The organism is Pseudoxanthomonas sangjuensis, assembly GCF_010211755.1.
Classification (GTDB): domain Bacteria; phylum Pseudomonadota; class Gammaproteobacteria; order Xanthomonadales; family Xanthomonadaceae; genus Pseudoxanthomonas_A; species Pseudoxanthomonas_A sangjuensis.
In genome coordinates this window covers 56263-105206 of sequence record NZ_PDWR01000011.1, presented here as the reverse complement: position 1 = coordinate 105206, position 48944 = coordinate 56263, and the positions used below count along the sequence as shown (strand labels likewise).

Genomic DNA, 48944 nt, shown 5'->3' with positions numbered 1-48944 from the left:
CCGACACGCCCACGGGAGCGCCGGGCGGCAGGGGGTATGTGGCCGCGGCCCCGCCGCTGTGGGGCCCCGAGACGCGGGGAGGCGCTCTTCTCGCCGGCACCTAGTTGGTGGCCACCGCGGCGTGGGCCGTGTTCGTGCCGGTCGCCTGCGGAAGTTTCGGTTGTGTGTCGTGGGCGGAGAGGCCCGCGCGTTTGGGGTCGTTGCCCCCGTTGCGCCAGGGGGGGGGGGCGGGGGCGCCCGCCTCTCCCGCCTCCTTCTTGCCGCCGCAGGCGGCGAGCGTACAGGCGGCCAATGCCACAGACAGGGTTCGCAGCTTCATTGCACTCTCCAAATCGCCCGCGCGGGCGTCGTCGTTGCCGTTCGCGCCCGGCCCCGCGGCCAGTCGCACCCTTTTCCCACTCCCTATTCCTTCCGCGTCACTTGCCGAGCTCTGCCGCGGTCTCGTCGAGCGATTTCCATGCCTTCTCGAACAGTTCGTCGACCTGCGCGCGATCGATGACCAGCGGCGGCGACAACAGCATGGAATCGTTGGTGGCGCGCAGGATCAGCCCGTTGCGCAGCGCGATGTCCCGGCACAGCGCCCCGACTTTACCGCGTTCTTCGAAGAATGTGCGCCTGGGCTTGTCCGGCACCAGCTCGAGCGCGCCGACCATGCCGGCGATGCGCGCCTCGCCGACCAGGCGGTGCTCGCCCAGCTCGGCCCAGCGCTGGGCCAGGTATGGGGCGATCTCGGTCCTGGCCCGCTCGACGATGCCCTCCTCCTGCAGGATGCGCAGGTTCTCCAGCGCCACCGCGGTGCAGACCGGATGCCCGGAATAGGTCGCGCCGTGGGCCAGTTCGCCGCCCTGCTCCTTCAGCACCTTCGCCACCCGGTCGTTGAACATCGCCGCGCCCAGCGGGATGTAGCCGGAGGTGATGCCCTTGGCCACCGGCATGATGTCGGGCTGGAAGCCGAAGTACTGGCTGCCGAACCATTCGCCGGTGCGGCCGAAGCCGCAGATCACCTCGTCGGCGACCAGCAGCACGTCGTATTTGCGGCAGATGCGCTCGATCTCCGGCCAGTAGGTCATCGGCGGGATGTACACGCCGATCGCGCCCATGATCGGCTCGCCGATGAACGCGGCCACGCGCTCCGGACCGAGTTCGAGGATCTTGTCCTCCAGCCGCTTCGCCGCGGCCAGGCCGTATTCGTCCGGCGACAGCTCGTCGCCGTCGCCGAACCAGAACGGCGGCTCGATGTGGTGGATGTCGGGAATCGGCAACCCGCCCTGCCTGTGCATGCCCTTCATGCCGCCGAGGCTGGCGCCGGCCACGGTGGTGCCGTGGTAGCCGTTGTGGCGGCCGATGAAGATGTTCTTGCGCGGCTGGTCCTGCACCGCCCAGAAGTGCCGGACCAGGCGCAGGATGGTGTCGTTGGCCTCGGAGCCGGAGTTGACGAAGAACGAGTGGTTGATGTCGCCCGGCGCCAGTTCGGCCAGCTTCGCCGCCAGCTCGATGGTCGGCTCGACCGTGCACTGGAAGAAGCTGTTGTAGTAGGCCAGCGTGTCCATCTGCCGCTTCGCCGCTTCGCCCAGCTCCTTGCGCCCGTAGCCGATGTTGACGCACCACAGCCCGGCGAAGGCGTCGAGCAGCTTGTTGCCGTCGGCGTCCCAGACATAGCAGCCCTCGCCGCGGGTCAGGATGCGCGTGCCCTTCTTCGCCAGTACGGCGTTGTCGTTGAACGGGTGCAGGTGGTGCGCCGCGTCGAGCTTTTGCAGGGTCTTGGTGTCGAGGTGTTCCATTGCAATCTCCAATGCCTTGCCATCCGGGCGCAGCGGGGAATCTGCCCTATCGCACGCCGGACGAAGGGGAAAGCGGATCCCCCGCTGCGCCCGGGGTGACGGCAATCAGACGTTCAACAGCAAAAACTCCCGCTCCCACGAACTGATCACGCGGAAGAAGGTTTCGTATTCCTTGCGCTTGATCGCGATGTACGCACGGACGAAGCGCGGCCCGAGCAGCGCGTGCAACGGCTTGCAGCTCTCCAGGTCGTCCAGCGCCTCGCCCAGCGAGCGCGCCAGTTCGTACTTGCCGGATTCCTCGCCGACGCTCTCGGCGGTCGGCGGGCTCGGCCTGAGCTTCTCGCGGATGCCCAGCAGGCCGCAGGCCAGCGTCGCCGCCATCGCCAGGTAGGGGTTGGCGTCGGAACCGGCGAAGCGGCTTTCCACGCGGGTGTTCTCCGGCGTGTCCAGCGGCACGCGCAGGCCGCAGGTGCGGTTGTCGTAGCCCCACTGCACGTTCTTCGGCGAGATCTCGCCGAACACCAGGCGGCGGTAGGAATTCACGTTCGGCGCGAAGAACGCCATCGCCATCGGCGTGTACTTCTGCAGCCCGGCCAGGTAGTGCATGAACAGCGCGCTCTGCCTGCCCGGCTCCCGGCCGGCGAACACGTTGCGGCCGGTCTTCGCGTCGACCACGCTCTGGTGGATGTGCAGCGCGCTGCCGGGCTCGTTCTCCATCGGCTTGGCCAGGAAGGTGGCGTAGATGCCGTGGCGCATCGCCGCCTCGCGCATGGTGCGCTTGAACAGGAACACCTGGTCGGCGCGCGACATCGCGTCGCTGTGGGTGAAGTTGACCTCCAGCTGCGCCGCGCCGGTTTCGTGGATCAGCGTGTCCACGTCCAGTTCCATCGCGTCGCAGTAGTCGTACATCAGGTCGAGGATCGGGTCGAACTCGTTGACCGCGTCGATCGAGTACGACTGCCGCGCGGTCTCCGGCCGCCCGGAACGCCCGGCCGGCGGCAGCAGCGGGAAGTCCGGGTCGGTGTTCTTCTGCACCAGGAAGAACTCCACTTCCGGCGCCACCACCGGGCGCAGGCCGGCGTCGGCGTACGCGGCCAGCACGCGGCGCAGCACATTGCGCGGCGCCAGTTCGTGCGGCTTGTCGTCGCGGGTGTAGCAGTCGTGGATGACCTGCGCGGTCGGGTCGGTGGCCCACGGCACCATGCGCACGGTGTCGGCGTCGGGGCGCAGGTACATGTCCGAGTCCGACGGCGACACCAGTTCGTAGTAGTCCTCGGGATAGTCGCCGGTGACGGTGGTGGCGAAGATGCCCTCGGGCAGGCGCGTGCCGTAGTCGTGGCTGAACTTGTCGGCGGGGATGATCTTGCCGCGCGCGTTGCCGGTGATGTCCGGCACCAGGCACTCGACTTCGGTGATGTTGCGCTCCTTCAGCCAGCGCCGCAGCGCGTTCTCGGTCTGCTCGGGGACGGGCTTGCGCGGGCGTTGGCGTTGGCTCATGCGGTCAGGCCGATGCGGCCTCGGTTCGGGTTTCGGTGCCGGCGGCGTTACGGCGCGCGGCGCGTTTGCGGCAGGCATCGCCGAAGGCGCGGAAGACGCTCAGGTAGAACGGATTCTCGGCGACGCGCCATTCCGGGTGCCACTGCACGCCGAGCAGGAAGCCGCCGCCGTCGGCATCGCCCTTCGAAAGCGAGAACGCCTCGATCAGGCCGTCCGGCGCTACCGCTTCGACCTTCAGGCCGGTGCCGAGCCTGGCCACGCCCTGCCCGTGCAGCGAGTTGACCCGCGCCGACGGCGCGCCGGCGATGCGCGCGAGCAGGCCGCCGGGATTGAAGGTGACCGCGTGCGCCGGCGCGTACCGGCGTTCGAGCGGATCGTCGGGATTCTCGCGGTGGTCGAGGTGGCCTTCCACCTCGTGCACCTTCTGGTACAGGCTGCCGCCGAAGGCGACGTTGACCTCCTGGAAGCCGCGGCACAGCGCCAGTACCGGCACGCCCATCTCCACCGCCAGTTTCGCCAGCGGCAGCGTGGTGGCGTCGCGCGCGGGGTCGTGCAGGTTGCCTTCGTAGCTGGGTTCGTCGCCGTAGTGGTGCGGCTCGATGTTGCTGACCGCGCCGGTCAGCAACACGCCGTCGACCGTGTCCAGCAGTTCGCCCAGGGGCAGCGGCGGCTGCAGGGTCGGCCACAGGATCGGGATGGCCCCGGCGCCATCGACCACCGCGCGCGCATATTTCTCGCCGACGGCGAGGAATGGGTGCGCGCCGATTTGCTTGAGGTCGGTGGGCAGGCCGACCAGCGGCAGGCTGGCCATGGTGGGGGCTCTTGGGAAGCTTGCAGGCAAATTAACCCGGCCGTTTTATTTTTACAACACGCCGGCGACCGATCTTGCCGCCGCAACGCAATTCCGCGAAGAATACGGCCATATCGCGAGTCAGGTGATGAGTATTCTTGACACCCTCCCCGCTCTGTTAAGCTGCCCGCGAGCCGAGCAGAGGCCACCATGACCCGCAATCCCAGCCCGACCGCCACGCTGTCCGCCGCCGATGCCGCCACCCTCCAGGGCATCGACGGCCTGGAGCAGATCGACCTGCTGCTGCCGGACATGAACGGCCTGCTGCGCGGCAAGCGGGTGACCCGCGACGCGCTGGACAAGGTCTACGCCGACGGCGTGTGCCTGCCGATGTCGCTGATCGGCACCGACATCACCGGCAACACGGTCGAGGAAACCGGACTGGGCTACGACATCGGCGACGAGGACCGCATCTGCCGCCCCGTCCCCGGTTCGCTGAAACCCGTCCCGTGGGCACCGCGGCCGATGGCGCAACTGCTGCTGTCGATGGAAGACGCCGCTGGCGGCGCCTTCGAAGCAAACCCGCGCGAGGTGCTGAAGCGCGTGCTCGATCGCTACGCGTCCCGCGGCCTGAAGCCGGTCGTCGCGGTGGAGCTGGAGTTCTACCTGTTCGACCGCCTGCCCGACGCGCAGGGTCGCCCGCAACCGGCGATCAACCCGAACACCGGCGCGCGCAACCGCAGCACGCAGGTCTACTACATGGAAGACCTCAACGACTACCGCGGCTTCACCGACGCGGTCGCCGCGGCCTGCGCCGCGCAGGGCATCCCCGCCGACACCGCGGTCGCCGAGTACGCGCCGGGCCAGTTCGAGATCAACCTCAGGCACCGCGACGACGCCCTGCTCGCCTGCGACGACGCGATCTGCCTGAAGCGCGCGATCAAGGCCATTGCCCAGCAGCAGGGCATGCAGGCCAGCTTCATGGCCAAGCCCTTCGTCGAACAGGCCGGCTGCGGCCTGCACGTCCACGCCAGCGTGCTCGACGCCGACGGCCGCAACATCTTCGCCTCGGGCCCGGACGCGCCGGCCGCCGCGCTGAAGCACGCGATCGGCGGCCTGCAGCGCAGCGCGGGCGATTGCCTGCTGTTGTTCGCCCCGCACGCGAATTCGTACCGCCGCTTCGTGCTCAACGCCTTCGTGCCGTTGAACGAATGCTGGGGCTACAACAACCGCACCGTGGCGATGCGCGTGCCGCACAGCGATGCGAAGAACATGCGCATCGAACACCGCATCGCCGGCGCCGACGCCAACGCCTACCTGGTCACCGCCGCGGTGCTGGCCGGCATGCTGTGGGGCATCGACAACGGCTTCGACCCGGGACCGGCCATCGTCGGCAACGCCTACGAGCAGACCGAGAACAAGCAGCCGTTCTGGCGCGACGCAATCTCGACCTTCGTTGAAAGCGACTTCATCCGCGAACAGTTCGGCGAACGCTTCCGCCACATCTACGGCCAGCAGAAGCTGAAGGAAATGCGCACGTTCTATGCGCAGGTGACCGACCTCGAATACGAGTGGTATCTGCGGGCGGTCTGAACATGGCCGGCGCTTCGACCTACCCGCCCAGCTGGTACGCCGCCAGCGCCGAACTCCTCCCGCAGCAGCCGCGACTGGATGGCCGCATCGACACCGACATCTGCATCGTCGGCGCCGGCTACACCGGCCTGTCCGCGGCGCTGGAACTGGCCGAAGCCGGCTACAGCGTGGTCCTGCTCGAAGCCGAGCGCATCGGCTGGGGCGCGTCCGGGCGCAACGGCGGCCAGGCCATCGCCGGCTTCGGCTGCGGCGAGGAAAAACTCGAAGCGCTGGTCGGTCCCGAAGACGCGAAGCAGATGTTCGACCTGTCGCTGGAAGGCCTGCGCTGGTTGCGCACTCGCATCGCGCGCCACGGCATCGACTGCGACTGGCGCGATGGCCACGCCACCGTGCCGATCAAGCCGCGCCAACAGCGCGACCTGCTCGCCGCAACCGAACACTTCCACAATCATTACAACCACCCGGTCGAATGGTGGGATCGCGACCGCCTGCGCACGCAACTCGCCAGCGATCGCTACCTCGGCGCGATGTACGACCCGCTCAGCGGACACCTGCACCCACTGAAATACGCGCTGGGCCTGGGTGGTGCCGCGCTGGCTGCCGGCGTACGGATATTCGAACGGTCGAAAGCGACACGGCTCGTGCGCGGCGCGAAGCCTTCGTTGAAAACCGCGCATGGCGAAGTCCGCTGCAGCCACGTCGTGCTGGCCGGCAACGCGCTGCTGCACGGCATCGCCCCGGAAATCGAATCGCGGATCATGCCGGTCGGTACCTACATCGCCGCGACGCGACCGCTGGGCGAGGAACGCGCACGCTCGCTGATCCGCAACGACATGGCCGTGGCCGACACCAACTGGGCCCTGGATTACTTTCGCCTGAGCGCGGACCACCGCCTGCTGTTCGGTGGCCGCGCCAGCTATTCGACGCTGCAACCGCCGAACCTGCGCTGGGTGATGCGCCGGCGCATGCAGCGCGTGTTCCCGCAATTGAACGACGTCGATTTCGACTACCTGTGGGGCGGCATGATCGACATCTCGCTGAACCGCGCACCGCACTGGGGGCGGATCGAACCGAACGTGTGGTTCGCGCAGGGCTTCAGCGGCCATGGCGTGATCGCCACCGGCCTCGCCGGCAAGCTGATCGCCGAAGCGATCCGCGGGCAAAGCGAGCGCCTCGACCTGTTCGCGAAGATCCCGCACCGCCCCTTCCCCGGCGGCCGCGCCCTGCGCACGCCGCTGCTGGTCGCGGCGATGGCCTGGTACAAGCTGCGCGACGCATTGTGGTGAAATGGCCCGGATCCCTGCCGGGAGATGCGCATGAACGACGATGCGGCACTGCTGATCGAAGGCGTCGCCATCGAAAAACCCGGGCGCATCGTCTATCCGGGCACCGCGATCACGCGTGGCGACGTGGCCCGCTACTACCATGCCGTGGCGCCGCGCCTGCTGCCAGAGATCGCCGGCCGTCCGTTGTCGCTGCTGCGCTGCCCCGACGGCATCGGCGGCACGCATTTCTTCCAGCGCCATCCCGGCAAGGGCATCGGCGAGCACGTCCGCAGCGTGATGCTGGCCGAAAAGGACGGCGGCGTCGCGCCCTACTTGTACATCGACGACCTGCGCGGCCTGCTCGAACTGGTGCGCATCGGCGCCATCGAACTGCATGCCTGGGGCGCGCACGCGGAAACGCCGGACCGGCCGGACCGGCTGGTCTTCGACCTCGACCCCGGCCCCGGCGTCGCCTGGCCCGCCGTCGTTGCCGCCGCGCGCGAGATCCGCGCGAGCCTGCGCCGCAACGGACTGGAGAGCTGCGTGCGCCTGACCGGCGGCAAGGGCGTGCACGTGGTCGCGCCGTTCGATGCCGGCCCGGACTGGGCGCAGGCCAAGGATTTCTGCGAACGCACCGCGCGGGCTGGCGGAACGCCACCCGGACCGCTACGTCGCCAGCGCGCCGAAGCACCTGCGCCGCGGCCGCATCTTCATCGACTGGCTGCGCAACTACCGCAGCGCGACCAGCATCGCCGGCTGGTCGTTGCGCGCCCGAGACGGCGCGCCGGTGGCCATGCCGCTGCGCTGGGAAGAACTCGGTGCGACCCGCGGCGGCGACCACTACGACCTGGCCGGCGCGATGCGGCGCGCTTCCCGCCTGCGCACGGATCCCTGGGCGCGGATCGCGTCGCTCGGACAACGGCTACCCGGCTGACCGCATCGCACCGCGCGATTGATCCCGATCAATGCGCCCGGCATGCGCCGGGCCGAGACTTCCCTTCGCTACTTGATGCGCGGAGCACGCGCGCGAAGGGGAACTCATGGCTTTGCTCATCTGGCAGGACAACCTGGACACCGGCATCGACATCATCGACGGCCAGCACCGGCGCATCGTCGACATGATCAACCAGCTGCACGCCGCGCAGATGGGGCACAGCAATGCGGTGGTCGGCGACGTGATCGACGAACTGGTCGACTACACGCTGTCGCACTTCGCCTTCGAGGAAGAGCTGATGGAGGAAGCCGGCTATCCCTTCAGCGCGGCGCACAAGCGCGTGCACGAGATCTTCACCAAGCGCGTCGGCGAGTACCAGCTGCGTTTCCGCGCCGGCGAGGACGTCGCCGACGAACTGAAGAGCCTGCTGTCGCGCTGGCTGTTCAACCACATCCGCAGCGACGACAAGGCCTACGCGGAATCGGTCAAGCAGCACCTGAACCGCTTCATCCACGTGCACCAGGAAGGCGGCTGGTTGTCGCGCACGGTCAAGCGGCTGTTCCACTGAACCGGCCACGGCGATCCTCCGCGGGAAGGCTCAATCGGGCTGGGACGACCTTGGCACGAACAGCAGCGCGAGCAGGGTCAGCGTCGCCATCGCCGCGAGGTACCAGCCGACCGCGGCGATGCCGTACTTCTCGCCGAGCCTGGTGGCGATGTACGGCGCGAACGAGGCGCCGAGGATGCCGGCCAGGTTGAACGCCAGCGACGCGCCGGTGTAGCGCACCCGGGTCGGGAACATTTCCGACAGCGTGGTCCCGCACGGCCCGTAGGTCAGGCCCATCGCACCGAGGCCGAGGGCAAGGAAGACGAACGCGCTGGCGCTGCCCGCGCCCTCGCCGAACAATGGCGCGAACAGGAAGCCGAAGGCGATGATCAGCACGGTCGCGACGATCATCGCGTTGCGCCGGCCGAAGCGGTCGGCGTACACCGCCGACAGCGGGATGGTGAACGCGAAGAACAGCACGCCGGCCATCTGCAGCAGCAGGAACCGCTCGCGGTCGAAACCGAGTTTCGTGGTGCCCCAGCTCAGCGCGAACACGGTCATCAGGTAGAACAGCACGAAGGTGGCGATGAGGCCGAAAGTGCCGGCGACCAGGCGCCCCGGGTATTTCGCCAGCACGTCGGCGATCGGCACGCGCACGCGTTCCTCGCGTTCCATCGCCTGCCGGAACGCCGGCGTCTCGGCGATCCGCAGCCGCACCCACAGGCCGACCAGCACCAGGACCGCCGATGCCAGGAACGGGATGCGCCAGGCCCAGGCGAGGAATTGTTCGTCGCTGACCAGCTCGGTCAGCAGCACGAACACGCCGGTCGAGCACAGGAAGCCGATCGGCGCGCCGAGCTGCGGGAACATGCCGTACCACGCGCGCTTGCCCGGCGGCGCATTCTCGGTCGCCAGCAGCACCGCGCCACCCCATTCGCCGCCCAGGCCGATGCCCTGCCCCAGCCGGCACAGCGCCAGCAGTGCCGGCGCGGCGACGCCGATCTGCGCGTAGGTCGGCAGCAGGCCGATGGCGACCGTCGACAGCCCCATCGTCAACAGCGCCGCGACCAGCGTGGCCTTGCGTCCGATGCGGTCGCCGAAGTGCCCGAACAGCGCCGAACCGACCGGCCGCGCGATGAACGCCAGCGCGAAGGTCGCGAACGACTGCAGGGTCGCGGTGGTCGGGTCGCTTTTCGGGAAGAACAGCTGCGGAAAGACGATCACCGCCGCGGTGGCGTAGATGTAGAAGTCGAAGAACTCGATGGTGGTGCCGATCAGGCTGGCGAACAGCACGCGGCCGGGGGAATTAGCGGTCGGGGCGGCGACGGTAGTGGCGCTCATCGGGTCGTGATCGGTCGGAGTCGCGCGATTCTGGCAGATTCGCCGCGCCTTTGTAGAGCAGGGCCTGCCCCGCTGTCTTTCGTCGCGTCGCCACAGAGCAAAGGCAGCGGGGCAAGCCCCGCTCTACGGCAGCATCACGCTTCGAGGTTGATCCAGGTCGCCTTGACCTCGGTGTACTTCTCGAATGCGTGCAGCGACTTGTCGCGGCCGTTGCCGGACTGCTTGTAGCCGCCGAACGGCGCGGTCATGTCGCCGCCGTCCCAGTAGTTGATCCAGACACTTCCGGCGCGCAGCTTGCGGGCGATGCGATGCGCGCGCGAGATGTCGCGGGTCCACACCGCCGCGGCCAGGCCGTAATCGCTGTCGTTGGCGATGCGCAGCGCCTCTTCCTCGCCGTCGAACGCGATTACCGCCAGCACCGGGCCGAAGATTTCCTCGCGCGAGATCGTCTGCCCGTGCCTGACGTCGTCGAACACGGTCGGCTCGATGTAGCAGCCGCCGGCGACCACGTCGGCGCGCTTGCCGCCGAGGGCAAGGCGCGCGCCTTCGTCCAGGCCCTTCCGGATGTAGCCGAGCACGCGCTCGGTCTGCGCCTCGTCGACCATCGCGCCCATCGCCGCGCCCGGTTCCAGCGGGTGCCGCGGCTGCATCCTGCGCCCGGCCTCGACCACGCGGGCGACGAAATCGTCCTTGATCGAACGCTCCACCAGCAGGCGCGACGCCGCGGTGCAGACCTCGCCCTGGTTGTAGAAGATCGCGCTGGCCGCCGAATGCGCCGCGGCCTCGAGGTCGGGCGCATCGGCGAAGACGATGTTCGGGCTCTTGCCGCCGCATTCCAGGTAGGTACGCTTCATGTTCGACAGGCCCGCGCACTGCAGCAGGCGCTTGCCGACCGCGGTGGAACCGGTGAACACCAGCCCGTCCACGCCCATGTGCAGCGCCAGCGGCTCGCCGACTTCCCTGCCGAAGCCGGGCAGCACGTTGAACACGCCGTCGGGAATGCCCGCCTCCGCGGCCAGGCCGGCCAGGCGCAGCGCGGTCAGCGGCGACTTCTCCGACGGCTTCAGGATCACCGAATTGCCGCAGGCCAGCGCCGGCGCGATCTTCCACGCCGCCATCACCATCGGGAAATTCCACGGCACGATCGCGCCGACCACGCCCAGCGGCTCGCGCGTGACCATGCCCAGTTCGCCCGGCCCGGTCGGTGCGACCTCGCCGTAAACCTTGTCGATGGCCTCGCCGCTCCACGCCAGGCAGCGCGCCACCGCCGGCGCGTCGTAGCCGGTGGCGTCGCCGATCGGCTTGCCCATGTCGAGGGTCTCGAGCAGCGCGAGTTCGTCGATGTGCTCCTCGACCAGCTGCGCGAACTTCTGCAGCACCTTCTTGCGCTTGAACGGCTTGGCCTGCGACCACGCGCCGGATTCGAAGCTGCGCCGCGCCGCCTTGACCGCGCGTTCCACGTCCTCGGCGCCGCATTCGGCGACCTCGCCGAGCGAGCGGCCGTCGATCGGGCTGATGCAGTCGAAGGTCTTGCCGCCGGCGGCGTCGACGTACTTGCCGTCGATGAAGGCCTGCGTGCGGATGTCGAGGCCGTCGGCGAGCGTTTGCCAGTAATCGCGGGTGCGTGGAGGGTTCACGGTCGTAACCTCGATGATTTCTTGATCGCCTTTCCGCGAAAGCGGGAATGGCAACGTCAAAACGTCGCCGGCGTGTTCGCGCTGACGATCACCGCTTCGCCGTCGCCGACGTTGCGGAAACGGTGCGGCACCTTGCTCTCGAAATAGTACGCCTCGCCCGCGCGCAGCACGCGCACCTGGTCGCCGACGGTCACCTCGACTTCACCCTGGACGATCACCCCGCCCTCCTCGCCTTCGTGCCTGAGCATGGCGTCGCCGGTGTCGCCGCCCGGCGGCATCACCTCGCGCAGGATGCACATCTGCCGCTGCGGGCGGTGCTGGCCGACCAGGAAGTAATGCAGGCCGTTGCTGCCCACGTCGGGCAGTTCCCCGGCACCGTAGAACGGGCTGTCGGGCGGGCCGGCGTCGAGGTCGAGGGTGAAGAAATCGGCCAGCGAAATGGGAATGCCGTCCAGCACCTTCTTCAGCGAGCTGACCGACGGGCTGACCTTGTTCTGTTCGATCAGCGAGATGGTGCTGTTGGTCACCCCGACCCGCTTGGCCAGCTCGCGCTGGCTCAGGTCCTTGGCCATGCGTACCCGTTGCAGGCGGGCGCCTATGTCCATCTGTCGTTCCCGGATGCAGTTGTCGTGTTGCGGATACTTTACATCCCGGGCAGTCGGGGTCAATTCCGCAAGCCCTTGTTTTTGCAGGAGCGCACCTAGGTGCGACCGTAGAACCCGGCCCTCCGCGGGCAATCCGGCGGATTGCAGGGTCCGAGGCCGCGCCGGCGCGCGCCGCTGCAAGGGAACCCCTTCGTCCCGAGTTGTAAAGTTTTTTCAACACGCTAAGCTTTGCCGGCCACAACCGAACCGTCCAGGAGCCGCTCGTGAGCGCCGATTCTTCTTCCTCCCGCAGCGCCCTGGCCGAGCACTACGCCGCGCAGTCGCAACAGGCGCCGGAATCGCTGGACGCGTTCTGGATGCCGTTCACCGCCAACAAGCTGTTCAAGCAGAAGCCGCGCCTGCTCGCTTCCGCTTCCGGCATGCATTACAAGTCGGTCGACGGCCGCGAGATCCTCGACGCCACCGCCGGCCTGTGGTGCTGCAACGCCGGCCACGCGCGGCCGCGCATCGTCGAGGCGGTGAAGCAGCAGATCGGGACCCTCGACTTCGCGCCGAACTTCTCGATGAGTTCGCCGCTGCCGTTCATCCTGGCCGAGCGCCTGAAGAAGATCACCCCCGGCGACCTCAACCATGCCTTCTTCGCCAATTCCGGTTCCGAGGCGGTCGACAGCGCGCTGAAGATCGCGCTGGCCTACCACCGCGTGCGCGGCGAAGGCCAGCGCACCCGCTTCATCGGCCGCGAGAAGGCCTACCACGGCGTCGGCTTCGGCGGCATTTCGCTGGGCGGCCTGCCGAACAACCGCAAGTGGTTCGGCCCCGGGCTGCCGGCGGTGTCGCACATCCGCCACACCCTGGACCTGTCGCGCAACGCGTTCTCGCAGGGCCTGCCGAAGCACGGCGTCGAACTGGCCGAGGACCTGGAACGGCAGATCGCGCTGTACGACGCTTCGACGATCGCCGCCGTGATCGTCGAACCGATCTCCGGCTCGGCCGGCGTGATCCTGCCGCCGGAGGGCTACCTGCAGCGGCTGCGCGAAATCTGCACGAAGCACGGCATCCTGCTGATCTTCGACGAGGTCATCACCGGCTTCGGCCGCGTCGGCAAGCCGTTCGCCGCGCAGCGCTTCGGCGTGCAGCCGGACATGATCACCGCGGCCAAGGGCATCACCAACGGCTGCGTGCCGATGGGCGCGGTGTTCGTTTCCGATTCGATCTTCGACGCGTTCATGCAGGGCCCGGACAACGCCATCGACCTGTTCCACGGCTACACCTACTCCGGCCACCCGCTGGCCTGCGCCGCCGCGCTGGCCACGCTGGACACCTACGAGGAGGAAGGCCTGTTCGGGAAGGCGATCGAACTAGGCGACTACTGGCAGCAGGGCCTGCATTCGCTGAAGGGCCTGCCGCACGTCGTCGACCTGCGCAACTACGGCCTGATCGGCGCGATCGAACTGGCCCCGCGCGAGGGCGCGCCCGGCAGCCGCGGCTACGACGTGTTCGCCAACGCCTTCAACCAGCAGGACCTGCTGACCCGGGTGACCGGCGACGTGATCGCCCTGTCGCCGCCGCTGATCGTCGGGAAGGCGCACATCGACCAAATCTTCGAACGCCTGGCCGCCAGCCTGCGCGCGGTTTCCTGACGGTAGTTTCAGTTAAAATCAACGCCTTCGTCCCTTGCCGCAGCGCTCCCCACGCGCGAGGCCGCATCGCACCCCGGAGAGAAAAATGCTTGTCGGCGTCCCCAAGGAAATCAAGAACCACGAATACCGCATCGGCCTGACCCCGGCCGGCGCGCGCGAACTGGTCGCCAACGGCCACCAGGTCATCGTCCAGCGCGACGGCGGCAAGGCCATCGGCCTGGCCGACGAGCAGTACGTCAAGGCCGGCGCGCAGATCGTCGACACGCCGGAGGAAATCTTCCAGCGCGCCGACATGGTCATCAAGGTCAAGGAACCGCAGCCGAACGAATGCGCGATGCTGCGCCCCGGCCAGGTCCTCTACACCTACCTGCACCTGGCGCCCGATCCGGAACAGACCAAGGCGCTGGTGAAGTCCGGCGCCACCTGCATCGCCTACGAAACCGTCACCGACCGCAAGGGCGGCCTGCCGCTGCTGGCGCCGATGAGCGAGGTCGCCGGTCGCATGTCGATCCAGGCCGGCGCGCACGCGCTGGAGAAGGCGCAGGGCGGTTCGGGCGTGCTGCTCGGCGGCGTGCCGGGGGTGAAACCGGCCGAGGTGCTGGTGATCGGCGGCGGCGTGGTCGGCATCAACGCCGCGCGCATGGCGATGGGCATGAACGCGCACGTCACCATCCTCGACCGCTCGCTGGACCGGCTGAAATACCTCGACGAACTGTACGGCGACAAGCTGACCACGATCTATTCGACCCGCGATGCGATCGAGGAGCGCCTGCCGTACACCGACCTGGTGATCGGCGCGGTGCTGATCCCCGGCGCGGCGGCGCCGAAGCTGGTGTCGCGCGAGCAGCTCAAGCTGATGCGCCCCGGCTCGGTGCTGGTCGACGTGGCGATCGACCAGGGCGGCTGCTTCGAGACCTCGAAGCCGACCACGCACCAGAACCCGACCTACGAGGTCGACGGCATCATCCACTACTGCGTGGCCAACATGCCCGGCGGCGTCGCCCGCACCTCGACCTTCGCCCTGACCAACGCCACCCTGCCGTTCGCGGTGCAACTGGCGAACAAGGGCGCGAAGCAGGCGCTGCTGGACGACGAGCACCTGCGCAACGGCCTGAACGTGCACGCCGGCAAGATCACCTACAAGGCGGTGGCCGACGACCTCGGCTACGCGTACGTGCCGGCGTTGGAAGCGCTGGCTGCGTAACAGCGAGGAACGCGTGGAGGGGAGCGAGGAGCGGGCGGAAGCGGACTCCTCCGCTCACTTCTCTCCGCTCACTTCTCTCCGCTGCCTTTCGTACACGTACACCGTCGCCGGCGGCACGTTGCGCAACACGAATTCGCCGCGGCGCACCTTCAATCCCAGTTCCGCCACCACCCGCTCCGACACCGGCGCGCGCGGGCCGTAGGTGAACTGCACGAAGCGCCCGCCCTCGCGCAGGCATTCGAACGCCGACGCCACGATCCGTCGCTGCGTCGAACGCTCCATCGACAGGATGCCCAGGCCCGACAGCACCGCGTCGGCCGGGCCGCCCTGCAGGTAGCCGTCCGCTTCCGCCAGCATCGGCAGTTCGCGGGCATCGCCGCGCACCACGCGCACACCCGGGAAACGCCCCTGCAGGTGCCGGGCCAGGTCGCGGTTCAGTTCCAGCACCAGCAGCGCTTCGCCGGCAATGCCGTGCGCCAGCGCCGCTTCGGTGAAGACCCCGGTGCCGCCGCCCAGTTCGATCACGCGTCGCGTGCCCGGCGGCAGCTCGGCCAGCATCGCCGCCGCCAGCTCCGGGCTGGACGGGGTCACCGATGCCACGCTGCGCGGGTGCATCAGCCATTGGCGGAAGAATTTCCAGCGCGTGCGGCGCTGGCTTTCGCAGGCGGAAATGACGCTCATGCGGGCTCCGGTTTTTCCCCACGCTAGCAACCGTTTCGTTACGAAAACGCAAAGCCGCGGCGGCATTGATCCGGCCTACACATTCCCGTGCCGGCGCGGTGGATATATTCGGCCGCTTGTTGACCACCGACGGAGCCGCCGTGCGGCGAAGGCAATTCCTCCAGATGGGCGCGGCCCTGCCGCTGGGCGCACTGCTCGCCGTGCCGCATGCGTCCTGCGCGGCCGCCGCCGCGTTCGACGACGACACCGTACCCGGACTGGCGCGCGAACTCGCCGCGCGCGCCTACGCGCCGCCGGACCGCAGCTTGCCCGGGTGGCTGGAGAAGATCGGTTACGACCAGTACCGCGCATTGCGCTTCCGCCCCGAAGCGGCGCTGTGGCGCGGCACGGGCCTGCCGTTCCAGGCGCAGTTCTTCCACCGCGGTTTCCTGTTCAAGGAACGCATCGACATCCACGTCGTCGAGGGCGGGCGCGCGACGCCGTTGCGCTACCGCCCCGACATGTTCGACTTCGGCGGGTCGCGCGCGCAGGAAGAGCCGTCGCTGGGCTTCGCCGGATTCCGCGTGCACGCGCCGCTGAACCATCCGGAGGTTTTCGACGAACTGTTCGTGTTCCTCGGCGCCAGCTATTTCCGCGGGCTGGCGCGCGGCCTCGCCTACGGCCTGTCCGCGCGCGGCCTCGCGCTGGGCAGCGGCGATCCCGGCCCGGAGGAATTCCCGCTGTTCAAGGCGTTCTGGCTGGAAAAGCCCGCGCCCGGCGCCGACCGCATCGTCGTGCACGCGCTGCTCGACAGCCCCAGCGTCGCCGGCGCCTACCGCTTCGCGGTCGTGCCCGGCGCGGAGACCGTGATGGAGATCGACGCGCGCCTGTATCCGCGCGCGGATCTGCGCAACGCCGGCATCGCCGCGCTGACCAGCATGTACGAATTCGACGCCGCCGACCGCGCCGGCGTCGACGATTTCCGCCCCGCCGTGCACGATTCCGACGGCCTGGCCCTGCTCAACGGCGGCGGCGAACAGGCGTGGCGGCCGTTGAACAACCCGGCCACGATCCAGCACAGCGGTTTCCAGGACCGCAACCCGCGCGGCTTCGGCCTGATGCAGCGCAAGCGCGACTTCGCCGACTACCAGGACGCCGAAGCGCGCTACGAGCGGCGGCCGAGCGCGTGGGTCGAACCGCTGGGCGACTGGGGCGACGGCGAAGTGCACCTGGTCGAGCTGCCGACCGGCGACGAATACCACGACAACATCGTCGCGTTCTGGCGCCCGCGCCAGCCGCTCGCCGCCGGCCGCGAGCACCATTGGCGCTATCGCCTGCACTGGTGCGCCGACCACGCATGGCAGGCCGGGCTGGCCCGCGTGGCCGCGACCCGCGCCGGCAGCCGCGACGGCGCGCGCCTGTACGTGGTCGACCTGGACGGCGGTCGCCTCGATGCGATGGCCGCGAACGCGGAACCGGTGGTCGACGCCTCCGCCTCGGCCGGCGAACTGCGCAACATCGTCGCCTACCGCGTCGCCCAGAACGGCACCTGGCGGATGAGCTTCGAATTCGTCCCGGGCGAAGCGAAGGTGGCGGAACTGCGCGCGCGCCTCGTCGACGACGCGGGACGGCCGCTGTCGGAAACCTGGCTGTCGCGGTGGCTCGCATGACCGCGGCGGCGGTGGCGAGGCGCGCACGGGAAGCGCCCATCGCGGAAATGGACTGGCTGCCGGCGGAAGCGCCGCTGGCGATGCCGGTGCAGGCGCTGCACGAAGGCCGGCTGTCGCCGCGCCGGCTGCCGACGTCGCCGCGCGGCATCGGACTGCGCCGCGCGCTGGTGATCGGCGGCGCGGCGCTGCTGACCCTGGCCGCCACCTGGCAGGTCTGGTGGGCTCTGCGCGACGGCGGCCTGATGGCGTCGGAAGCGGTGCTGCTGGCGCTGTTCGCCGCCCTGTTCGGCTGGGTCGCGCTCAGTTTCACCAGCACCCTGGCCGGTTTCTTCCTGGTACTGCTCCGCCGCGACGTCAATTCGCTGGGCATCCGCAGCGACGACCCGCTGCCGGAGCTGTCCACCCGCACCGCGCTGCTGATGCCCACCTACAACGAGGATCCGCAGCGCCTGCTCGCCGGCCTGCAGGCGGTCTGCGAATCGGTCGCCGCCACCGGGCAGGCGCACAGGTTCGATTTCTTCGTGCTCAGCGACACCAACCGCGCGGCATTGCAATCGGCGGAAGAAGCCGCCTTCCTCGCCTTCCGCGAACGCCTCGGCGACGGCTTCCGCGTCTATTACCGCCGGCGCGACAACAACGTCGAACGCAAGGCCGGCAACGTCGCCGAGTGGGTGCGGCGCTTCGGCGGCGCCTATCCGCATTTCCTGATCCTCGACGCCGACAGCCTGATGAGCGGGCGCACCATCGTGCGCCTGGCCGCGGCGCTGGAGCGCAACCCGGGCGTCGCGCTGGTCCAGTCGCTGCCGGTCATCGTCAACGGGCGCACGCCGTTCGCGCGCATGCAGCAGTTCGCCGGGCGCGTGTACGGGCCGGTGATGGCCTACGGCATCGCCTGGTGGCACGGCGCCGAGGGCAACTACTGGGGCCACAACGCGATCATCCGCACCGCCGCGTTCGCCGCGAACGCCGGCCTGCCGGAACTACGGGGGCGCAAGCCGTTCGCCGGCAACGTGCTCAGCCACGACTTCGTCGAAGCCGCGCTGCTGCGCCGCGGCGGCTGGGCGCTGCACATGGCGCCGGGCCTGTCCGGCAGCTACGAAGAAGGCCCGCCGTCGCTGACCGACATGCTGGTGCGCGACCGCCGCTGGTGCCAGGGCAACCTGCAGCACGGCGGCGTGATCGGCGCGAAGGGATTGCACTGGCTCAGCCGCCTGCACCTGGGCTTGGGCATCGCCCATTACTTCACCGCCTTCCTGTGGGGCATGTCGATGCTGGCCGGCCTGGCGATCCCGTTGCAGGCGCGCCTGTCCGCGACGTCGGGCGCGGTGCTGCAGACCGGCGACACGCAGCGCCTGCTGTGGGTGTTCGCGTTCACCCTGTCGGTGCTGCTGGCGCCCAAGGCGCTCGGCTTCCTCGCCACCTGCACCTACCTCCGCCTGCGCCGCGGCTGCGGCGGCGCGTTGCGCTGCCTCACGAGCGTGGTGCTGGAAACGCTGATGGCGGCGCTGATGGCGCCGATCACCATGTACGTGCAGACGCGCGGCCTGGCCGAGGTGCTGGCCGGCAAGGACTCCGGGTGGGAAGCGCAGCGCCGCGACGACGGCAGCGTGCCGTTCGCCAGCCTGGCGCGCCGTTACGGCGGACTGACCCTGTTCGGGGTCTTCGTCGGCATCCTGGCGTGGATGGTCTCGCCGCGGATCGCGGCGTGGATGTCGCCGGTCATCGCCGGGATGGTGCTGTCGATCCCGGTGGTCGCGTTGACCGGCTCGGGCCGCGTCGGCCAGTGGCTGCGGCGGTTGCGGCTGCTGCAGGTGCCGGAAGAAATCGCGCCGCCGCCGGTGGTGGCGCGGGCCGCGAAGTTGCGCGGGCAATCGACGGCATAGGGGCGCGACGCGCCATGCCCGGCCCTTCGTACCGACGCCGCGCCCCTACCGGCGTCGCAGCCGCCAGGCGCGGTGGATGCGCGGATTGCGTTCGAAATCCGGGGGAATGGTCTGCGCGGTGATCTCCTCGCAGTTCGCGAACGCGGCGACGCCGGCTTCGTCCAGCCTGAAACGGCGGAAGTTGTTGCTGAAGTACAGCACGCCGCCCGGCGCCAGCCGCGCCACCGCCGCGCGCAGCAGGCGCAGGTGTTCGGCCTGCACGTCGAAGTCGTCGGCGCGCTTGGAGTTCGAGAATGTCGGCGGGTCGCAGAACACGACGTCGTATTCGCCGCGCTCGGCTTCCAGCCAGCGCACCGCGTCGGCCTGCACCAGCCGGTGCGCCGCGCCGCCGACGCCGTTCAGCGCCAGGTTGTCCGCGCACCACTGCAGGTACGTCGCCGACAGGTCGACGCTGGTGGTCTGCGCCGCGCCGGCCACCGCCGCCTGCACGCTGGCCACGCCGGTGTAGCAGAACAGGTTGAGGAAGCGCTTGCCCTTCGCCTCCTCCGCCATCCGCACGCGCAGCGGGCGATGGTCGAGGAACAGGCCGGTGTCGAGGTAGTCGAACAGGTTGACCTTCAGCTTCGCCCCCGACTCGCGCACCACGATGAACTCGTCGCGCTCGCCGAACCGGCCGTACTTGGAACCGCCCTTGCCGCGCGCCCGCGACTTGATCGCGACCCGTTCCTTCGGCACCTCGAAGACCTCGCGCGCGGCCGCGAGCAATTCGCCGAAACGGCGGCGCACGTCGGCCTCGGGGATCGACGCCGGCGCCGCGTATTCCTGCACGTGGAGGAAAGTACGGCCCTCGCCGCCGTCCTCGGCATAGACGTCGATGGCCGCCGCGTACTCGGGCAAGTCGGCATCGTAGGCGCGGTAGCAGGTCACGCCTTCGCGTCCGCGCCACGACTTCAGCTTCTTCAGGTTCTTGCGCAGGCGGTTGGCGACCATCTGCGCGCCTTCGGAAAGCTCGCGCGGCGCGGCGTCGGCGCGGGCCGGCGACGCGACCGGATCGCAGACGATCAGCGCGCACTCGATCGCGCCGTTGAACAGCTGGTACTTCTTCGCCGCGCGCAGGCCGGTGGCGAAGGCGAGTTCCTCGTTGCCGCACAAGAGGCTTGCGCGCCAGCCCGGCACCGCGCGCTTCAGCGCATCGCCGAGCAGGCGGTACAGCGCGGCGTCGGCGGCAAGGCGTTCGTCGTACGGCGGATTGCACGCCACCAGGCCGCGTTCGACCGGCAATGCCTCGAGCTTCGCCACATCGCGCACCTCGAACCGCAACTGCCCGGCGAGACCGGCAAGCACCGCGTTCTCCTTCGCGCCGCGGATCGCGCGCGGGTCGAGGTCGCTGCCGAAGAACACCGGCTTCAGCGCCGCGCGCCCCGCCTGCTCGCGCGCCACGGCGTCGGCGAACAGGTCGCGCCACGCCTTCGCATCGAAGCCCAGCCAGCGCGTCGGCAGGCGGTTCTCGTGTCGCTGCAATCCGGGCGCGACGTCGGCGGCCATCAGCGCGCCTTCGATCAGCAGGGTGCCGCTGCCGCACATCGGATCGAGCAGCGCGCCGCCGTCGTGGTAGGGCTTTGGCCAGCCGCCGCGCATCAGCACCGCGGCGGCCAGGTTCTCCTTCAGCGGCGCCTCGTTCTGCTCCCTGCGCCAGCCGCGCCGGTGCATCGGCCCGCCGGACAGGTCGATCGACAGCGTCGCCCTGCCCTTGCGCAGGGACAGATTGATGCGCACGTCCGGGTTCTCGACGTCGACCGACGGGCGCGGCAGCGCGAAATTGCGGAACTGGTCGACGATCGCGTCCTTGACCTTCTGCGCCGCGAAGCGCGAATGGGTGATCGCCTCGCCGGACACGTGCGCGTCGATCGCCAGGCTCAGGTCCGCCGACAGATGCTTCTGCCAGTTCACTTCCATCGCGCCGTCGTACAGTGCCTGCTCGTCGGGGCAGTCGAATTCGGCGATCGGCCACAGTACCCGCGACGCGAGCCGCGACCACAGCACCGCGCGCTGCGCGTCGGCCTGTTCGCCTTCGGCGTTGGCGCCGGCGATGGTGGCGCTGGCTTTCTCCGCGCCGAGCGCGAGCAGCTCGTCGGCGAGCAGGTATTCCAGGCCCTTGGCGCAGGAGACGAAGAATTTCACAGGCGACCCAGCAATTCCGCGAACGCTTCCGCCGAAGCGGCGACATGGTCGGACAGGCGATGGGTATCGTCGACCAGCAGCAGCCGCGCGCGTCGCGGCTGCGCCCACTGCACGACTTCGGCGACCGGAATCAGCTCGTCGTCCCAGCCGTGGATGATGCTGGTCGGCACGTCGGCGGCCTGCAGCGCCGGCGCCGGCCCCATCTGCACCGGCGGCGCCATCAGGAACAGTCCCTTCACCGGCACCTGCAACGACGCCTGCGCGGAGATCCACGCGCCCAGGCTGGACCCGGCCAGCACCAGCGGCCCGCGTGCCGCGGCGGCTTCGGCAAGCGCGCGCAGGCGCTCCAGCCGCGCGTACACATCGCCCAGGTCGCTGACCTCGCGGCGCGCGTCCAGGTCGGTGTAGTCGGGGCGTTCGTGGCTCCAGCCGAGCCTTTCGGCGACCTCGGCCAGCGCGGTGACCTTGGTCGCGTCGGGGCCGCTTTCGAAGCCGTGGGAAAGGATGCAGTGGCCGCGGGGCATGCCGGCGGGATTCCTCGTTCGTTGCGCAGGCGCAAATGCTAGCATCCGGGCAGCTGTTCGCCCCCGCTCCCCACAATATCGCCCACCCATGATCGTCGAACCGCTGCCGTACGAATCGAAGCTGCAGACCCGGCCGCTGGAGCGGATCGACCTGGTGGTGATCCACTGCACCGAACTGCCGGACCTGGCCACCGCGCGCGAATACGGCGAACGCATCCTCTACGATTCCGGCACCGGCAACAGCGGCCACTACTACATCGACCGCGACGGCAGCGTGCACCGCTACGTCGAACCGACCTGCATCGCCCACCACGTGCGCGGCTACAACGAACGCGCCATCGGCATCGAACTGGTCAACACCGGGCGCTGGCCGGACTGGCTGGCATCCGGCAGCCAGCGGATGAGCGAGCCATACGCCGACGCGCAGGTCGGGGCGCTGGTCGGCTTGCTGCACAGCCTGCAACTGCGCATCCCGACGCTGCGCCACATCGCAGGCCACGAAGACCTGGACCGCGAGGAAGTGCCTGCCAGCGACGACCCTTCGCTGAAGGTGAAGCGCAAGCTCGATCCCGGCCCGCTGTTCCCGTGGGAGAAGGTGTTGCGGGACGTGAACCTGGAACGCCTGGTTCCCTGAAACGCCCCGGACAGCCCCTCCCCCGCCCGCGGGAGAGAGAAAGGAGGGTTCGTGTGCCCGGTATAATTCGCCAATCCCACGCTGGTACCGCGCCTTGTCCCCCGCCCCCGAACCCGTCGCCTCCGAACTGATCGAACTGCTGTCGCTGGAGCGGCTGGAGGACGACCTGTTCCGCGGCCAGAGCCGCGACATCGGCACCAAGTACGTGTTCGGCGGGCAGGTGCTGGGGCAGGCGCTGTCGGCCGCGCAGGCGACCATGGATCCGGCCAGCGGCCGCCTGTCGCACTCGCTGCACGCCTACTTCCTGCGCGCCGGCGACATCGACGCGCCGATCGTCTACAACGTCGACCGCACCCGCGACGGCGGCAGCTTCTCGGTGCGCCGCGTCACCGCGATCCAGCACGGCAAGGTGATCTTCTTCTGCGCGGCCTCGTTCCAGGCCGACGAGCCCGGCGCCGAACACCAGGCGACGATGCCGGAAACGCCGATGCCGGAAGACGTGCCGCCCACCCAGGTGTCGCCCGAGGCGCTGGCCAAGCTGCCGCCGAAGATCCAGCGCTGGATGTCGCGCAGCGGCCCGTTCGAATTCCGCCGCGTGCATCCGCGCGACGAATTGAACCCGGCCAGGCAGCCGCCGTTCCAGCAGGTGTGGTTCCGCCTGGGCGAACCGGTCGGCGACGCGCCGGAACTGCATCGTGCCCTGCTCGCCTACGCCTCCGATTTCCACCTGCTCGGCACCGCGACTTTCCCGCACGGCATCAGCTACTACCAGCCCGGCGTACAGATGGCCTCGCTGGACCATGCGCTGTGGTTCCACCGCCCGTTCCGCGCCGACGAGTGGCTGCTGTATTCCATCGACAGCCCCAGCGCGCAGAATTCGCGCGGGCTGGCGCACGGGCAGATCTTCGACCGCACGGGCCGGCTGGTGGCCAGCACCATGCAGGAAGGCCTGATCCGCGTGACGCCGCCAACGGGGAAATGAGATGCGCCAGGTCTTCACCAGCCAGCGCATCGAAACCGTCGAGGGCGTGGCCAAGCTGCTCGGCGACGCCGGCATCGAGGTGGCGATCCGCAACGGCCGCTCGTACCAGAGCAAGCGCGGCGGGCAGTTCAGCTATACCGAACCGGTCGCGGCCAACCGGCAACCGTCGCTGTGGGTGCGCCGCGCCGAAGACCAGCCGCGCGCACGCGAGATCCTGCGCGAGGCCGGCCTGCTCGACAGCACCCGTCCCGACCAGCGCGGCAATTACGTGTTCGCCGAACGGGACGAGGAAGCGGCGCCGCACCGCCCGTGGGCCTGGCGCATCCGCATCATGCTGCTGGTGATCATCGCCGCCGTGGCGATGTTCATCTGGCTGCAGCGCAAACCGTCGCCGCAGCCGGCGCCGCAACCGCCCGCCGAAGAGGAAATGCGGGTGCGGATCGTGCCGGCGGGACAATAGCCCCGCGACGAAAAAAGAAGCCCGCGTCGCCGCGGGCTTCTCCGGTGGTTGCAGCGATTAGCGCTTCGGCGCCTCGTCCGGCGGCGGCATGCGGTGGCCGCCATGCGGACCGAAGCCCGGGCCGTCGCCACGCGGGCCCATCGGCCTGATCGCGTCGAACTCGGCCTTGCTCAGCACGCCGTCCTTGTTCGTGTCGGCCCGGGCGAACATCTCGTCGCGGTGCTGCTTCATGCGCAGCTCGAAATCGGCCTTGTCGACGAAACCGTCCTTGTTGGCGTCGACGGTGTCGAAGCGCGCAGCGAAGCGTTCGCTGGCCTTGGCTTCGTCGCGGCTGATCTTGCCGTCGCCGTTCGCGTCGAGCTTGCCAATGAAGCCGCCTTCGCCGCGCGGGCCGTGCCGGCCCATGTGGTCGCGGCCGTGGCCGCGCATCGGGCGCTCTTCCTGCGACAGCTTGCCGTCCTTGTTCTTGTCCAGCTGGTCGAACTTCTCCGCCAGGCGCGGGAACTTGGCCGCCTCGGCCTTGTCGATGAAGCCGTCGCCGTTGGCGTCGATCTTCACGCGGGCCGGCCTGGCGGTGTCGGCCGCCTGCTCGGCGGCGAACGCCGCGCCGGCGCCGGTCAGGGCCACCAGCACGGCCATCATGAGCAGATTCTTGCGGGTCATGGGTCTTGCCTCTCGGTCTTCGTGGCGCGGTTCGGCCACTGGCGACGAAAACGCGCCGGTGCGGCGCCGGTTGACCCCCGGCCCGCGTCGTTCAGTTGGCGGATAGTCGCAACCCCGGCGACGGCCCCGCAGCAGTATGCTGGTCCCGACTCCCGCCCGGTCCTGAGGCCCGGAATCCGCCATGGGCACCGACTTCAACGCCTCGCACGACGACCTGCGCCTGTTCCACACCGGCGAGCATCCGTGCGGCTACTGGCCGCAGCGCACCGCGCGCGACCTGGTGCTGGACCCGCGCGACCCGCGGCTGGCGTCGTTCTACCCGACCGCGCTGGGCTGGGGTTTCCGCCGTTCCGGCGACCTGGTCTACCGCCCGCATTGCCCGCATTGCCGCGCCTGCGTGGCGGTGCGGATTCCCGTCGACGAATTCAGGCCCGACCGCAACCAGCGCCGCTGTGCCGCGCGCAACGCGCATGTCGAAGGCCGCATCGTCGCGGCCGAACGCAACGAGGAACACCTGGCGCTGTACCAGCGCTACCTGGACGCGCGCCACAAGGGCGGCGGCATGGACGGGCACGGCGCGGCGGAATTCGATCAGTTCCTGATCGGCACCTGGTCGGAGGGGCGCTTCCTCGAGCTGCGCGACCGCAGCGCGGAGGGCAACGGGAAACTGGTCGCGGTGGCGGTGACCGACGTGCTGCCGGACGCGCTGTCGGCGGTATACACGTTCTACGACCCGGACTACGAGGCCAACAGCCTCGGCACGCTGGCGATCCTGCGCCAGATCGAATGGGCCAAGCGCGAATGCCGCCAGCACCTGTACCTGGGCTACTGGATCGACGGCCACCGCAAGATGGACTACAAGCGGCGGTTCAAGCCGCTGGAGGCGTTCGACGGGCGGGGTTGGAGGCCGTTCGAGGAGTTGTAGAAACGTAGGGCGGGTCTTGACCCGCCCTACCTGCTTAATTGCTGTGCTCACGAAGATAGGCAATGACCTTCTCGCGACCATCGCCTCCCTGACATGCCGTTTCGATGGCGGTTTCGCCATGTTCGTTGCGTGCGGATACATCCGCGCCGGCCTCAACCAAGAGCTCCACCCCATCAAGCCAGCACCACGAAGAAGCATTCATCAACGGGGTGTATGCACCCGCACCGATGTTCGGGTCGGCTCCGCGCTTCAGCAAGAGTCGAAGGACACTCTTACCTCCATGCGGTCCCGTCGCGACATAAAGGAGCGATTGCCCATTGGAGGCCTTTGCATTCGGATCTCCACCCGCATCCAGATACGCTCCGAGTGCAGAAGCATCGTCAGAATCAACCGCCTCGAACGGACTTTTACCGGCATGTCTGCTGCAGCCACACAGCAGCGGGCCGGCGACGATCACAATCAAGAAGAGGCGCATCACGCAGCGGGGGTCGCCACCCTCGGCCCGAACCCGAATCCCGTCTCGTTCGTCGCCGACACGATCATGCGGATCATGCTGCCGGGCACCATCAACTCGACCTGCACTTCCTGTCCCTGATCGTTCCTGCCCACCAGCGTCATCTCGACGAACGCGCCGCCGGTGTCGATCTCCTGGCAGAAGATGTGCGGCCCCTGCGGCTGGTCGGTCAGGTAGGGCCTGATCGCATCGCCCAGCGCTTCCAGCGCCTGCGGGAAGAAGAAGACTGCGTAGCCGGCGGTTCCGTTCATGCGTTTCTCCGATTGATCCGATGTCTCCCTCTCCCCGTCGGTTACATCGATGGGGAGAAGGTTAAGGCTCATTCCAGTTCGATCCCGATCGCCGCCGCCGCATCGCGCGCGATCGCACGCGCGACGTCGACGTTCTCGCCGCGCGCCAGGGTCACGCCGACGCGGCGGTGGCCTTCCACCTTGGGCTTGCCGAACAGGCGCAGCGCGGTGTCCGGCTTCGCCAGTGCGGCGTTGATGTTCGAGAATTTCGGCACGCCGTGGCCGTGGGCCAGCATCGCGCACGAGGCCGACGGTCCGTACTGGCGGATGTCCGGGATCGGCAGGCCGAGGATCGCGCGCGCGTGCAGCGCGAATTCACTCAGGTCCTGCGAAATCAGCGTGACCAGGCCGGTATCGTGCGGGCGCGGCGATACCTCGCTGAACCACACTTCCCCGCCCTTCACGAACAGTTCCACGCCGAAGATGCCCCAGCCGCCCAGTTCGTCGGTGATCTTCTTCGCGATGTCCTGCGCGCGCTGCAGCGCCAGCGGCGACATCGGCTGCGGCTGCCAGCTCTCGCGGTAGTCGCCGTCCTTCTGCCAGTGCCCGACCGGCTTGCAGAACGAAATGCCGCCGGCATGGCGCACGGTCAGCAGGGTGATCTCGTATTCGAAGTCGATGAAGCCCTCGACGATGCAGCGCCCGGCGCCGGCGCGGCCGCCGGTCTGCGCGTAGTCCCACGCGGCGTCGGCGTCGGCCTCGCTGCGGACGATGCTCTGGCCGTGGCCAGACGACGACATCACCGGCTTGACCACGCACGGCAGGCCGACTTCGGCGATCGCGGCCCGGTATTCGTCCAGCGAGTCGACGAAGCGGTACGGCGACGTCGGCAGGCCCAGCGTCTCGGCGGCGAGCCGGCGGATGCCCTCGCGGTCCATGGTCAGCCGTGCGGCGCGGGCGGTTGGGATCACTTTCTGGCCGAGGGTCTCTTCCAGTTCGACCAGGGTCTGGGTATGGATGGCCTCGATCTCCGGCACGATGAGGTGCGGCCTTTCCTTTTCGATCAATGCCTTGAGCGCGACCGGATCGAGCATGTCGAGCACGTGGCTGCGATGCGCGACCTGCATGGCCGGGGCATCGGCATAGCGGTCGGCGGCGATGACCTCCACCCCGAAGCGCTGCAGTTCCAGGGCGACCTCCTTGCCCAGTTCGCCCGAGCCGAGCAGCAGGACGCGGGTGGCGGACGGGGACAGCGGGGTGCCGAGTGCGGTCATGGGCGAGTCTGTTCCGGAGGGACGCGAAGTTTACCCGGGCCGGCGGGCCAGCCGACGAACGGCACTTGCCGATTGATATCATTTTGATATCTTAATTTTTGAAAACCGGCCAACTGGGCCCCGCCGAGGAGAGCGCCATGTTGCACATCGTCCACCTGATCGAACGCCGATTCCCCGACCGCCCGAAGCGCGCCGTGGCCAGCCTGTTGCTGCTGTCCGCATCCGCACTGGCGCTGGGCATCGGCCTGCTGCAGCTGTGAGTCCCTTCCGGAGAAACCACCCATGAAAGAGATCCCCATCCGCTCCCTGCCCGGCATCCCCTACCTGCTGGGCGTGCTCGTGCTCGCCGCCGCCGCGGTCTGGCTGGTCGCCACCGGCATCGGCCCCGACCCGGACACCTACGGCCCCGCCTCCGGCGGCCGCATCGTCGCCGGCATCCTGCTCGGCGTGATCGCCTTCCTCAGCCTGATCGGCCTGTACACCGTACAACCCAACCAGGCCGCGGTGCTGAGCCTGTTCGGCAAGTACGTCGGCACCGTCAAGGACAACGGCCTGCGCTGGAACAACCCCTTCTACAGCAAGAAGAAGGTGTCGATGCGCGTGCGCAACTTCGAATCCGGCAAGCTCAAGGTCAACGAACTGGACGGCTCGCCGATCGAGATCGCCGCGGTGATCGTGTGGCAGGTGGTCGATGCGTCCGAGGCCGTCTACAACGTCGACGACTACGAGAGCTTCGTCCACATCCAGTCCGAATCGGCGCTGCGCGCGATGGCCACCAGCTACCCGTACGACCAGCACGAGCCGGGCCAACTGGCCCTGCGCAGCCACGCCAGCGAGATCTCGCAGCACCTGAAGGACGAACTGGCCGAACGCCTAGCCAACGCCGGCGTCGAAGTCATCGACGCGCGCATCAGCCACCTGGCCTACGCGCCGGAAATCGCCCAGGCCATGCTGCAACGGCAGCAGGCCAACGCGGTGGTCGCCGCGCGCACCCAGATCGTCGCCGGCGCGGTCGGCATGGTCGAGATGGCGCTGCAGGAACTGCAGAAGACCGGCATGGTGCACCTGGACGAAGAGCGCAAGGCGAGCATGGTCAGCAACCTGCTGACGGTGCTGTGCTCCGACCGGCCGACCCAGCCGATCGTCAACGCCGGCACGCTGTACTAATCGCGCATCCAGGCGCGATGACCCGCACGCCCGTGTGTGGACCGTCCATGGAAAAGCGATCCTGCCATGAGTGAAAAGAAGGCTTATCCGCTGCGCATCAACGCCGATGTCCTGAACGCGGCGCAGCGCTGGGCCGACGACGAATTGCGCAGCCTCAACGCGCAGATCGAATACGTGCTGCGCGACGCGCTGCGCAAGGCCGGGCGCCTGCCGAAGCCCGGCGGCGACAACGACGAGGGGAAAGGAACATGAGCATCCGTTGGCTATACCTCACCGTGGAAGTCCCATCGAGCATGTGGGGCAGCCCCAAGCGCGACGCGCTCCAGGAAGAACTGGACAAGCGCGGCCGCGAAGGCTGGGAGCTGGTCGGCATCATTCCTTCCAGCCCGCACAGCGGCAGCAAGCCGCTGATGATCTTCAAGAAGGGATCGTGATGTCCGCCCCGGCCGCCCTGCCCGCCGCCGCCACGCCGTGGAGGCACGACCTGAAGATCGCCGCGCTGCTCGGCGTGGTCTCGGCGCTGGCCGTGGCCGCGCTGGTGCCCTACCTGGCGCAGTTGATGCCGGACAAGTTCGCGAAACTGCCGGTGCCGCTCTCGGTGGTGATCGCCGCGCAATCGATCCAGGCCCTGGTGCTGATCGGCCTGATGTCGCTGGCGGGCCTGCGCATGGGCCATCGCGTCGGCCTCGGCGCGCCGCTGCTGCAGCGCTGGATCAACCGCGAACCGCTGGCCGTTGCGCTGCGCCCGCTGCAGGCGGTCCTGCTCGGCATCGCCGCCGCGCTTGCGGTCGTCGCCCTGGCCGCGGCGATCGACCCGCTGCTGCCTCCGATGCTGCACCCGCCGGCGAAGGCCGGGGCCGGCCAGTCGGCGTTCAACGGCTTCCTCGCCTCGTTCTACGGCGGCATCGCCGAAGAACTGCAGCTGCGCCTGTTCCTGATGACGCTGGTCGTGTGGCTGGTCGCGGTGCTGCGCAAGGCCGCGCCCTCGCCGCGGGTCTATTGGACCGCGATAGCGATTGCCGCACTGTTGTTCGGCGCAGGCCACCTGCCCGCCGCGCACCAGGTCTGGGGGCTCGATGCGATCGTCGTCGTGCGTACCGTGCTGCTGAATTCGATCGCCGGCGTCGCTTTCGGCTGGCTGTACTGGAAGCGCGGGCTGGAGATGGCGATCCTCGCCCACTTCTGCGCCGACATCGTGCTGCACGTACTCGCGCCGCTGCTGGCCAACGGGGCGCAGGCGTGAACCGGGAGCCGGAACAATTCGCCGTCGTCCCGCCGTCGCCCGCGCTGTACTGGTTCTTCGCGGTACTCTGGCTGGCGATAACGGCCGTGGCGCTCCTGCGCACGGATGCAGGCGCGTGGCCCGCCGACCCGGTGCCGTGGTGGCTGGTACCGCCGTTCGCCGCCGCGCTGCTGGTGGCCGGCCCGATGGTCTGGCTGATGCGCCGGCGCGTTTCGATCGAGGACGGGAAGCTCGTCATCGTCGCCGGCATCAATTCGCGCAAGGTCGCCATCGCCGAACTGGCGCTGGACAAGGCGCGCGTGCTCGGCCTGGACGAGCACGTCGAATTCAAGCCGATGCTGAAGCTGTTCGGCAGCGGACTGCCCGGCTACAAGACCGGCCACTACCTGTTGCGCAACCGCAGCCGCGCGTTCTGCCTGCTGACCGGACACGAGCGCGTGCTGGTGCTGCCGCAACGCGACGGCAAGCTCATCCTGCTCAGCCCGCAGAAACCGCAGGACCTGCTCGCCCGGTTGCGCGAGCTGTCCCTCGGAAGCAACGCGGAACGCTGAGGACGATTCGCATTCCCGGCCGCGGCATTTGATCAAGATCAATGCACGCTCCGGCACGCGCGCCCAGTATCCTGCCAGCATCGTGCCGGAGACCGCCATGCAAGCGTCGCGCACTTCCAGATACCGCCCTTCCCTGGTCGCATTGCACTGGCTGACGCTGCTGCTGCTGATCGGCGTCTATGCCTGCATCGAGTTGCGCGGCATGTATCCGCGCGGCAGCGCGGCCCGCGCGCTGATCAAGGACTGGCACTACGCGCTGGGCCTGGCCGTGTTCGCGCTGACATGGCTGCGACTCGCGTTGCGCGCCACCGGCACGACGCCGCCGATCCTGCCGCAGCCACCGGCATGGCAGGCGGGGCTTGCGCACCTGGTCGCGTTCCTGCTCTACGCGATGCTGCTGGCGCTGCCGGTGCTGGGTTACCTTTCGTTGAACGCCGACGGCCACGCGGTCGTGCTGCTGGGCATCGAATTCCCGCGGTTGATCGCCGAAAACCCGGCGCTGGCCCACAACCTGGAAGAAATCCACGAGACCATCGGCACCGCCGGCTATTTCCTGATCGGCCTGCACGCATCGGCCGCATTGCTCCACCATTACGTGCGCCGCGACAACGCGCTGCGGCGGATGAGCCTGCGCGGCTGACCCGCGGCCGCTCCGCGGCGCGGGGCCCGATCTGGCGCGGTGCGCACGGCGCCGCTAAGCTGCGCCAATGCGCGCCCGCCCCCGTTCACTGCTCAATACCGCCGATATCGAACTGTGGCCCGCGTGGCTGCTGCGCGCGCGCGGCAGCGCCGATGCGCGCACGATCGCACGGGCCGACTGGGTGTTGCGGCGCAAGCGCGACGGCCGCTACCTCGCCGCTTCCCTGCCCCAGGGCCTGCTGCCGCTGTTGCCGCGCTGGATGCGGGGCGTCGACAGCGATGCGGCGCTCGATGCGCTCGCTGGGGCCGATGGCCCCGCAAAAGGCGAACTACCGCTGGACAAGCTGCTTCACCGCCTGCACGCGTTGGGGCTCGATGAAGGCTACGGCGAGCGCACCGGCCTCGACCTGGTCTCCGAGCCGGCATCGCTGGCGCTGGCCGGTTTCGACCGCTATCGCCGCCCGCTGTGGCTGGCCGCCGGCGCCGCGCGCGCGTGGAACTCGATGCATCGCGCGGCACATCGCGATGGCGTCGTGCTCGACGCGATCTCCGGCTACCGCAGCCACGATTACCAGCTCGGCATCTTCGAACGGAAACTGGCGCGCGGCCAGACCGTCGAACAAATTCTCACCGTCAACGCCGCGCCCGGTTACAGCGAACACCACAGCGGCAACGCGCTGGACATCGGCACGCCGGGTGAGCCACCGGCCGAGGAATCGTTCGAGAAGACCGATGCGTTCGCATGGTTGACGAACAACGCCGGCATCTTCGGCTTCCGCATGAGCTATCCGAGAGATAACCCGCACGGAATCGTGTACGAGCCGTGGCATTGGTACTTCGTTGATCACCGAGGATAGCCATGGATTTCGGCAGAACCGAAACATTGTTGGGGCACCTAGCCGATATCGTCGACCTGCAGCCCTATAGCAATTCGGATCGACAGATTCTCAGCCGAACGCTGACGAGCACCTCCCTGCATTTCGCGGCGTCTGTCAGAACCCTATGTCAAGCAGAGTTGGCGCTTGGCGCCGCCGCCGTATTACGCAGCCAATTCGAAGCGCTCGTGAGAAGCATCTGGGTGCTCCACCGCGCTACAGATGCACAAATCGAGAAGCTATCTACATTTCTATCTGCAGAATCGCAGCAAGCCAACAAGAACATTCCTTTACTTAATGAAATGCTGGCGGACTTGGAGAGGATCCCGCAACTTCAAAATCTTCTCGTCTCACTGAAAGAATTCAAAGAAAGCTCTTGGCAACCGCTCAATTCCTTCGTTCATGCCGGCATCCATGCGATTCACTGGACCAAATGGCCGTCCCCGCCAGCACTTTACGAAAACATGTTCAAGTCCAGCAATGGACTAGCAATGCTTGCATTCCAGAATCTGGCGATTCTTACGGGACACCCAACCCTTCAACGCGAAGTAATTGCCGCTTGCGCAAGTTTCTCGAGTTGCCTTCCACCACACCGATAAGCGCGAAGGTTACTTCACTTAATCCTGCGAGCGATTCGTCTTCGACACCGTGACGTCCTGGCCATCGCCATCGGAAATGCGCCACAGGTACAGGCTGGCATAGGTGCGATACGGCCCCCACTTCTCGCCGCGCGCCAGAAGTTCCTTCGGCGTCGGCATTTCCTCCAGCCTGTCGACGCGCTGCGCGCCCTTGCGCACGCCGAGGTCGTCGATGGGCAGGACGTCCGGGCGACCGAGGCGGAACATCAGCATCATCTCCACCGTCCAGCGGCCGATGCCGCGGATCGGCACCAGCGCTGCGACGATCTCGTCGTGGTGCATCGTCGCCATCTGCCGCAGCGTGGGGATGCCGCCGCGCCGCTCGCGCGCGGCCAGGTCGCGCAGCGCCAGGGTCTTGTTGCCGGACACGCCGCAGGCGCGCAGGCCGGCATCGTCGATGCGGCCCAGCGTGTCGAAATGCAGGCGCGTGCTGCCGATCGCCGCTTCGACCCGCCCGACGATCGTCGAAGCGGCCTTGCCGCTGAGTTGCTGGAACAGGATCGCGCGGGCCAGCGCGTCGACCGGATCGAAGGCCTTGCGCCAGCGCGGCTCGGCCTCGATGTAGCCGATCCGCTTCATCCACGCGCCCAGCTTGCGGTCGCGCTTCGTCAGGTGGTCGTAGGCCGCTTCGGTGTCGAAGCCGCGGGCATGTCTTGGCATGCCGGCATGCTAACCGAGGCCTTGTGGCGTTGGCATATCCGAGGCTTGCGCTTGCGCGTCAGCGCCGGACCGCGTCGATCGCCCACACCACCCAGCCGAGGATCAGCGCGATGCCGCCGACCGGCGCGAACTTGCCGCTGACGTCGGCCAGCACGCTCAGGGCCAGGCTGCCGGAGAACAGCAGCGTGCCCAGCAGCAGCAGGTACAGGCCGGTACGACCCATGCGCCGGGTGGTGCCGGCGGTCAGCGCGGTCAAGGCGATGCCGTGGCCGAAGGCGTACAGCGCCGCGGACTGCAGCCGCGACTGCCCGAGCGCGTCGACCTGGCCGTGCGCCGCATAGGCGGCCAGCGCGACGGCGGCGGCGGCCAGCAGGCCGCCGAGGCAGGCGGTGACGGAAGGTTTGCGCTGGCGGCGGTCGTAGAACATCGGTGGAGCCTCGCGAGTGGTCGGCTTCCAGCCGGTCGGCGATTATTTAGCCGGATACGCGAAGCGCCGCAAGATGCGGCGCTTCGGCGGATGCTGCGTATTGTGGGCGCAGTCGCAATTACCTCTGCTTGATCGCCCAGTACACGTCGAACTGGCCGTCGGCGGTGAACGAGCCGTCGACCCCGCTCTTCCACGATTCGTACGGACGCTCGCTGACCTCGTAGCCGTTGGTCAGCGCCCAGGCGCGCAGCGAATTGCGCACCGCGTCCAGCTCGGCCATGTAGCCGGTGTAGGTGGCGTTGGCGGCCTTGTGCGCTTCGGTACGCAGGTACTCGACCGGGGTGCCGGAGGTCGAAACCTTCAGCGGGCCACCGGAGGAGGCGGTGGCGACGGCTTCGTCCTTGGCCTGCTCGTCGGCCTTGTCGGCGGCGTCCTTGGCGTCGCCCGCCGGCTTGGCGGCGCCGCGCTTGCGCACCGGCTGGGCCACGTCGAACGCGTACTTCTCGGTGCCGAAGTCGGTGGTGACGATGCGCACCGGGCCGGCGGCCTCGAGGCCGTTCGACTCCATCACGCGCTTGATCCATTCCTGGTTCTGCTTGATCGAGGCCTTGATCGCGTCGTTGTTGCGGTCGATGTTGCCGGCGTTGACGAACAGGATGTCCTCGGCCGGCACGTCGACGATCTTCAGGCCGGCCAGCTTGCTGCCCGCGACGCGGTAGTCGAAGTTCGGCACCGTGGCCAGCAGGTTGGTCAGCTTGCTCAGGCCGACCTTCAGCGGGTCGCCGACGTGGCTGCCCAGGTACAGGCCCATGTAGCGGCCGATCAGGTTGAAGCCGTAGGTGACGTCGTAGCTCTGGGTGATCTTGACGTTGCGGTTGTTCTTGCCGGTCGGCTCGAGGACGAACGTGGTCTTCTTGTCGGTGCCGGAGCGGCCGTCGACGATGGCGTAGGCCACCTTGGCCGGGCCGCCGAGCGCCGGCGGGGCCTCGCTCTCGACGATCTCCCAACTGCCCTTCTTCCACTGCGGGACGGTGTTGGAGGCGAAATCGACGCGCGCGCCGACGCCGGCGTGGTTGGCATCGCCGCCCGAGTACGACAGTTCCGCCGGATTGTTCGGCAGCAGGCGGCTCCAGTCCTTGAGTCGACGCACGTTGTTCAACGTGTCGTAGACGATGGTCATCTTGCGGTTGGTCTCGACGCTTTCCACAAGGTGGCGCTTGGACGGCAATACCAGTCCAACCACCAGGAACAGCGCCAATACCAGCCCCAACGCGATCAGGAACTCGAGCAAACGGGTCATTCAGCAAATCTCCGGGCCTGTGCCATGGCCGATATAGGTAAAGGCAGACGCGAATCGTAACAGGCCGGGCGGGTCCGGTCAGCCACCCCCACGCATCCTCGCCGGCAGGCCGTGAACGGAATCCTCACAACTGCGCCCCGAGCGTACCTGGATCAGACCAATTGGAAGTCGCGCCAAAGTCGGCCACCGCGCGCGCCGGCGCGTCGCCGGGCCGGGAACCCGCAGTGGCTGCAGTTCGAACGCCTTCGGGACGGCCCGCGTCCTGTCCCTGTCCCCCGGCTTCGAAAGGGCGCCCGCCGCGCTGCGGCGGGCCAGCCATCCCGTCGCTCAGACCAGCTGGAGTTCGAAAGCCTTGAGCACCGCCCGCGTGCGGTCGCGCACGCCGAGCTTGGACAGGATGTTCGAGACGTGGTTCTTGATGGTGCCTTCGGCCACGCCGAGCGAATTGGCGATCTCCTTGTTCGAGAAGCCGCTGGCCATCAGCCGCAGGATCTCGGTCTCGCGGTCGGTCAGCGGGTCCGGGCGGTCCAGGCTGACGAAGTCGTTGCGCATGTGCTCCAGCCCCGACAGCAGGCGCTGGGTCACCGCCGGCTGCACCAGCGAGCCGCCTTCGGCGACGGTGCGGATGGCCCCGACCAGCTGCTCCAGCGACACGTCCTTCAGCAGGTAGCCCTTGGCCCCGGCCTTGAGCCCGGCCAGCACCAGCTGGTCGTCGTCGAAGGTGGTCAGGATGATGCTGGGCGGCAGTTGCCCGGCGCGGGCCAGCGACTGCAGCGCCTCCAGCCCCGACATCACCGGCATGCGCATGTCCATCAGCACCACGTCGGGCTTGACCTGCGGGATCAGCTCGACCGCCTGGCGGCCGTCGGCGGCCTCGGCGACCACCTCGATGCCGTCGTCCAGCGCCAGCAATGAGCGGATACCCTGCCGCACCAGGTTCTGGTCGTCGACCAGGCAGACTCGGATCATGCGGCGCCTCCGGCGATGGTTGTTTCGGTTCGGGACTCTTCCGCGGCGATCGGCGGGAATGCTTCGCCGCCCTCGGCCGGCAGCCACAGCGACAGGCGGAAGCCGCCGCCGGGGCGTGTTTCGATGGCCACGTCGCCGCCGTGCTGGCGCAACCGTTCGCGCAGGCCGCGCAGGCCGTTGCCGGCGACCACGCGCTCGGCGCCGCGGCCGTCGTCGCGCGCCTCGATGACGATGCGGTCGCCGTCGCGACGGCACTTCAGCCACAGGTGGCGGGCGTCGGCGTGGCGCACCGCGTTGGTGATGATTTCCTGGGTGCAGCGCAGCAGCACGTGGGCGCGCTCGGGGTCGCCGAGGGTCAGCGGCTGCTCGATCTCGATGCGGATGTCCAGCGCCGGCACCCCTTCGGCCAGCGGCAGCAGCGCCGCGGCCAGGTCGATGCTGTCGCCCTCGCGCAACTGGCTGACCGCCTCGCGCACGTCGGTCAGCAGCAGCCGCGCCAGCGTGTGCGCCTGCCTGACGTGTTCCTGCGCGCGGCCTTCGGTGATGTGCCCGGCCACTTCCAGGTTCAGGCTCAGCGCGGTCAGGTGGTGGCCGAGCAGGTCGTGCAGTTCGCGCGAGATGCGGGTGCGTTCGTTGACCCGCACGCTTTCGGCCAGCAGCGCGCGGGTCGCCCGCAGTTCGGCGTTGAGGCGGCGCTGCTCCTCGCGCGCCGCGGCCTGTTCGCGGGCGACGTAGGCGGTGACCAGCACGAACGCGGCGAAACCGACATAGAACGTGGACTGGAACACCGCCTCCCAGAAATTGAAGTCCGGCAGGGCCATGAACGCCGGCACCAGCGCCACGAAGGCCAGCACCAGCCACGCCACCGCCAGGCGCAGGCCGAGCAGCCACGGCAGCACCCCGGCCACGATCAGCATCAGCACGCCGCTGAGCCCGGTCTGGGTGTAGAAGCCCACCGCCACCGCCGACGCGGTGAGCACGGCGAGCAGCAGCAGGTCGAGCGGCGCCGGCCACGAGCGGGTGCGCTCGCCCAGCCCGCGGGTGGCCAGCCAGTAGCTGGCGCCGAAGGCCAGGTAGGTGCCCAGCGCCATCGGCACGTTGATGCCCAGCCCGTCGGAACCGCTGGACGGCGGCAGGAACCACGCGTTGCCGACGATCGGGATCCCCACCAGGGCCCAGGTATACAGGCCGGCGGCGCGCAGCAGGCGGGTATGGTTGAGGCGCGACCACATGCCGCCATCTTAGGCCGAACGGCGGCGGCGCACGCTGTCCGGAAGTCATGCCCGGCCACGTACCGCCATCCGCGAGTTAAGAATCCATCATCGCCGCGCGCCGGGGGCCATGCGATAATCCCGCCCGGCCCCGCGGCCCGCACCATCTGGAGAAGTGAATGTCGATCGTCATCCGCGACGTGCGCGAGCACGAGCTGGATTCCGTCCTGGCCCTGAACAACAACGCCGGTCTGGCGATCCTGCCTCTGGACACCGCCCGGGTACGACGTTTCTACGAGACCGCCGAATACTTCCGCGTGGCCGAGCGCGACGGCAACCTGGCCGGTTTCCTGCTCGGTTTCGGCTCCGATTCGGACCACGACAGCAGCAATTTCGCCTGGTTCCGCGAGCGCTACCCGAAGTTCTTCTACATCGACCGCATCGTCGTCGCCAGCCGCCGCCGCGGCGGCGGCGTCGGCCGCGCGTTCTACGCCGACGTGCAGAGCTACGCCGAACTGCGCTATCCCCTGCTGGCCTGCGAGGTGTTCCTCGACCATGGCGCCGACCCGGCGCTGCTGTTCCATGGCAGCTTCGGTTTCCGCGAGGTCGGCCAGCACGTGATGCCGGAGGCCGGCGTGCGCGCCAGCATGCTGCTGAAGGAACTGTGCAGCTACGAATGGGTGCGCGAGACCTACGGCGACGCCCTGCCCGACCAGCCGTGGGCGCGCGGGCGCGCGCTGCCGGTCAGCGAACGGCCGACCGGCACATGAGCGCGACTTCCGCGGCCACCGGCGGCTACGAACAGGCCGGCGAGCTCAAGATCGGCCAGGTCGGCATCGCCAACCTGCGCATCCGCCACCTCGACGTCGGACAGCTGGCGCGCGAGATGCGCGAGCGCGTCGAGCGCGCGCCGAAGCTGTTCGGCCGCGCCGCGGTCATCGTCGATTTCGGCGGCCTGTCGAAGACGCCCGACTTCGACACCGCGCAGGCCCTGCTCGACGGCCTGCGCGACGCCGGGGTGATCCCGGTCGCGCTGGCCTACGGCACCAAGGAAATCGAGCAGCTGGCCGAGCGCCTTGGCCTGCCGCTGCTGGCCAAGTTCCGCGCCCAGTACGAGCGCGTCGACGCCGAACCGGCGCCCGCCCCGGCCCGCGCCGCGGCGCCGGAGCCCTCGCCCGCGCCGAAGCCGGTTGCGCCTGCCGCAGCCGGCAAGCCCGGCCTCGTCCACAAGAACCCGGTCCGCTCCGGCCAGCAGCTCTACGCCGAGAACCGCGACCTGACCGTGCTGGCCGCGGTCGGCGCCGGCGCCGAGGTCATCGCCGACGGTTCGATCCACGTCTACGGCCCCCTGCGCGGACGCGCCCTCGCCGGTGCGCAGGGCGACACCGACGCCCGCATCTTCTGCCGCGATTTCCGCGCCGAGCTGGTCGCCATCGCCGGCAACTACAAGGTGCTGGACGAAATCCCGAAGGAACTGCGCGGCAAGCCGGTGCAGGTGTGGCTGGAAAAGGACCAACTCAAGATCGCGTTGCAGGAATGATGGAGCGAGGAGCGGGCGGAGAGGAGTGAGGAGTGAGTAAAGCCGCTTTCCGCTCACTTCCCTCCGCTCGCTCCTCAACAATAACTACCAAGGAGAACGACATTGGCTGAGATCATCGTAGTCACGTCCGGCAAGGGCGGCGTCGGCAAGACCACCACCAGCGCCAGCATCGCCTGCGGCCTGGCCAGGCGCGGCAAGAAGGTCGCGGTCATCGACTTCGACGTCGGTCTGCGCAACCTCGACCTGATCATGGGCTGCGAGCGCCGCGTGGTTTACGACTTCGTCAACGTCACCCAGGGCGAGGCCACGCTGAAGCAGGCGCTGATCAAGGACAAGCGCTTCGACACGCTGTACGTGCTGGCCGCGTCGCAGACCCGCGACAAGGACGCGCTGACCAAGGAAGGCGTGGAGAAGGTGCTCAAGGAACTGGCCGACGACGGCTTCGACTTCATCGTCTGCGATTCGCCCGCCGGCATCGAGAAGGGCGCCTATCTGGCCATGTACTTCGCCGACCAGGCGATCGTCGTGGTCAACCCGGAAGTGTCCAGCGTGCGCGACTCCGACCGCATCCTCGGCCTGCTCGATTCCAAGACCCGCAAGGCCGAGAGCGGCGAGACGCTGAAGGCCAACCTGCTGCTGACCCGCTACAACCCGGCGCGGGTCGAGGGCGGCGAGATGCTCAGCATCAAGGATGTGGAGGAAGTGCTGGGACTGAAGGCGATCGGCGTGATCCCCGAATCCGGCGACGTGCTCAACGCCTCGAACAAGGGCGAACCGGTGATCCTCGACCTGGAATCGGAGGCCGGCCAGGCCTACGACGACACCGTGGCGCGCCTGCTCGGCGAACAGCGCGAGATGCGCTTCATCACGCTGGAGAAGAAGGGATTCTTCAGCAAGCTGTTCGGGGGTTGATCCATGGGACTGTTCGATTTCCTCAAGGCCAAGAAGAACACCGCGGAGACCGCGAAGAACCGCCTGCAGATCATCATCGCGCAGGAGCGCTCGGCGCGCGGCGGCCCCGACTACCTGCCGCTGATGCGCCGCGAGCTGCTGGAAGTGATAAAGAAGTACGTCAACGTCGACATCGACGCGGTCAGGGTGGACGTGATCAAGGACGGCAGCCACGACGTGCTCGACATTTCGGTCGCGCTGCCGGAAAACTGATCCCGCGATTCGCAGCATAAGCGCGGGGCGCCCCGCCCCGCCCTGTTTCCCGTCACGGAACCGCCGCCGCGGCGACCGCTCCGTTCCCTGCCCTCCCATGCACCGCTTCAGCGAACCCGCCACCGTCATCGACACCGACGCCGCGCCGGTGCTGCGCATGCGCGATATCGCCTTCGGCGACGCGGCCGCGCTGCTCGCCGGTTTCGGCCTGCGCCTGCACCGGGTCGGCGATGGCGAGAAGATCCCCGGCAGCTTCTGGGGCGAACCCGAGGCCGGGGTGATCGCCAGCGACGTCTACGCGCGCGACGACACGCCGGTGCACTCGCTGCTGCACGAGGCCTGCCACCTGATCGTGCTGCCGCCGGAACGGCGCGCCCTTGTCCACACCGACGCCAGCGACTCGGACATCGAGGAAGACGCCACCTGCTGCCTGCAGGTGGTACTGGCCGGACGCCTGCCCGGCGTCGGCAGCGAACGGCTGATGGCCGACATGGACGCGTGGGGTTACTCGTTCCGGCTCGGCTCCACCCGGGCGTGGTTCGAGCGCGACGCCGACGACGCCAAGGCGTGGTTGCGGGCGCACGGCCTGCCGGCCAGCTGATTCGGCCCGGAAGATCGGGGACGTAGCCCCGCCCGCAGCCGCTCCGCAGGCCGTTCCGACAAAATTCCCACAACCGCCCCCGCTGCGGCACACTGGTGGCGATGAACCGTTTCGACGAGGACCTACGCCGGGGCGGGCTGCGGATCATCGCACGCGGCGCCACCCGGCTGTGCGCGCTCGATCCGGACAGCGCGGCGCATTGCCTGAAGTTCGAACTGCCGGCCGAGGCGCGCGGTCGCCCCAGCCTGCGCCAGCGCGTGCGCCGCGCCCTGGCCCGGTACTGGCCGTATTTCGGCGAGAACCGGCTGGAACTGCGCGCATGGCGGCACCTGCGGCAACGCCACGGCGATGGCATCGAAGCGCATTTCGCCGCATGCGAAGGCATCGTCCAGACGCATTGGGGGAGCGCCCTGCGCTGCCGCTGCGCGCGCCTGCCGAACGGACAACCGGCGCGCAGCCTGTACGCGCAGCTTTTCGATGGGGCGCCGGAGCATTCCGCCGATGCGCTGTGCGCCGCGGTCGATGAGTTCGAACGCTTCCTGCTGCAACGGCACATCCCCCTGTTCGACCTCAACGCCGGCAACTTCGTCGTCATTCCGGAAGGAAACGGCGCACGCCTGTTTTGCGTCGACGCCAAGTCGGTGCTCGGCGGCAAGGAATTCCTGCCGCTGTCGCGCTACTTCCCGGTCCTGTTGCGGCGCAAGATCGCGCGTCGTGCGCAACGCCTGCGCCAGCGCATCCGCGAAGCACTTGCCGCCGATCCGGCCCTTGCGCCGCCCCTTGCGGGCCACTAGCCTGCGGTTTCCGGTCCCCGACCACCTGTCCGAGAGCCGTTCGTGAACCACCATCGCCTGTTGACCGTCGCCGCCCTGGGCGCCTGCCTGGCCGCGCTCGCCGCCTGCAAGAAGCCCGAACAACCCGCCGGATCCGCCGCCACGCCGTCCGTGCCGAAAGACGAGAACGCCGACCAGTTCGTCGCCCGGGTCAACGACGAGCTGCGCGAGATGTACCCGGAGCTGTCCGCCTCGCAATGGCTGTCGGCGACCTACATCAACGACGACACCCAACTGCTGGAAGCCAAGTACAACGAGCGCTACCTGGCGCAGTTGAACGGCTGGATAGAACAGGCCAGGCGGTTCGAAGGCCAGCAGATGAAGCCGGAGACCGCGCGCGCGATCCAGTTGCTGAAGCTGATGACCGCGATGCCGGCGCCGAAGGACCCGGAGAAGCTCGCCGAACTGGCGCAGATCGCCTCGCGCATGGGCGGCATGTACGGTTCCGGCAGCTACTGCACCGGCGAAGGCGACGGAAAGAAGTGCCGGCAGATCGGCGAACTCTCGCAGGTGCTGGCCAGCAACCGCGACTACGGCAAGCAGCTCGATGCCTGGCAGGGCTGGCACACCATTTCGATCCCGATGAAACAGGACTACGTCCGCTTCGCCGAACTGGTCAACGAAGGCGCGAAGGAGATGGGCTACGCCGACGCCGGCGAAATGTGGCGCAGCGGCTACGACATGCCGCCGGCGCAGATCGCCGCCGAGACCGACCGCCTGTGGGGCCAGGTCAAGCCGCTGTACGAGCAGTTGCATTGCTACGCCCGCACCCAGCTGGTCAAGCAGTACGGCGCGCGCGGCGAGGTCGACGGCGGCCTGCTGCCGGCGCACCTGACCGGCAACATGTGGCAGCAGGACTGGAGCAACCTGTGGGACCTGATGGAACCGTACAGGGACGCCGGCAGCCTCGACATCACCGGCTCGCTGCAGAAGCAGTACCAGACCGACCTGGAGCGCGAGTTGCAGAAGGCCGGCGCCGATCCGACCGCCGAACAGGCCTTCCTGGCCGAGCGCGCCGCCAAGCTCGACGTGGCCAAGCGCATGACCGAGCGCGCGCAGGATTTCTACACCTCGCTGGGCATGCCCGGGCTGCCCGACAGCTACTGGCGGAAAACCCAGTTCATCAAGCCGCTGGACCGCGACGTGGTCTGCCACGCCAGCGCCTGGGACATCGACATGGCCGGCGACGTGCGCACCAAGATGTGCATCGAGCCGACCGAAGAGGAATTCACCACCATCTACCACGAGCTGGGCCACGTCTATTACTACCTGGCCTACAACAAGCTGCCGCCGATCTTCCAGGGCGGCGCCAACGACGGCTTCCACGAGGCGATCGGCGACACCATCGTGCTGGCGATGACCCCGGAATACCTGAAGTCGGTCGGCCTGGTCGGCGAGCAGCAGCGGAGCAAGGAAGCGCTGGTCAACGCGCAGATGCGCATGGCGCTGCAGAAGGTGGCGTTCCTGCCGTTCGGCCTGATGATCGACCACTGGCGCTGGGGCGTGTTCGACGGCTCGATCAAGCCCGACCACTACAACCAGGCATGGTGGGAACTGAAGGCGAAGTACCAGGGCGTGGCCCCGGCGACGCCGCGCGGCGAGGAATTCTTCGACCCGGGTGCGAAGTACCACGTGCCGGGCAACACGCCGTACCTGCGCTACTTCCTGTCGCACGTGCTGCAGTTCCAGTTCTACAAGGGCCTGTGCGACGCGGCCGGCTACACCGGCCCGCTGTACGAATGCACCTTCTACGGCAACAAGGCCGCCGGCCAGAAGTTCTGGGCGATGCTGGAAAAAGGCGCCAGCCAGCCATGGCAGGGCACGCTGAAGGAACTCACCGGCAGCGACAGGCTCGACGCCGCGCCGCTGCTGGAATACTTCGCGCCGCTGGACGAATGGCTGAAGCAGCAGAACCAGGGCCAGGCCTGCGGCTGGCAGGCGCAACCGGCCGCGGCAAAGGCCGAATCGGCGGCGCCGGCCAGGCAGGGCTGAGACGTCCGCAACCCCGCGATGCACGAAGGCCGGCGCAAGCCGGCCTTCGCATTCCCGCACCGCGACCGCCGCCGCGGGATTCAGGCATTACCGGCCGGCCACCGGCCCTGGCCGGCGCCGGGCTACCTGAAAGGTTCGATCTGGTTCAACGTTCCGCAATAGGGGCACTTGTTGCCGGCCGACTGTTTGGGATAGGGCCCCCTGCCGGCAGTGGCGCAGTTCTGGCACCAGAAGCTGTTGCACTTCTTGCAGCGTTTCATGTTGGCGCCGCTGGTGCGGCATGTCTGGCACTGCGCCATGGCTCCTCCTGCGTTTCCGGTCGACGGCCTTGCCAGCATTGCGTCCGGCGGGCCGCGCGACAATGCGAATTTTTCGCCGCCACGGACCGGCCGCGCCGTTAGCCGGCATCCAGCAGCAGGCCGCGCTCGCGCGCGATCCGCACCAGATCGCCCTGGCTGCGCGCGCCCAGCTTCTCCATCAGGTTGGCGCGATGCCGGTACAGGGTCTTGTCGCTGATGCCGAGATCCGCGGCGATGGCCTTGGGCGGACGGTCCGACAGCAGGCCGCGCAGGGTTTCCCGTTCGCGCTCGGTCAGGCTGGACGCCTGTCGCACCTGGCCGGCGGGCCGGGACAGGTCGCTGCTGAGCACGACGCCGCCTTCGTCCAGTCGCCGCAACAGGGCCGGCAGTTCGTCGTGGGCGACCGCCTTGGTGACGTATCCGTGCGCACCGCTGTCGAGCGCGCGCAATACCAGGCCCGGGTCGTCGTGCATGCTCAGCACGACCCGTTTCGCCGCGGGTGCGGCCACCGCCAGTTGCGGGAGCAACGCCAGTCCGCTGCCCCCGCCGCCAAGGTTGAGGTCGACCACGGCGATGTCCGGCTGCAGGTTGCGCGCCGCCGCCAGCGCTTCGTCGGCACTCGTCGCCTCGGCGACGACGGTGAAGTCCTCCGCGCCCTCGAACAGGCGCTTGAAGCCTTCGCGCACGATGGCGTGGTCGTCGATCAGCAGGATGCGGCGCATGCCCGCACTATAGCCAGCCCGCCACCGCCGCGGGTGAGAAAAAGTCGGGGCCCGTGCGGTCGCGCAGTTGCTAACCTCTGCGCATGCCATCGCCGCCCCATTCCGATACCCAGATCCTGCCCTGGCCTGCGAACGATGCGCGCTGGTGGCAATGGCTGCTGGCCGCGCTGGGCTTTGTCGCCCTGCACGCCGCGCTGGGGCGGGCCGGGTTCTTCCACTGGCTGATCGTCGATGGCGCGGTGTTCACCGCGATGTGGTGCCTGCCCGTGCGCCGTTGGCCGTGGCTGTTCGCCGCGACCATCGCGGCCCGGCTGGTCGGCGGCGCGCTCGTCGGCATCGCGGCCGGCGCGCGCTACGAATTCCTGCGCTACTGGCATGGTCCGGTACCGTTCGTGCTGGGCAACGCGGCCGAGCCGTTCCTGATCGCGGCTGGCGTGCTGTACCTGCGGCAGGTGCGGCTGTCGCCGCGCGGCCCGGCCACGCCGGAACGGATGGCGCAATTGCACGTCGGCGCGCTGATCGCGGCGCTGGCGGTCGCGGCCAAGGACCTGGCCTATGTCGCCAGCGAGGGCATGGTCGGCGACGTCCGCAGCGGCCTCGTCGTCGACATGGTGCCGATCGGCGGCCCAGACTCGCTCGAACTGCTGGCGACGTTCGCGCTGAAGAACCTGATGGGCTGCTTCGTCGGCATCATGCTGGTGGCGCCGTTCGCGCTGTGGCTGGCGTCGCCGGCGCGGCGCGCGGGCTCGGCGCGGATATTGCGCGCGGCCCTGCGCTGGCTGCTGCCGGCAATGGCGGCCTACCTGCTCCTGTCGCTGCGCCTGCCCGGCAGCCTGCTGTCGGAAATGCTGCGCCTGCTGCTACTGACCGCGGTCGTGGTCTTCGCCATGCAGCATGGCTGGCGCGGCGCCGCGCTGGCGGTGCTGGCAGCCAGCATGGCGGTGGCGATCGAGGACCATTTCGGCATACGCGCCTCGAACCCGATCCGCCTGCAGCTGTACATCGCCATCAGCGGCGCGATGGGCCTGCTGTTCGGCGCCAGCATGGACAGCCTGCGCTCGCAGGCGGCGGAACTGCAGTCGGCCATGGACCACGGCAACCGCCTCGCGCGCGAGCTCAGCAACGCCGCCGAACGCACCCTGCAGGCCGAGGAACGCGAACGCCGCCGCCTGGCCGCCGAGCTGCACGACGAATTCGGCCAGAACCTCACCGCGCTGCAGACCCGGCTCAAGCTGGCCGAACCCGAGCTTGTCGCGGCCGGCAGGCAGGCGGGGACCGACGGCCTGTTCGACATCGCGCGCACGATGCGCCAGAACATCGGCCGCGTGCTCGAATCGCTGCGCCCCGCGGCGCTCGACGAAATCGGCCTGTACGCGGCGATCGAGCGCGGCAGCGTGCGTCACCTGGCCGAGGACGCGGGGCTGGAGTTCGAGACCCGCATCGAAGGCGATGCGCGCCTGCTGGCGCTGCTCGGCGGCGCGCAGCGCATCGCCGCCTACCGGCTGGTGCGGGAGGCGGTGCCCAACGTCGTCCGCCACGCCCGCGCCACGCGCTGCAGCATTCGCCTGCGCATCAACCGCCGCCACGGCGACCTGTACGTGTTCATCGACGTGCGCGACGACGGCATCGGCGGCGCCCGCCACCTGCGCCCCGGCAATGGCCTGTCCAGCATGCACGACCGCGTGCTCGCCCTCGGCGGGCGCTTGCACCTGCAGGACCTAGCGCCGGGCCTGCGCGTGCACGCATTGTTGCGCGACGAGCGTGCCCCGTCGTTCCGCTGACCGGCTCCGTCGCCCACCGAGAAATTTTCGCGTTGCCGCCGCGCCGGGCAAAACCGAATCTATCCCTGCAACTTTCACCACGGGGGATAGACCATGAACACCAATGCAACCGCGCCAGCCGCCACGGCACCCCGCAAAGTCGGGTTCTTGCTGGGGCTGAGCATCTTCCTGCTGCCCATCGTTTTCGTCTGGTTCCTGCTGCGCGGCGGCCACAGCAAACTTGCCCGGATCATCGGGTTCGCCTGGTTCGGCCTGATCATGCTTGCCGCGTTCAGACCCGACGACAAGCCGCAGGCGTCCGATCCGGCCGCGCCGCCCCGGCCGGCAGCTGCGACGGCGCCCCCGACCACACCGCCCCCACCCGCCGTGCAGTCCATCCAGATTTCGGCACACGACCTGTACGCAGCCTACGAGCAGAACGAAATCGCCGCCGACCAGAAATACAAGGGACAGGCACTGTCGGTGACGGGCACGGTGGAAAGTATCGACTCCGACATGACCGACGACCCCGTTGTCCGCCTCTCCGCCGGGAACGGCACCTGGATCGAGGGCACGTACATTCCCGGAATCGGCAATGTCGATGTCTATGGGCTCGACGTGCGCGCGGCCGCGGCACTGAACAAAGGCCAGAGCATCACCGTCGATTGCATTTCCGGCGGCGAAACAATGGGCGATCCGCAGCTCCGCGATTGCTCGCTTCACTGAGCAGGCCACGCGAGGACGATGGCAAACGGAGGCCGGCGCAAGCAGGCCTCCGTTCTTCACGAAGAAGCTTGTGGCTCCGTGCCGCTGTCGGGACCCGATTCGACCCCGTTCGCGGATGCGGCGGCATTCGCCTGCATCTCTTCTTCCAGCTTCGCGTCGAACTGCTCCAGGGTCAGCCCTTGCGCCGCGGCTTCGATGACCGCGGTGTCGCGCAGTTCGTCGGAATAAATCATGCGCACCGGCATGCCGTTGGCCTCATAGGTTTTCGCGGCGCGCTTCAGCAGTGCGAACACCTCGGCCGCGCTGTCGCTGCTGCCGGCGATGCGTCCGTCGATGCCCAGGAACCACGCCCCGCCGCGGCGGACGATGCCGGCCACCAGTTCGCCGGCCTGGTTGCGCAGTTCGGCGTGGCCTACGGTCTTGGGCGCATTGGCCAGGCGCTGGTTGCGTTCCTTCTGCGCCTTGCGTTTCTTCGCGTCGCGGCGGGCCTTGGAGTTGATCGACATGGGCTTCTCGAATTCAGGTGAAGGGATTCAAAGCGAATCGGTCGGTTCCAGCGCCGCCGCCTCGCGCGGGCAATCGGGCAGGCTGCGGCCCGCCACGCGCGTTTCCCTGTGCCAGCAGGCCCAGCCGAGCAGGAAGAACCCGGCCATGCCCAGCGCCAGCCACAGCGGGCGATGGCTCAGCAGCGGCGACACCGCGCCGGCGACCACCGCATTGAGGATGAGCTGGATGAAGGCCTGCAGCGACGAAGCCGCGCCGCGATGCTGCGGATACATGTCCAGCACCGCCAGCGCCAGGATCGGGAACACCAGGGCCATGCCGAAACCGGCCAGCAGCAGCGGCAACACCGCCCACGGCAGCGCCAGCTTCGCCGCCAGTGCGCAATAAGCCAGGTTCAGCGCCGCCGCCGTGCCGCAGCAGGCGAAGCCGACGCGGCATTGCGCGGCGCCGGTGATGTGCCCGGCCGCGCGCCCGGACGCGAACGCGCCCAGGGTCATGCCGCCGATGGTCGGCACGAACAGCCAGGCGAAGCCGCGTTCGTCCAGCCCCAGCAGGTCCATCACCAGCACCGGCGCCGAGGCGATATAGAGGAAGATCCCGGCGAACGTCAGCGCACCGGCCAGGGCCAGGCGCTGGAAACGCCGGTTGCCGAGGATCGCCACGTAGTCGCGCAGCATCCGTACCGGCGCCAGCGGCTGCCGCGCGGCTTGGGGGTGCGTTTCCGGCAGCCACAGCGCAACCGCCGCCAACAGCAGCGTCGAGAACGCGACCAGGAACCAGAAGATCAGCGGCCACTGGCCCCAACCCAGCAGCCAGCCGCCGATCACCGGCGCCACCGCCGGCGCGATGCCGAAGATCATCGAGACCTGGCTCATCAACCGCTGCGCATCGTCGCCGGCGAACAGGTCGCGGATCGCCGCGCGGCCGACGATCATGCCGACCCCGGCCGACAGACCTTGCAGCGCGCGGAACGCCAGCAGCGTCGGCAGGTTCGGCGACAACGCGCAGCCGGCCGACGCGACGACGAACACCGCCAGCCCGGCCAGGATCACCCGGCGCCGGCCCAAGGCGTCGGACAACGGCCCGTGGACCACGCTCATCGCCCCGTAGGTCAGCAGGTAGACGCTGACGGTCTGCTGCATGGCCACCGCATCGGTGCCCAGTTGCGCGGCCATCTGCCGGAACGCCGGGAACACCGTATCGATGGAGAACGGGCCGAACATGGCCAGTCCGCCCAGCAGCAGCGCCATCCTGCGCATGGACGCGGGTTTTGCCGGGCTCATCGGATCGGGTGCGGGGCCACGGGAAGACGCATGCACGGATGGCGCGCCGCTAATGCGCCAGGGCGGGCTCGGCCGCCTTGGCTGCCGCCAGCGCGGGTTTCGCCGCTGGTTCCGCCGGTTCCGCTGGCGACACCGCCGGCCGCGTTGCCGGTTGTGCGGCCTGCGTGCGCGTGGCCGGCACCGATTGCAGGCGGCCGACCGCTTCGACCGCGATCGCTTCCGCGCGCTTCTGCTCGGGCCAGTACAGGAACACGAAGTCGCCGATGGTGCCCAGCAGGCGCGCCGTGCCCGGCTGCGCTTCGTGGGCATGCGCCAGGGTGATGCGCACCGCGTGGCCGCCGCCGTTGCGGATGTCCTCGGCCTTGTGCTGCACGTAACCCACCGTCAGCCACAGCGTGGCCCAGAT

Annotated in this window: 52 protein-coding genes (1 of these 52 running past the window's edge); 30 read left to right on the top strand and 22 right to left on the bottom strand. The window is 68.7% G+C overall.

What is annotated here, in order from left to right; translation table 11 throughout:
- Nucleotides 1-416: 416 nt before the first annotated feature.
- From CSC71_RS07860 to CSC71_RS07850, 3 genes are all read right to left on the bottom strand, one after another.
- Nucleotides 417-1781, bottom strand: a complete 1365-nt coding sequence (locus tag CSC71_RS07860) for an aspartate aminotransferase family protein (protein WP_162373809.1) — start codon at nt 1779-1781, stop codon at nt 417-419.
- A gap of 105 nt (nt 1782-1886) precedes the next feature.
- The gene (locus tag CSC71_RS07855) at nt 1887-3278 is read right to left on the bottom strand and encodes a glutamine synthetase family protein (protein ID WP_162373808.1); all 1392 of its coding nucleotides are present in this window, start codon (nt 3276-3278) and stop codon (nt 1887-1889) included.
- Nucleotides 3279-3282: 4 nt separating this feature from the next.
- Nucleotides 3283-4089, bottom strand: a complete 807-nt coding sequence (locus tag CSC71_RS07850) for a gamma-glutamyl-gamma-aminobutyrate hydrolase family protein (protein ID WP_162373807.1) — start codon at nt 4087-4089, stop codon at nt 3283-3285.
- Nucleotides 4090-4278: 189 nt separating this feature from the next.
- Between CSC71_RS07850 and CSC71_RS07845 the strand changes: the two genes are divergently transcribed.
- From CSC71_RS07845 to CSC71_RS07830, 4 genes are read left to right on the top strand one after another with little or no spacing between them, the layout of a single operon-like run.
- On the top strand, nt 4279-5661 hold the full coding sequence (locus tag CSC71_RS07845; RefSeq protein ID WP_162373806.1) for a glutamine synthetase family protein: 1383 nt from the start codon (nt 4279-4281) through the stop codon (nt 5659-5661).
- Nucleotides 5662-5663: 2 nt separating this feature from the next.
- Nucleotides 5664-6947, top strand: a complete 1284-nt coding sequence (locus CSC71_RS07840) for an NAD(P)/FAD-dependent oxidoreductase (RefSeq protein WP_162373805.1) — start codon at nt 5664-5666, stop codon at nt 6945-6947.
- 30 nt (nt 6948-6977) lie between these two features.
- The gene (ligD, locus tag CSC71_RS15740) at nt 6978-8048 is read left to right on the top strand and encodes a non-homologous end-joining DNA ligase LigD (RefSeq protein WP_246192068.1); all 1071 of its coding nucleotides are present in this window, start codon (nt 6978-6980) and stop codon (nt 8046-8048) included.
- Complete coding sequence (locus tag CSC71_RS07830) at nt 7967-8428, top strand: bacteriohemerythrin (RefSeq protein WP_162373804.1); 462 nt, start codon at nt 7967-7969, stop codon at nt 8426-8428. Before ligD ends, CSC71_RS07830 begins: the two co-directional genes overlap by 82 nt.
- Nucleotides 8429-8458: 30 nt before the next feature.
- Here the strand turns inward: CSC71_RS07830 and CSC71_RS07825 are convergent, their stop codons facing one another.
- The 3 genes from CSC71_RS07825 to CSC71_RS07815 form a co-directional block, all read right to left on the bottom strand.
- A complete protein-coding gene (locus tag CSC71_RS07825; RefSeq protein WP_162373803.1) occupies nt 8459-9748 on the bottom strand; it encodes an MFS transporter in 1290 nt (429 codons plus the stop codon).
- Between the two features lie 134 nt (nt 9749-9882).
- Nucleotides 9883-11385 carry an aldehyde dehydrogenase gene (locus CSC71_RS07820; protein ID WP_162373802.1) on the bottom strand — a complete coding sequence of 501 codons (1503 nt, stop codon included), beginning with the start codon at nt 11383-11385 and terminating at the stop codon, nt 9883-9885.
- Nucleotides 11386-11441: 56 nt separating this feature from the next.
- Nucleotides 11442-11990, bottom strand: a complete 549-nt coding sequence (locus CSC71_RS07815) for a cupin domain-containing protein (RefSeq protein WP_162373801.1) — start codon at nt 11988-11990, stop codon at nt 11442-11444.
- 296 nt (nt 11991-12286) lie between these two features.
- Here CSC71_RS07815 and aptA point away from each other — a divergent pair, with 296 nt between their 5' ends.
- Together aptA and ald are read left to right on the top strand one after the other, a co-directional pair.
- Entirely contained in the window at nt 12287-13630 is a 1344-nt protein-coding gene (gene aptA / locus CSC71_RS07810) for an omega-aminotransferase AptA (protein ID WP_425501932.1), read from the top strand.
- An 85-nt stretch (nt 13631-13715) separates the two neighbouring features.
- Nucleotides 13716-14834, top strand: a complete 1119-nt coding sequence (gene ald, locus CSC71_RS07805) for an alanine dehydrogenase (RefSeq protein ID WP_162373800.1) — start codon at nt 13716-13718, stop codon at nt 14832-14834.
- Nucleotides 14835-14888: 54 nt separating this feature from the next.
- Here the strand turns inward: ald and CSC71_RS07800 are convergent, their stop codons facing one another.
- Nucleotides 14889-15515, bottom strand: a complete 627-nt coding sequence (locus CSC71_RS07800) for a class I SAM-dependent methyltransferase (protein ID WP_162373799.1) — start codon at nt 15513-15515, stop codon at nt 14889-14891.
- Between the two features lie 164 nt (nt 15516-15679).
- Between CSC71_RS07800 and CSC71_RS07795 the strand changes: the two genes are divergently transcribed.
- Together CSC71_RS07795 and mdoH are read left to right on the top strand one after the other, a co-directional pair.
- A complete protein-coding gene (locus CSC71_RS07795) occupies nt 15680-17164 on the top strand; it encodes an OpgD/OpgG family glucan biosynthesis protein (RefSeq protein ID WP_211367929.1) in 1485 nt (494 codons plus the stop codon).
- 47 nt (nt 17165-17211) lie between these two features.
- Nucleotides 17212-19047 (top strand): glucans biosynthesis glucosyltransferase MdoH, encoded by a 1836-nt coding sequence (gene mdoH, locus CSC71_RS07790; RefSeq protein ID WP_343037679.1) that lies wholly within the window; start codon nt 17212-17214, stop codon nt 19045-19047.
- Nucleotides 19048-19092: 45 nt separating this feature from the next.
- Here mdoH and rlmKL read toward each other — a convergent pair whose 3' ends face one another.
- Together rlmKL and CSC71_RS07780 are read right to left on the bottom strand one after the other, a co-directional pair.
- A complete protein-coding gene (rlmKL, locus tag CSC71_RS07785; RefSeq protein WP_162373797.1) occupies nt 19093-21228 on the bottom strand; it encodes a bifunctional 23S rRNA (guanine(2069)-N(7))-methyltransferase RlmK/23S rRNA (guanine(2445)-N(2))-methyltransferase RlmL in 2136 nt (711 codons plus the stop codon).
- Nucleotides 21225-21752 (bottom strand): alpha/beta hydrolase, encoded by a 528-nt coding sequence (locus tag CSC71_RS07780; RefSeq protein WP_162373796.1) that lies wholly within the window; start codon nt 21750-21752, stop codon nt 21225-21227. The genes rlmKL and CSC71_RS07780 overlap by 4 nt, the downstream gene beginning before the upstream one ends.
- 88 nt (nt 21753-21840) lie before the next feature.
- Between CSC71_RS07780 and CSC71_RS07775 the strand changes: the two genes are divergently transcribed.
- The 3 genes from CSC71_RS07775 to CSC71_RS07765 all read left to right on the top strand — a co-directional run bounded on the left by CSC71_RS07775 (nt 21841) and on the right by CSC71_RS07765 (nt 23828).
- Nucleotides 21841-22386: an N-acetylmuramoyl-L-alanine amidase gene (locus CSC71_RS07775; protein ID WP_162373795.1), complete on the top strand. Its 546-nt coding sequence runs from the start codon at nt 21841-21843 to the stop codon at nt 22384-22386.
- A 94-nt stretch (nt 22387-22480) separates the two neighbouring features.
- On the top strand, nt 22481-23368 hold the full coding sequence (locus CSC71_RS07770) for an acyl-CoA thioesterase (protein ID WP_162373794.1): 888 nt from the start codon (nt 22481-22483) through the stop codon (nt 23366-23368).
- Nucleotide 23369: 1 nt separating this feature from the next.
- Entirely contained in the window at nt 23370-23828 is a 459-nt protein-coding gene (locus CSC71_RS07765) for a putative signal transducing protein (protein ID WP_162373793.1), read from the top strand.
- Between the two features lie 57 nt (nt 23829-23885).
- On the opposite strand, the gene CSC71_RS07760 is transcribed toward CSC71_RS07765, so the two are convergent.
- A complete protein-coding gene (locus CSC71_RS07760) occupies nt 23886-24491 on the bottom strand; it encodes an EF-hand domain-containing protein (RefSeq protein WP_162373792.1) in 606 nt (201 codons plus the stop codon).
- A 181-nt stretch (nt 24492-24672) separates the two neighbouring features.
- Here CSC71_RS07760 and CSC71_RS07755 point away from each other — a divergent pair, with 181 nt between their 5' ends.
- Nucleotides 24673-25416 (top strand): arginyltransferase, encoded by a 744-nt coding sequence (locus tag CSC71_RS07755; RefSeq protein WP_162373791.1) that lies wholly within the window; start codon nt 24673-24675, stop codon nt 25414-25416.
- 34 nt (nt 25417-25450) lie between these two features.
- Here the strand turns inward: CSC71_RS07755 and CSC71_RS07750 are convergent, their stop codons facing one another.
- The 3 genes from CSC71_RS07750 to purT all read right to left on the bottom strand — a co-directional run bounded on the left by CSC71_RS07750 (nt 25451) and on the right by purT (nt 27434).
- Nucleotides 25451-25891: an ankyrin repeat domain-containing protein gene (locus CSC71_RS07750; protein WP_162373790.1), complete on the bottom strand. Its 441-nt coding sequence runs from the start codon at nt 25889-25891 to the stop codon at nt 25451-25453.
- A complete protein-coding gene (locus CSC71_RS07745) occupies nt 25891-26181 on the bottom strand; it encodes a hypothetical protein (protein WP_162373789.1) in 291 nt (96 codons plus the stop codon). The genes CSC71_RS07750 and CSC71_RS07745 overlap by 1 nt, the downstream gene beginning before the upstream one ends.
- 68 nt (nt 26182-26249) lie before the next feature.
- Nucleotides 26250-27434 carry a formate-dependent phosphoribosylglycinamide formyltransferase gene (gene purT / locus CSC71_RS07740; protein ID WP_162373788.1) on the bottom strand — a complete coding sequence of 395 codons (1185 nt, stop codon included), beginning with the start codon at nt 27432-27434 and terminating at the stop codon, nt 26250-26252.
- 137 nt (nt 27435-27571) lie between these two features.
- Between purT and CSC71_RS15665 the strand changes: the two genes are divergently transcribed.
- From CSC71_RS15665 to CSC71_RS07700, 9 genes are all read left to right on the top strand, one after another.
- Complete coding sequence (locus CSC71_RS15665; protein WP_281351949.1) at nt 27572-27694, top strand: hypothetical protein; 123 nt, start codon at nt 27572-27574, stop codon at nt 27692-27694.
- A gap of 22 nt (nt 27695-27716) precedes the next feature.
- A complete protein-coding gene (locus tag CSC71_RS07735) occupies nt 27717-28601 on the top strand; it encodes an SPFH domain-containing protein (protein ID WP_162373787.1) in 885 nt (294 codons plus the stop codon).
- A gap of 66 nt (nt 28602-28667) precedes the next feature.
- Nucleotides 28668-28853, top strand: coding sequence for a type II toxin-antitoxin system antitoxin (locus CSC71_RS07730; protein WP_162373786.1), 186 nt, complete (start codon nt 28668-28670; stop codon nt 28851-28853).
- Entirely contained in the window at nt 28850-29035 is a 186-nt protein-coding gene (locus tag CSC71_RS07725) for a DUF4177 domain-containing protein (RefSeq protein ID WP_162373785.1), read from the top strand. The genes CSC71_RS07730 and CSC71_RS07725 overlap by 4 nt, the downstream gene beginning before the upstream one ends.
- The gene (locus CSC71_RS07720; RefSeq protein ID WP_162373784.1) at nt 29035-29844 is read left to right on the top strand and encodes a CPBP family intramembrane glutamic endopeptidase; all 810 of its coding nucleotides are present in this window, start codon (nt 29035-29037) and stop codon (nt 29842-29844) included. Before CSC71_RS07725 ends, CSC71_RS07720 begins: the two co-directional genes overlap by 1 nt.
- The gene (locus CSC71_RS07715) at nt 29841-30395 is read left to right on the top strand and encodes a PH domain-containing protein (RefSeq protein WP_162373783.1); all 555 of its coding nucleotides are present in this window, start codon (nt 29841-29843) and stop codon (nt 30393-30395) included. Before CSC71_RS07720 ends, CSC71_RS07715 begins: the two co-directional genes overlap by 4 nt.
- A gap of 97 nt (nt 30396-30492) precedes the next feature.
- Nucleotides 30493-31035: a cytochrome b gene (locus tag CSC71_RS07710; protein ID WP_162373782.1), complete on the top strand. Its 543-nt coding sequence runs from the start codon at nt 30493-30495 to the stop codon at nt 31033-31035.
- A 67-nt stretch (nt 31036-31102) separates the two neighbouring features.
- The gene (locus CSC71_RS07705) at nt 31103-31891 is read left to right on the top strand and encodes a M15 family metallopeptidase (protein ID WP_162373781.1); all 789 of its coding nucleotides are present in this window, start codon (nt 31103-31105) and stop codon (nt 31889-31891) included.
- A 2-nt stretch (nt 31892-31893) separates the two neighbouring features.
- Entirely contained in the window at nt 31894-32508 is a 615-nt protein-coding gene (locus tag CSC71_RS07700) for a DUF6988 family protein (RefSeq protein ID WP_162373780.1), read from the top strand.
- 18 nt (nt 32509-32526) lie between these two features.
- On the opposite strand, the gene CSC71_RS07695 is transcribed toward CSC71_RS07700, so the two are convergent.
- From CSC71_RS07695 to CSC71_RS07675, 5 genes are all read right to left on the bottom strand, one after another.
- The gene (locus CSC71_RS07695) at nt 32527-33207 is read right to left on the bottom strand and encodes a DNA-3-methyladenine glycosylase family protein (RefSeq protein ID WP_162373779.1); all 681 of its coding nucleotides are present in this window, start codon (nt 33205-33207) and stop codon (nt 32527-32529) included.
- Between the two features lie 58 nt (nt 33208-33265).
- Nucleotides 33266-33634 (bottom strand): DUF423 domain-containing protein, encoded by a 369-nt coding sequence (locus CSC71_RS07690; RefSeq protein ID WP_162373778.1) that lies wholly within the window; start codon nt 33632-33634, stop codon nt 33266-33268.
- Nucleotides 33635-33752: 118 nt separating this feature from the next.
- Nucleotides 33753-34934 carry a polyketide cyclase gene (locus CSC71_RS07685; RefSeq protein ID WP_162373777.1) on the bottom strand — a complete coding sequence of 394 codons (1182 nt, stop codon included), beginning with the start codon at nt 34932-34934 and terminating at the stop codon, nt 33753-33755.
- Between the two features lie 327 nt (nt 34935-35261).
- The gene (locus CSC71_RS07680) at nt 35262-35903 is read right to left on the bottom strand and encodes a response regulator (RefSeq protein ID WP_162373776.1); all 642 of its coding nucleotides are present in this window, start codon (nt 35901-35903) and stop codon (nt 35262-35264) included.
- The gene (locus tag CSC71_RS07675) at nt 35900-37135 is read right to left on the bottom strand and encodes a sensor histidine kinase (RefSeq protein ID WP_162373775.1); all 1236 of its coding nucleotides are present in this window, start codon (nt 37133-37135) and stop codon (nt 35900-35902) included. The genes CSC71_RS07680 and CSC71_RS07675 overlap by 4 nt, the downstream gene beginning before the upstream one ends.
- 158 nt (nt 37136-37293) lie before the next feature.
- Here CSC71_RS07675 and CSC71_RS07670 point away from each other — a divergent pair, with 158 nt between their 5' ends.
- From CSC71_RS07670 to CSC71_RS07640, 7 genes are all read left to right on the top strand, one after another.
- Nucleotides 37294-37884 (top strand): GNAT family N-acetyltransferase, encoded by a 591-nt coding sequence (locus tag CSC71_RS07670; RefSeq protein WP_162373774.1) that lies wholly within the window; start codon nt 37294-37296, stop codon nt 37882-37884.
- Nucleotides 37881-38654, top strand: coding sequence for a septum site-determining protein MinC (gene minC, locus CSC71_RS07665; RefSeq protein WP_162373773.1), 774 nt, complete (start codon nt 37881-37883; stop codon nt 38652-38654). The genes CSC71_RS07670 and minC overlap by 4 nt, the downstream gene beginning before the upstream one ends.
- Before the next feature lie 102 nt (nt 38655-38756).
- Entirely contained in the window at nt 38757-39566 is an 810-nt protein-coding gene (gene minD / locus CSC71_RS07660) for a septum site-determining protein MinD (protein WP_162373772.1), read from the top strand.
- Between the two features lie 3 nt (nt 39567-39569).
- The gene (minE, locus tag CSC71_RS07655) at nt 39570-39818 is read left to right on the top strand and encodes a cell division topological specificity factor MinE (protein WP_162373771.1); all 249 of its coding nucleotides are present in this window, start codon (nt 39570-39572) and stop codon (nt 39816-39818) included.
- 157 nt (nt 39819-39975) lie between these two features.
- A complete protein-coding gene (locus tag CSC71_RS07650) occupies nt 39976-40419 on the top strand; it encodes a hypothetical protein (RefSeq protein ID WP_162373814.1) in 444 nt (147 codons plus the stop codon).
- A gap of 101 nt (nt 40420-40520) precedes the next feature.
- The gene (locus CSC71_RS07645; RefSeq protein WP_162373770.1) at nt 40521-41213 is read left to right on the top strand and encodes a YrbL family protein; all 693 of its coding nucleotides are present in this window, start codon (nt 40521-40523) and stop codon (nt 41211-41213) included.
- 42 nt (nt 41214-41255) lie between these two features.
- Complete coding sequence (locus CSC71_RS07640) at nt 41256-43244, top strand: M2 family metallopeptidase (protein ID WP_162373769.1); 1989 nt, start codon at nt 41256-41258, stop codon at nt 43242-43244.
- Nucleotides 43245-43641: 397 nt separating this feature from the next.
- On the opposite strand, the gene CSC71_RS07635 is transcribed toward CSC71_RS07640, so the two are convergent.
- Nucleotides 43642-44265, bottom strand: a complete 624-nt coding sequence (locus CSC71_RS07635) for a response regulator transcription factor (protein WP_162373768.1) — start codon at nt 44263-44265, stop codon at nt 43642-43644.
- An 83-nt stretch (nt 44266-44348) separates the two neighbouring features.
- Between CSC71_RS07635 and CSC71_RS07630 the strand changes: the two genes are divergently transcribed.
- Complete coding sequence (locus CSC71_RS07630; RefSeq protein WP_162373767.1) at nt 44349-46046, top strand: histidine kinase; 1698 nt, start codon at nt 44349-44351, stop codon at nt 46044-46046.
- A gap of 93 nt (nt 46047-46139) precedes the next feature.
- Nucleotides 46140-46751, top strand: coding sequence for an OB-fold protein (locus tag CSC71_RS07625; protein ID WP_162373766.1), 612 nt, complete (start codon nt 46140-46142; stop codon nt 46749-46751).
- A gap of 56 nt (nt 46752-46807) precedes the next feature.
- Here the strand turns inward: CSC71_RS07625 and CSC71_RS07620 are convergent, their stop codons facing one another.
- The 3 genes in view from CSC71_RS07620 to CSC71_RS07610 are tightly spaced (at most 49 nt apart) and all read right to left on the bottom strand, a layout consistent with a single transcriptional unit that may run on beyond the window.
- On the bottom strand, nt 46808-47257 hold the full coding sequence (locus CSC71_RS07620; protein ID WP_246192066.1) for a hypothetical protein: 450 nt from the start codon (nt 47255-47257) through the stop codon (nt 46808-46810).
- Nucleotides 47258-47284: 27 nt separating this feature from the next.
- Complete coding sequence (locus CSC71_RS07615; RefSeq protein ID WP_162373765.1) at nt 47285-48538, bottom strand: multidrug effflux MFS transporter; 1254 nt, start codon at nt 48536-48538, stop codon at nt 47285-47287.
- 49 nt (nt 48539-48587) lie between these two features.
- Nucleotides 48588-48944, bottom strand: the final stretch of a protein-coding gene (locus CSC71_RS07610; protein ID WP_162373764.1) for a hypothetical protein. The gene runs 525 nt beyond the window's last position; the window shows 357 of its 882 coding nt (coding positions 526-882); its start codon lies beyond the right edge, outside the window; it ends in the stop codon at nt 48588-48590.

Bases quoted from the DNA above. Each gene is read 5' to 3' on its own strand.
- CSC71_RS07725 (WP_162373785.1), top strand. From the start codon at position 28,850: ATGAGCATCCGTTGGCTATACCTCACCGTGGAAGTCCCATCGAGCATG.
- CSC71_RS07800 (WP_162373799.1), bottom strand. From the start codon at position 15,515: ATGAGCGTCATTTCCGCCTGCGAAAGCCAGCGCCGCACGCGCTGGAAA.
- CSC71_RS07860 (WP_162373809.1), bottom strand. From the start codon at position 1,781: ATGGAACACCTCGACACCAAGACCCTGCAAAAGCTCGACGCGGCGCAC.
- CSC71_RS07850 (WP_162373807.1), bottom strand. From the start codon at position 4,089: ATGGCCAGCCTGCCGCTGGTCGGCCTGCCCACCGACCTCAAGCAAATC.
- CSC71_RS07620 (WP_246192066.1), bottom strand. From the start codon at position 47,257: ATGTCGATCAACTCCAAGGCCCGCCGCGACGCGAAGAAACGCAAGGCG.
- CSC71_RS07855 (WP_162373808.1), bottom strand. From the start codon at position 3,278: ATGAGCCAACGCCAACGCCCGCGCAAGCCCGTCCCCGAGCAGACCGAG.
- ligD (WP_246192068.1), top strand. From the start codon at position 6,978: ATGAACGACGATGCGGCACTGCTGATCGAAGGCGTCGCCATCGAAAAA.
- CSC71_RS07700 (WP_162373780.1), top strand. From the start codon at position 31,894: ATGGATTTCGGCAGAACCGAAACATTGTTGGGGCACCTAGCCGATATC.
- CSC71_RS07710 (WP_162373782.1), top strand. From the start codon at position 30,493: ATGCAAGCGTCGCGCACTTCCAGATACCGCCCTTCCCTGGTCGCATTG.
- CSC71_RS07690 (WP_162373778.1), bottom strand. From the start codon at position 33,634: ATGTTCTACGACCGCCGCCAGCGCAAACCTTCCGTCACCGCCTGCCTC.
- CSC71_RS07765 (WP_162373793.1), top strand. From the start codon at position 23,370: ATGCGCCAGGTCTTCACCAGCCAGCGCATCGAAACCGTCGAGGGCGTG.
- CSC71_RS07625 (WP_162373766.1), top strand. From the start codon at position 46,140: ATGAACACCAATGCAACCGCGCCAGCCGCCACGGCACCCCGCAAAGTC.
- purT (WP_162373788.1), bottom strand. From the start codon at position 27,434: ATGACCGCACTCGGCACCCCGCTGTCCCCGTCCGCCACCCGCGTCCTG.
- CSC71_RS07845 (WP_162373806.1), top strand. From the start codon at position 4,279: ATGACCCGCAATCCCAGCCCGACCGCCACGCTGTCCGCCGCCGATGCC.
- CSC71_RS07775 (WP_162373795.1), top strand. From the start codon at position 21,841: ATGATCGTCGAACCGCTGCCGTACGAATCGAAGCTGCAGACCCGGCCG.
- CSC71_RS07615 (WP_162373765.1), bottom strand. From the start codon at position 48,538: ATGAGCCCGGCAAAACCCGCGTCCATGCGCAGGATGGCGCTGCTGCTG.
- CSC71_RS07745 (WP_162373789.1), bottom strand. From the start codon at position 26,181: ATGAACGGAACCGCCGGCTACGCAGTCTTCTTCTTCCCGCAGGCGCTG.
- CSC71_RS15665 (WP_281351949.1), top strand. From the start codon at position 27,572: ATGTTGCACATCGTCCACCTGATCGAACGCCGATTCCCCGACCGCCCG.
- CSC71_RS07750 (WP_162373790.1), bottom strand. From the start codon at position 25,891: ATGCGCCTCTTCTTGATTGTGATCGTCGCCGGCCCGCTGCTGTGTGGC.
- CSC71_RS07840 (WP_162373805.1), top strand. From the start codon at position 5,664: ATGGCCGGCGCTTCGACCTACCCGCCCAGCTGGTACGCCGCCAGCGCC.
- CSC71_RS07650 (WP_162373814.1), top strand. From the start codon at position 39,976: ATGCGCGATATCGCCTTCGGCGACGCGGCCGCGCTGCTCGCCGGTTTC.
- CSC71_RS07695 (WP_162373779.1), bottom strand. From the start codon at position 33,207: ATGCCAAGACATGCCCGCGGCTTCGACACCGAAGCGGCCTACGACCAC.
- CSC71_RS07680 (WP_162373776.1), bottom strand. From the start codon at position 35,903: ATGATCCGAGTCTGCCTGGTCGACGACCAGAACCTGGTGCGGCAGGGT.
- ald (WP_162373800.1), top strand. From the start codon at position 13,716: ATGCTTGTCGGCGTCCCCAAGGAAATCAAGAACCACGAATACCGCATC.
- CSC71_RS07720 (WP_162373784.1), top strand. From the start codon at position 29,035: ATGTCCGCCCCGGCCGCCCTGCCCGCCGCCGCCACGCCGTGGAGGCAC.
- CSC71_RS07685 (WP_162373777.1), bottom strand. From the start codon at position 34,934: ATGACCCGTTTGCTCGAGTTCCTGATCGCGTTGGGGCTGGTATTGGCG.
- CSC71_RS07815 (WP_162373801.1), bottom strand. From the start codon at position 11,990: ATGGACATAGGCGCCCGCCTGCAACGGGTACGCATGGCCAAGGACCTG.
- CSC71_RS07735 (WP_162373787.1), top strand. From the start codon at position 27,717: ATGAAAGAGATCCCCATCCGCTCCCTGCCCGGCATCCCCTACCTGCTG.
- minE (WP_162373771.1), top strand. From the start codon at position 39,570: ATGGGACTGTTCGATTTCCTCAAGGCCAAGAAGAACACCGCGGAGACC.
- CSC71_RS07795 (WP_211367929.1), top strand. From the start codon at position 15,680: ATGGGCGCGGCCCTGCCGCTGGGCGCACTGCTCGCCGTGCCGCATGCG.
- CSC71_RS07755 (WP_162373791.1), top strand. From the start codon at position 24,673: ATGGGCACCGACTTCAACGCCTCGCACGACGACCTGCGCCTGTTCCAC.
- CSC71_RS07730 (WP_162373786.1), top strand. From the start codon at position 28,668: ATGAGTGAAAAGAAGGCTTATCCGCTGCGCATCAACGCCGATGTCCTG.
- CSC71_RS07635 (WP_162373768.1), bottom strand. From the start codon at position 44,265: ATGCGCCGCATCCTGCTGATCGACGACCACGCCATCGTGCGCGAAGGC.
- minC (WP_162373773.1), top strand. From the start codon at position 37,881: ATGAGCGCGACTTCCGCGGCCACCGGCGGCTACGAACAGGCCGGCGAG.
- CSC71_RS07630 (WP_162373767.1), top strand. From the start codon at position 44,349: ATGCCATCGCCGCCCCATTCCGATACCCAGATCCTGCCCTGGCCTGCG.
- CSC71_RS07645 (WP_162373770.1), top strand. From the start codon at position 40,521: ATGAACCGTTTCGACGAGGACCTACGCCGGGGCGGGCTGCGGATCATC.
- CSC71_RS07825 (WP_162373803.1), bottom strand. From the start codon at position 9,748: ATGAGCGCCACTACCGTCGCCGCCCCGACCGCTAATTCCCCCGGCCGC.
- CSC71_RS07780 (WP_162373796.1), bottom strand. From the start codon at position 21,752: ATGCCCCGCGGCCACTGCATCCTTTCCCACGGCTTCGAAAGCGGCCCC.
- CSC71_RS07705 (WP_162373781.1), top strand. From the start codon at position 31,103: ATGCGCGCCCGCCCCCGTTCACTGCTCAATACCGCCGATATCGAACTG.
- CSC71_RS07830 (WP_162373804.1), top strand. From the start codon at position 7,967: ATGGCTTTGCTCATCTGGCAGGACAACCTGGACACCGGCATCGACATC.
- CSC71_RS07670 (WP_162373774.1), top strand. From the start codon at position 37,294: ATGTCGATCGTCATCCGCGACGTGCGCGAGCACGAGCTGGATTCCGTC.
- mdoH (WP_343037679.1), top strand. From the start codon at position 17,212: ATGGACTGGCTGCCGGCGGAAGCGCCGCTGGCGATGCCGGTGCAGGCG.
- CSC71_RS07760 (WP_162373792.1), bottom strand. From the start codon at position 24,491: ATGACCCGCAAGAATCTGCTCATGATGGCCGTGCTGGTGGCCCTGACC.
- CSC71_RS07675 (WP_162373775.1), bottom strand. From the start codon at position 37,135: ATGTGGTCGCGCCTCAACCATACCCGCCTGCTGCGCGCCGCCGGCCTG.